Source organism: Henriciella sp. AS95 (assembly GCF_038900055.1).
Taxonomy (GTDB): domain Bacteria; phylum Pseudomonadota; class Alphaproteobacteria; order Caulobacterales; family Hyphomonadaceae; genus Henriciella.
In genome coordinates this window covers 1,749,973-1,803,233 of record NZ_JBBMQM010000001.1, presented here as the reverse complement: position 1 = coordinate 1,803,233, position 53,261 = coordinate 1,749,973, and the positions used below count along the sequence as shown (strand labels likewise).

The 53,261-nt window shown below is 57.9% G+C and carries 70 protein-coding genes, 1 tRNA gene and 1 pseudogene (2 of these 72 only partly in view); 26 read left to right on the top strand and 46 right to left on the bottom strand.

The window, feature by feature from the left end; translation table 11 throughout:
* A pseudogene (locus WNY37_RS08950) lies at positions 1-160 on the bottom strand (DUF2945 domain-containing protein); its annotated part reaches 14 nt to the left of the window's first position; the annotation flags it as partial.
* A 437-nt stretch (positions 161-597) separates the two neighbouring features.
* Here WNY37_RS08950 and WNY37_RS08945 point away from each other — a divergent pair.
* The 3 genes from WNY37_RS08945 to WNY37_RS08935 are packed head-to-tail and all read left to right on the top strand — an operon-like array spanning position 598 to position 2,542.
* On the top strand, positions 598-864 hold the full coding sequence (locus tag WNY37_RS08945; protein WP_342973115.1) for a Rho termination factor: 267 nt from the start codon (positions 598-600) through the stop codon (positions 862-864).
* Positions 861-1,718 (top strand): diacylglycerol kinase family protein, encoded by an 858-nt coding sequence (locus WNY37_RS08940; RefSeq protein ID WP_342973114.1) that lies wholly within the window; start codon positions 861-863, stop codon positions 1,716-1,718. Before WNY37_RS08945 ends, WNY37_RS08940 begins: the two co-directional genes overlap by 4 nt.
* Positions 1,715-2,542, top strand: coding sequence for a metallophosphoesterase (locus tag WNY37_RS08935; protein WP_342973113.1), 828 nt, complete (start codon positions 1,715-1,717; stop codon positions 2,540-2,542). The genes WNY37_RS08940 and WNY37_RS08935 overlap by 4 nt, the downstream gene beginning before the upstream one ends.
* On the opposite strand, the gene WNY37_RS08930 is transcribed toward WNY37_RS08935, so the two are convergent.
* The 3 genes from WNY37_RS08930 to WNY37_RS08920 are packed head-to-tail and all read right to left on the bottom strand — an operon-like array spanning position 2,539 to position 5,040.
* Positions 2,539-4,260, bottom strand: a complete 1,722-nt coding sequence (locus tag WNY37_RS08930) for a sensor histidine kinase (protein WP_342973112.1) — start codon at positions 4,258-4,260, stop codon at positions 2,539-2,541. The genes WNY37_RS08935 and WNY37_RS08930 overlap by 4 nt on opposite strands.
* Complete coding sequence (locus tag WNY37_RS08925; RefSeq protein ID WP_342974888.1) at positions 4,238-4,825, bottom strand: sigma-70 family RNA polymerase sigma factor; 588 nt, start codon at positions 4,823-4,825, stop codon at positions 4,238-4,240. The genes WNY37_RS08930 and WNY37_RS08925 overlap by 23 nt, the downstream gene beginning before the upstream one ends.
* Positions 4,826-4,848: 23 nt before the next feature.
* Positions 4,849-5,040 carry a NepR family anti-sigma factor gene (locus WNY37_RS08920; protein WP_342973111.1) on the bottom strand — a complete coding sequence of 64 codons (192 nt, stop codon included), beginning with the start codon at positions 5,038-5,040 and terminating at the stop codon, positions 4,849-4,851.
* Between the two features lie 141 nt (positions 5,041-5,181).
* On the opposite strand from WNY37_RS08920, the gene WNY37_RS08915 reads away from it, so the two are divergent.
* Positions 5,182-5,973: a response regulator gene (locus WNY37_RS08915; protein ID WP_342973110.1), complete on the top strand. Its 792-nt coding sequence runs from the start codon at positions 5,182-5,184 to the stop codon at positions 5,971-5,973.
* 51 nt (positions 5,974-6,024) lie between these two features.
* Positions 6,025-7,251 carry a Glu/Leu/Phe/Val dehydrogenase gene (locus WNY37_RS08910; RefSeq protein ID WP_342973109.1) on the top strand — a complete coding sequence of 409 codons (1,227 nt, stop codon included), beginning with the start codon at positions 6,025-6,027 and terminating at the stop codon, positions 7,249-7,251.
* Between the two features lie 18 nt (positions 7,252-7,269).
* Here WNY37_RS08910 and WNY37_RS08905 read toward each other — a convergent pair whose 3' ends face one another.
* From WNY37_RS08905 to WNY37_RS08895, 3 genes are all read right to left on the bottom strand, one after another.
* Entirely contained in the window at positions 7,270-7,476 is a 207-nt protein-coding gene (locus WNY37_RS08905) for a hypothetical protein (protein ID WP_342973108.1), read from the bottom strand.
* A 14-nt stretch (positions 7,477-7,490) separates the two neighbouring features.
* Positions 7,491-7,820, bottom strand: a complete 330-nt coding sequence (locus tag WNY37_RS08900; RefSeq protein WP_342973107.1) for a hypothetical protein — start codon at positions 7,818-7,820, stop codon at positions 7,491-7,493.
* A gap of 143 nt (positions 7,821-7,963) precedes the next feature.
* Positions 7,964-8,761: a Crp/Fnr family transcriptional regulator gene (locus WNY37_RS08895; RefSeq protein ID WP_342973106.1), complete on the bottom strand. Its 798-nt coding sequence runs from the start codon at positions 8,759-8,761 to the stop codon at positions 7,964-7,966.
* A 117-nt stretch (positions 8,762-8,878) separates the two neighbouring features.
* Between WNY37_RS08895 and WNY37_RS08890 the strand changes: the two genes are divergently transcribed.
* The 4 genes from WNY37_RS08890 (at position 8,879) to WNY37_RS08875 (ending at position 10,800) form a co-directional block, all read left to right on the top strand.
* On the top strand, positions 8,879-9,220 hold the full coding sequence (locus WNY37_RS08890) for a hypothetical protein (RefSeq protein WP_342973105.1): 342 nt from the start codon (positions 8,879-8,881) through the stop codon (positions 9,218-9,220).
* A 12-nt stretch (positions 9,221-9,232) separates the two neighbouring features.
* Complete coding sequence (locus WNY37_RS08885) at positions 9,233-9,631, top strand: hypothetical protein (RefSeq protein WP_342974887.1); 399 nt, start codon at positions 9,233-9,235, stop codon at positions 9,629-9,631.
* Positions 9,632-9,697: 66 nt separating this feature from the next.
* The gene (locus WNY37_RS08880; RefSeq protein ID WP_342973104.1) at positions 9,698-10,354 is read left to right on the top strand and encodes a hypothetical protein; all 657 of its coding nucleotides are present in this window, start codon (positions 9,698-9,700) and stop codon (positions 10,352-10,354) included.
* A gap of 122 nt (positions 10,355-10,476) precedes the next feature.
* The gene (locus tag WNY37_RS08875; RefSeq protein WP_342973103.1) at positions 10,477-10,800 is read left to right on the top strand and encodes a hypothetical protein; all 324 of its coding nucleotides are present in this window, start codon (positions 10,477-10,479) and stop codon (positions 10,798-10,800) included.
* A 16-nt stretch (positions 10,801-10,816) separates the two neighbouring features.
* On the opposite strand, the gene WNY37_RS08870 is transcribed toward WNY37_RS08875, so the two are convergent.
* Positions 10,817-10,903, bottom strand: a tRNA-Leu gene (locus WNY37_RS08870).
* 98 nt (positions 10,904-11,001) lie between these two features.
* Between WNY37_RS08870 and WNY37_RS08865 the strand changes: the two genes are divergently transcribed.
* Complete coding sequence (locus WNY37_RS08865) at positions 11,002-11,874, top strand: S1/P1 nuclease (protein ID WP_342973102.1); 873 nt, start codon at positions 11,002-11,004, stop codon at positions 11,872-11,874.
* A 46-nt stretch (positions 11,875-11,920) separates the two neighbouring features.
* On the opposite strand, the gene WNY37_RS08860 is transcribed toward WNY37_RS08865, so the two are convergent.
* The 7 genes from WNY37_RS08860 to WNY37_RS08830 all read right to left on the bottom strand — a co-directional run bounded on the left by WNY37_RS08860 (position 11,921) and on the right by WNY37_RS08830 (position 17,730).
* Positions 11,921-13,132, bottom strand: coding sequence for an acetyl-CoA C-acetyltransferase (locus tag WNY37_RS08860; protein ID WP_342973101.1), 1,212 nt, complete (start codon positions 13,130-13,132; stop codon positions 11,921-11,923).
* Between the two features lie 86 nt (positions 13,133-13,218).
* Positions 13,219-13,779 carry a hypothetical protein gene (locus tag WNY37_RS08855; protein ID WP_342973100.1) on the bottom strand — a complete coding sequence of 187 codons (561 nt, stop codon included), beginning with the start codon at positions 13,777-13,779 and terminating at the stop codon, positions 13,219-13,221.
* Between the two features lie 68 nt (positions 13,780-13,847).
* Positions 13,848-14,195 carry a hypothetical protein gene (locus WNY37_RS08850; RefSeq protein WP_342973099.1) on the bottom strand — a complete coding sequence of 116 codons (348 nt, stop codon included), beginning with the start codon at positions 14,193-14,195 and terminating at the stop codon, positions 13,848-13,850.
* An 83-nt stretch (positions 14,196-14,278) separates the two neighbouring features.
* A complete protein-coding gene (locus tag WNY37_RS08845) occupies positions 14,279-15,055 on the bottom strand; it encodes an enoyl-CoA hydratase (RefSeq protein ID WP_342973098.1) in 777 nt (258 codons plus the stop codon).
* A 30-nt stretch (positions 15,056-15,085) separates the two neighbouring features.
* Positions 15,086-15,589 carry a hypothetical protein gene (locus WNY37_RS08840; protein ID WP_342973097.1) on the bottom strand — a complete coding sequence of 168 codons (504 nt, stop codon included), beginning with the start codon at positions 15,587-15,589 and terminating at the stop codon, positions 15,086-15,088.
* Positions 15,586-16,359 carry a molybdopterin-binding protein gene (locus WNY37_RS08835; protein WP_342973096.1) on the bottom strand — a complete coding sequence of 258 codons (774 nt, stop codon included), beginning with the start codon at positions 16,357-16,359 and terminating at the stop codon, positions 15,586-15,588. The genes WNY37_RS08840 and WNY37_RS08835 overlap by 4 nt, the downstream gene beginning before the upstream one ends.
* A gap of 24 nt (positions 16,360-16,383) precedes the next feature.
* A complete protein-coding gene (locus WNY37_RS08830; protein ID WP_342973095.1) occupies positions 16,384-17,730 on the bottom strand; it encodes a serine hydrolase domain-containing protein in 1,347 nt (448 codons plus the stop codon).
* A gap of 124 nt (positions 17,731-17,854) precedes the next feature.
* On the opposite strand from WNY37_RS08830, the gene WNY37_RS08825 reads away from it, so the two are divergent.
* From WNY37_RS08825 to rnhA, 14 genes are all read left to right on the top strand, one after another.
* Positions 17,855-18,910, top strand: coding sequence for an alpha/beta hydrolase (locus WNY37_RS08825; protein ID WP_342973094.1), 1,056 nt, complete (start codon positions 17,855-17,857; stop codon positions 18,908-18,910).
* Between the two features lie 91 nt (positions 18,911-19,001).
* Complete coding sequence (locus WNY37_RS08820; RefSeq protein WP_342973093.1) at positions 19,002-19,436, top strand: OsmC family protein; 435 nt, start codon at positions 19,002-19,004, stop codon at positions 19,434-19,436.
* Positions 19,437-19,712: 276 nt separating this feature from the next.
* Positions 19,713-20,534: a type I methionyl aminopeptidase gene (map, locus tag WNY37_RS08815; RefSeq protein WP_342973092.1), complete on the top strand. Its 822-nt coding sequence runs from the start codon at positions 19,713-19,715 to the stop codon at positions 20,532-20,534.
* Between the two features lie 72 nt (positions 20,535-20,606).
* Entirely contained in the window at positions 20,607-21,341 is a 735-nt protein-coding gene (gene radC, locus WNY37_RS08810; protein ID WP_342973091.1) for a DNA repair protein RadC, read from the top strand.
* 154 nt (positions 21,342-21,495) lie between these two features.
* Positions 21,496-23,421: a DEAD/DEAH box helicase gene (locus WNY37_RS08805; RefSeq protein ID WP_342973090.1), complete on the top strand. Its 1,926-nt coding sequence runs from the start codon at positions 21,496-21,498 to the stop codon at positions 23,419-23,421.
* 371 nt (positions 23,422-23,792) lie between these two features.
* Positions 23,793-25,004 carry an RtcB family protein gene (locus WNY37_RS08800; protein WP_342973089.1) on the top strand — a complete coding sequence of 404 codons (1,212 nt, stop codon included), beginning with the start codon at positions 23,793-23,795 and terminating at the stop codon, positions 25,002-25,004.
* Between the two features lie 147 nt (positions 25,005-25,151).
* A complete protein-coding gene (locus WNY37_RS08795; protein ID WP_342973088.1) occupies positions 25,152-26,144 on the top strand; it encodes a glutathione S-transferase family protein in 993 nt (330 codons plus the stop codon).
* Between the two features lie 84 nt (positions 26,145-26,228).
* Complete coding sequence (locus tag WNY37_RS08790) at positions 26,229-27,167, top strand: cyclase family protein (RefSeq protein ID WP_342973087.1); 939 nt, start codon at positions 26,229-26,231, stop codon at positions 27,165-27,167.
* A gap of 137 nt (positions 27,168-27,304) precedes the next feature.
* Positions 27,305-28,792, top strand: coding sequence for an MFS transporter (locus tag WNY37_RS08785; RefSeq protein ID WP_342973086.1), 1,488 nt, complete (start codon positions 27,305-27,307; stop codon positions 28,790-28,792).
* 204 nt (positions 28,793-28,996) lie between these two features.
* A complete protein-coding gene (locus WNY37_RS08780) occupies positions 28,997-30,475 on the top strand; it encodes an MFS transporter (RefSeq protein WP_342973085.1) in 1,479 nt (492 codons plus the stop codon).
* A gap of 132 nt (positions 30,476-30,607) precedes the next feature.
* Complete coding sequence (locus WNY37_RS08775) at positions 30,608-32,110, top strand: MFS transporter (protein ID WP_342973084.1); 1,503 nt, start codon at positions 30,608-30,610, stop codon at positions 32,108-32,110.
* A 9-nt stretch (positions 32,111-32,119) separates the two neighbouring features.
* Positions 32,120-33,085, top strand: coding sequence for a homoserine kinase (gene thrB, locus WNY37_RS08770; protein WP_342973083.1), 966 nt, complete (start codon positions 32,120-32,122; stop codon positions 33,083-33,085).
* Between the two features lie 89 nt (positions 33,086-33,174).
* A complete protein-coding gene (locus tag WNY37_RS08765; RefSeq protein WP_342973082.1) occupies positions 33,175-33,762 on the top strand; it encodes a hypothetical protein in 588 nt (195 codons plus the stop codon).
* Positions 33,763-33,804: 42 nt separating this feature from the next.
* The gene (gene rnhA / locus WNY37_RS08760; protein ID WP_342973081.1) at positions 33,805-34,242 is read left to right on the top strand and encodes a ribonuclease HI; all 438 of its coding nucleotides are present in this window, start codon (positions 33,805-33,807) and stop codon (positions 34,240-34,242) included.
* Here rnhA and WNY37_RS08755 read toward each other — a convergent pair whose 3' ends face one another.
* A complete protein-coding gene (locus WNY37_RS08755; protein WP_342973080.1) occupies positions 34,243-34,680 on the bottom strand; it encodes a hypothetical protein in 438 nt (145 codons plus the stop codon).
* A gap of 19 nt (positions 34,681-34,699) precedes the next feature.
* A complete protein-coding gene (locus WNY37_RS08750) occupies positions 34,700-35,698 on the bottom strand; it encodes a nitronate monooxygenase family protein (protein ID WP_342973079.1) in 999 nt (332 codons plus the stop codon).
* Between the two features lie 151 nt (positions 35,699-35,849).
* On the opposite strand from WNY37_RS08750, the gene WNY37_RS08745 reads away from it, so the two are divergent.
* Entirely contained in the window at positions 35,850-36,569 is a 720-nt protein-coding gene (locus WNY37_RS08745) for an alpha/beta hydrolase (protein ID WP_342973078.1), read from the top strand.
* A 272-nt stretch (positions 36,570-36,841) separates the two neighbouring features.
* Here WNY37_RS08745 and WNY37_RS08740 read toward each other — a convergent pair whose 3' ends face one another.
* The 28 genes from WNY37_RS08740 to rpsJ form a co-directional block, all read right to left on the bottom strand.
* A complete protein-coding gene (locus WNY37_RS08740) occupies positions 36,842-38,269 on the bottom strand; it encodes a hypothetical protein (RefSeq protein ID WP_342973077.1) in 1,428 nt (475 codons plus the stop codon).
* Between the two features lie 126 nt (positions 38,270-38,395).
* Entirely contained in the window at positions 38,396-38,821 is a 426-nt protein-coding gene (gene rplQ, locus WNY37_RS08735; protein WP_342973076.1) for a 50S ribosomal protein L17, read from the bottom strand.
* A 33-nt stretch (positions 38,822-38,854) separates the two neighbouring features.
* Positions 38,855-39,874: a DNA-directed RNA polymerase subunit alpha gene (locus WNY37_RS08730; protein ID WP_342974886.1), complete on the bottom strand. Its 1,020-nt coding sequence runs from the start codon at positions 39,872-39,874 to the stop codon at positions 38,855-38,857.
* Between the two features lie 60 nt (positions 39,875-39,934).
* Positions 39,935-40,324: a 30S ribosomal protein S11 gene (gene rpsK, locus WNY37_RS08725; RefSeq protein ID WP_342973075.1), complete on the bottom strand. Its 390-nt coding sequence runs from the start codon at positions 40,322-40,324 to the stop codon at positions 39,935-39,937.
* Between the two features lie 12 nt (positions 40,325-40,336).
* On the bottom strand, positions 40,337-40,714 hold the full coding sequence (gene rpsM, locus WNY37_RS08720) for a 30S ribosomal protein S13 (protein ID WP_342973074.1): 378 nt from the start codon (positions 40,712-40,714) through the stop codon (positions 40,337-40,339).
* A gap of 129 nt (positions 40,715-40,843) precedes the next feature.
* Positions 40,844-41,413, bottom strand: a complete 570-nt coding sequence (locus WNY37_RS08715) for an adenylate kinase (protein WP_342973073.1) — start codon at positions 41,411-41,413, stop codon at positions 40,844-40,846.
* Positions 41,410-42,774, bottom strand: coding sequence for a preprotein translocase subunit SecY (gene secY, locus WNY37_RS08710; protein WP_342973072.1), 1,365 nt, complete (start codon positions 42,772-42,774; stop codon positions 41,410-41,412). The genes WNY37_RS08715 and secY overlap by 4 nt, the downstream gene beginning before the upstream one ends.
* A gap of 88 nt (positions 42,775-42,862) precedes the next feature.
* The gene (gene rplO / locus WNY37_RS08705; RefSeq protein ID WP_342973071.1) at positions 42,863-43,342 is read right to left on the bottom strand and encodes a 50S ribosomal protein L15; all 480 of its coding nucleotides are present in this window, start codon (positions 43,340-43,342) and stop codon (positions 42,863-42,865) included.
* A 44-nt stretch (positions 43,343-43,386) separates the two neighbouring features.
* Positions 43,387-43,581, bottom strand: a complete 195-nt coding sequence (gene rpmD / locus WNY37_RS08700) for a 50S ribosomal protein L30 (RefSeq protein ID WP_342973070.1) — start codon at positions 43,579-43,581, stop codon at positions 43,387-43,389.
* A 20-nt stretch (positions 43,582-43,601) separates the two neighbouring features.
* Complete coding sequence (gene rpsE, locus WNY37_RS08695) at positions 43,602-44,195, bottom strand: 30S ribosomal protein S5 (RefSeq protein WP_342973069.1); 594 nt, start codon at positions 44,193-44,195, stop codon at positions 43,602-43,604.
* A 9-nt stretch (positions 44,196-44,204) separates the two neighbouring features.
* Entirely contained in the window at positions 44,205-44,567 is a 363-nt protein-coding gene (gene rplR, locus WNY37_RS08690; protein WP_342973068.1) for a 50S ribosomal protein L18, read from the bottom strand.
* Between the two features lie 5 nt (positions 44,568-44,572).
* On the bottom strand, positions 44,573-45,184 hold the full coding sequence (rplF, locus tag WNY37_RS08685; RefSeq protein WP_342973067.1) for a 50S ribosomal protein L6: 612 nt from the start codon (positions 45,182-45,184) through the stop codon (positions 44,573-44,575).
* A gap of 17 nt (positions 45,185-45,201) precedes the next feature.
* Positions 45,202-45,597, bottom strand: a complete 396-nt coding sequence (rpsH, locus tag WNY37_RS08680) for a 30S ribosomal protein S8 (protein ID WP_342973066.1) — start codon at positions 45,595-45,597, stop codon at positions 45,202-45,204.
* Positions 45,598-45,612: 15 nt separating this feature from the next.
* On the bottom strand, positions 45,613-45,918 hold the full coding sequence (rpsN, locus tag WNY37_RS08675) for a 30S ribosomal protein S14 (RefSeq protein ID WP_342973065.1): 306 nt from the start codon (positions 45,916-45,918) through the stop codon (positions 45,613-45,615).
* A 19-nt stretch (positions 45,919-45,937) separates the two neighbouring features.
* Complete coding sequence (gene rplE / locus WNY37_RS08670; RefSeq protein ID WP_342974885.1) at positions 45,938-46,495, bottom strand: 50S ribosomal protein L5; 558 nt, start codon at positions 46,493-46,495, stop codon at positions 45,938-45,940.
* Entirely contained in the window at positions 46,492-46,803 is a 312-nt protein-coding gene (rplX, locus tag WNY37_RS08665; RefSeq protein ID WP_342973064.1) for a 50S ribosomal protein L24, read from the bottom strand. Before rplX ends, rplE begins: the two co-directional genes overlap by 4 nt.
* A gap of 2 nt (positions 46,804-46,805) precedes the next feature.
* Positions 46,806-47,174, bottom strand: coding sequence for a 50S ribosomal protein L14 (rplN, locus tag WNY37_RS08660; protein ID WP_084394328.1), 369 nt, complete (start codon positions 47,172-47,174; stop codon positions 46,806-46,808).
* A complete protein-coding gene (gene rpsQ / locus WNY37_RS08655) occupies positions 47,171-47,416 on the bottom strand; it encodes a 30S ribosomal protein S17 (RefSeq protein WP_084394329.1) in 246 nt (81 codons plus the stop codon). The genes rplN and rpsQ overlap by 4 nt, the downstream gene beginning before the upstream one ends.
* 9 nt (positions 47,417-47,425) lie before the next feature.
* Positions 47,426-47,629, bottom strand: a complete 204-nt coding sequence (gene rpmC, locus WNY37_RS08650) for a 50S ribosomal protein L29 (protein WP_084394330.1) — start codon at positions 47,627-47,629, stop codon at positions 47,426-47,428.
* A 2-nt stretch (positions 47,630-47,631) separates the two neighbouring features.
* Positions 47,632-48,048, bottom strand: coding sequence for a 50S ribosomal protein L16 (gene rplP / locus WNY37_RS08645; protein WP_342973063.1), 417 nt, complete (start codon positions 48,046-48,048; stop codon positions 47,632-47,634).
* A 3-nt stretch (positions 48,049-48,051) separates the two neighbouring features.
* Entirely contained in the window at positions 48,052-48,786 is a 735-nt protein-coding gene (gene rpsC, locus WNY37_RS08640; protein ID WP_342973062.1) for a 30S ribosomal protein S3, read from the bottom strand.
* A complete protein-coding gene (gene rplV / locus WNY37_RS08635) occupies positions 48,786-49,175 on the bottom strand; it encodes a 50S ribosomal protein L22 (RefSeq protein ID WP_342973061.1) in 390 nt (129 codons plus the stop codon). The genes rpsC and rplV overlap by 1 nt, the downstream gene beginning before the upstream one ends.
* A gap of 2 nt (positions 49,176-49,177) precedes the next feature.
* Positions 49,178-49,456, bottom strand: coding sequence for a 30S ribosomal protein S19 (rpsS, locus tag WNY37_RS08630; protein WP_084394334.1), 279 nt, complete (start codon positions 49,454-49,456; stop codon positions 49,178-49,180).
* Positions 49,457-49,468: 12 nt separating this feature from the next.
* The gene (gene rplB / locus WNY37_RS08625; RefSeq protein WP_342973060.1) at positions 49,469-50,299 is read right to left on the bottom strand and encodes a 50S ribosomal protein L2; all 831 of its coding nucleotides are present in this window, start codon (positions 50,297-50,299) and stop codon (positions 49,469-49,471) included.
* Positions 50,300-50,309: 10 nt separating this feature from the next.
* Positions 50,310-50,609, bottom strand: a complete 300-nt coding sequence (locus tag WNY37_RS08620; RefSeq protein WP_342973059.1) for a 50S ribosomal protein L23 — start codon at positions 50,607-50,609, stop codon at positions 50,310-50,312.
* Positions 50,610-50,612: 3 nt separating this feature from the next.
* A complete protein-coding gene (gene rplD / locus WNY37_RS08615) occupies positions 50,613-51,257 on the bottom strand; it encodes a 50S ribosomal protein L4 (protein WP_342973058.1) in 645 nt (214 codons plus the stop codon).
* A complete protein-coding gene (rplC, locus tag WNY37_RS08610) occupies positions 51,257-52,051 on the bottom strand; it encodes a 50S ribosomal protein L3 (protein ID WP_342973057.1) in 795 nt (264 codons plus the stop codon). The genes rplD and rplC overlap by 1 nt, the downstream gene beginning before the upstream one ends.
* Position 52,052: 1 nt before the next feature.
* The gene (gene rpsJ / locus WNY37_RS08605) at positions 52,053-52,373 is read right to left on the bottom strand and encodes a 30S ribosomal protein S10 (protein ID WP_084394339.1); all 321 of its coding nucleotides are present in this window, start codon (positions 52,371-52,373) and stop codon (positions 52,053-52,055) included.
* Positions 52,374-52,640: 267 nt separating this feature from the next.
* Between rpsJ and WNY37_RS08600 the strand changes: the two genes are divergently transcribed.
* Positions 52,641-53,048, top strand: coding sequence for a cytidine deaminase (locus tag WNY37_RS08600; protein WP_342974884.1), 408 nt, complete (start codon positions 52,641-52,643; stop codon positions 53,046-53,048).
* Positions 53,049-53,226: 178 nt separating this feature from the next.
* On the opposite strand, the gene tuf is transcribed toward WNY37_RS08600, so the two are convergent.
* Positions 53,227-53,261, bottom strand: partial view of an elongation factor Tu gene (gene tuf / locus WNY37_RS08595; RefSeq protein WP_342973056.1) — the 3' end only. It continues 1,156 nt past the right edge of the window; only the last 35 of its 1,191 coding nucleotides appear in the window; its start codon lies beyond the right edge, outside the window; the stop codon is at positions 53,227-53,229.

The following is a 53,261-nucleotide window of genomic DNA, read 5'->3' as shown; positions in this document are numbered from 1 at the left end:
TGTGCGATTTCAGCACGTCGGCACCATCAGATTGCTCAATCAGACAGGCCGGCTCGTCAGACGATGCATTCCGTTTAATGTCATTGCCTTTGAGTTCGACCGTTGTTTTCCGGGTGTAGACTTTGGTGATCTCGCCTGAAGCAGTGCCGTTACCCCAACCCCACTCAACCCTGGTGCTCTCGGAATATTAGACAGGAGGGGCTTGTTCGCGCTGAATCTCGACGCCGCATGGCGCTGACTATTCCGCGAATGCCGCGACCGGTTCGGCCGGGATGTAAGTAAGCAGGTAAACGGCAGGCATTATCGCCGCCGACGCTACCTTCCGTTTATCAGAAACAAGGCACGACCAGAACGCAACGCATGCCACGCCCAGCATCGAGAATACGACGTCCAGGCGCGACATGCCGCCCAGCCTGCGGAAGATCCTTCCGACGTCTCCGATCGGCCCCGTTGCGGGGTGGTATGTCGGTTTATAGGATCTTAATGCGAGCGTCATGAGAAGCATACGCGCCTGCAGGATGCGCGGTTCCCGCGGCGGAACAAAAAAAATCGCCTGACGTTTAGTTTTTACATTCAACAGATTGAAGGTCCGCAATCATGGCCAAATCGCATGGCCCCTCCATAAAAGATGATGACGCATACGAAGCCCTCCGCGAGGATGGCTATTCGAAAGGCACGGCCGCGCGCATCGCTAATGCGAAAGCTAATCCAGATATGGACCCGTCCGAAAAAGGCGGGAAGTCACCGCCCTATGAAGAGTGGACCAAGGACGACCTCTATGATCGTGCTGCGGAGCTCGACATCAGTGGCCGCTCAGACATGACGAAGGACGAACTCATCAAGGCGCTTCGAGGCAGCCGATGAGCGGGATTGCAGCGCTGATAAACCCAAATTCAGGAAGTGTGCCGGCTGATGCCGAAGCGCAACTGTCGGAGCTGATGGCAGAACTCGGCAAAGACTGTGACATCACGGTTCTTGGTGAAAGCGACTTCGTCGAAACGATTGATGCCTGTATCGAGTCAGAGCCAGACATGATCATCGTGTGGAGCGGCGATGGCACAATCGCCTGCACGTTCGAACGCGTTGGATCTGACGGCCCCCCTATTCTTCCCCTCCCCGGTGGGACGATGAACCTTTTTCACAAGCAGATTCACGGCGGTCCGTGCACCTGGGACGAATGCCTGAGACGCGCGCTTGATGGCGGCCGCATTATTGATGTGCCGGCCGGTTGCGCGGGCGACAGACGCTTTTACGTCGCCGCTATGGTCGGTGCCTTGACAGATCTTGCCGGGCCAAGGGAGGCTGTTCGAGAAGGCAAGTTCCTGCAAGCGATCGAAAAGCTGGCCGGTAGCGACATTCTCGACTTGCGCACGAATATGACTTTCAAACTAACCAATGAGCAGAACAAAGTGATTGATGGTTTTGCGACCGCAACCGCAATGTTCGTTGGCGAAGCAGGCGACGACACGCTGGAGTATGCCTATATCGACCCGGACAATCCGTTGGAGCTTGCGGCATCGGGCATTGGCGCGCTTTTTTCCGACTGGCGAGACGCTTCTGGTGTTCAGACGCTGCGCGCCCGCGAAGTGACGATTGAAGAGGAAAAGGGATACGAACTGCGCGTTACCCTCGACGGCGAACCGGTTCGGCTTAAGTCGGGTACCAAGTTCGGCCGGATCAGCAAGGCGGGCAAGGCGATATCCGCTCAGATTGAATGACCAGAATTATCCAGGTTGCCGACATTCACTTCGGTACAGAAAATACACGCGCGCTAGACGCGTTCGACGATTGCATATCAGCGGTTGGCGCCGATGCTATGGCTGTGTGCGGAGATCTGACCCAGCGTGGCAAGCGCGCTGAGTTCCAGGCCGCTCGCGATTGGCTGGACGGCTTCGACATGCCGAAAGTCGTGGTTGCCGGCAATCATGATACGCCCCTGCTGAACCTTTATGAGCGCGTCGTTGCGCCGTTCGAGCGACACGATCGCTACTTCGAAGACCTGTCAAAACCGGCTGTGCTGGAAAAGGCGAAACTTGTGGGCATCAACACGTCCCGCGGTTGGCAGACTCGTAGCAATTGGGCGGAAGGCTCTGTGAACCTGGAAGACCTTGAAACGGCGATCTCGGAGGTCTCCCCTCTTGATGAGAGGCATGGCTTCCTGATTTGCCACCACCCCTTCCTGTCGCCGCCTGAAGCACCGATGCGTACGGCGACGCGGCGCGGACGCCGGGCCAGCCGTCGACTGGCGCAGAGTGGTATAGGGTTTCTGCTGACAGGACATGTGCACTCGCCGTCCGTGACGGTCGTGGATCATCTCGACCAGTCTTACGTCGCCGTCTCAGCAGGTACGCTATCGACGCGCCTGCGTGATTATCCAGCGAGCTTCAACGTCATCGATGTCTCAGGCGAAACATGTGAGGTGACGGTATACGCGCTGCATGGTGACAGGTTCGTTCCCGAGAAGCCACACAGACTTGACCCCGATGCCAATTCTGCCGACCCGCATGTCACGGTTGGCAGTGAAGCCGTCCAAGAAGACTAGAAGTTCCCCTCCTGCTTCTCAGCAGTTTCCTTCGGCATTCTAAGTTCCACAATGAACCCTTCATTGGGTCTGGAGGTCTGGTTCATCGTTCCGCGGAGCTGTTTTGCGAAAGCTGTCATCAGACGCGCGCCGAGGCCTGTTGAACCGGACGCAGCATCTTCATCCAGCTCCGCGCCGTACCCGTCATCAATGATCTTGAGAACGATTTCTTCGCCATCTTCAAGCAGGCTGACGGTGATGGTCCCGCCATCCTCATCGAAGGCGTATTTCATCGCATTGGTCACGGCTTCAAGAATGAACAGAGCGACCGGAATGGCATCGTCGGCCGGCCGATCAATGTCGGCAATATCACTCTCAATGGTGACACCGCTCTCGCCCATACCTAACGCGCCACCAAGGTGTGACAGCAGCGCTTCGAGGAATGGCTGCATGTGAACGGTTTCCAGCCGCTCATGCTGGTAAAGAGTCTGGTGCACAATCGACAATGCATCGATGCGGTGACGGGCGGCCGAGATCACTTCGCGGGCATTCGGATCCTGGACCTGGCGGCGTTGGAGATTCAGGAAACTCGCGACGATCTGAAGGTTGTTCTTCACGCGGTGATGGATCTCTTTCACCGCTGCATCCCGTGTCGCGATGGCGCTTCGAAGTTTCGCGTCACGCTCAGCAATCCGATTGGCCATGCCATCGAAGGTTGTCGCGAAATTAGCGATTTCATCGGGCGCGTTTTCAAACTCTTCGCCGATGCGGAAATTGTAATGACCCTCGCCATAGATGAGGGCAAGTCGGCGCAGGCGCGCGAGCCATTTCAGGACCAGCCCGTCCACAGCAAGCCAGGCCGCGATCAGCGCCAGGCTGAAAGACAAGAGCGGAATACCCACCGTTTCAATCGGCTCTAATGTGAATTCACTGAAAAGGCCGGGCGATGGCCGCGAGATGATCGCGTACATGCGCTCGTCCACAATAGCACGGACGACGACATCGAGAGAGCCCAATTCACTGTCTTCTGCGACAAACAACTCGCCATCCTCGTCGCCTGTCGCCTGAGCGATCCATTTTACGGGCAGCTCCACGAAGCGATTACTGCCAAAGATCTGTCCTTCGCCATCAGAAATAGCGAGCTCGACGTCAGTCGGGAGGTTGGTGAGTTGCAGCGTGCGAATGATGCCTTCTGTTCGCAATGCAAATGACACCGCACCGGCAAACTGACCATCATCATCGTCCACGCGGCGAAGTGTGGAAAAAAGCCATGCCTGACTGCGCGGGCCATAGAAGGCATCGGTTCGAACCGAATTCTGGCCGCCGCGTAGCAATTCAAGCGCTCCGGGCTGAGCCGTATTGCCACCGGCTTCGCCAACCGCCACACACTTTACGACGCCCTCAGCATTGAAATAGGCGACGTTTGCCAATTGCGGCACCCGTGGAGAGATATCGTTGAAGACCCGCTCGCATTGGCCAGATACGATATTGCTCGCATAAATCTGCTGCAGCGTATCGACCGTGGACAACACCTGCTCGATTTCGTCGAGCGCGCGATCTGCGATTCCCACGAGCTGGCCGCGGCGTTCGGCCCGTGAGTCCTGTGCGTTCAGATAGGTGCGGAAGCCAGCAAAAATCAGAATAGGCGTCAACGCCATTGCGATTGTAAACAACAATCGCAGGCGAAGCGACCCTCTCTGAACGGGCTGGCGGGTCTCAGGCGTCTGCCGGGAGGTCACGCGATAGCTCGTCCGCCTGTCTCATAATATCCTCGAACGCATCCGCGGCACTAAGCGAATGGTCTCCAGCGAGGCCAGACATCTTGGCCTCGAGAATTTCAGTAACGGCCTTTCGAGCGCGGCTGACCCGGCTCTTGATCGTGCCGATTGCACATCCGCAGATTTCTGCGGTCTCCTCATAAGACAAGCCACCTGCACCGACGAGGATCAGAGCCTCGCGCTGGTCTTCAGGCAGTTCGTCCAACGCATTGCGGAGGGACAGGAGTTCAATCGCAGCGGACGGATCGTCGTTTGAAACCAGTGTTGCTTCTGCAACTTCCGGGTCGAGTTGCTGACGACGCCAGCTTCGACGCTTTTCGGAATAGAAAAGGTTGCGCAGAATCGTGAAGGTCCAGGCTTTCAGATTCGTGCCAGCCTGATAGCTGGCGCGGGCTTTCCATGCCTTGAGCATGGCTTCCTGGGCTAGATCGTCTGCAGCAGTCGCATTTCCACAGAGGCTGCGGGCGAAAGCACGAAGGTGTGGGATGAGTTCAGCAAGTTCTGACTTGAACGCATGATCATCCATGGTCGGCTGGGTCAAAACTATCTCTATTTCTGTTTCGAGGATTTGTCTGCCTGCTCAAGAAGATTCATGAACTCATCAGGCACGGGTTCGTTTGTAACATCATCGTACAAACGGCGTAGCTGATCGCCGATACGTTTCTGCCTGATCGTCTTCGAACGGCTCGCATCTGCATCAGGCTTTTTGGTCTGACTCATATAGCTCGCTTTGTAATTCATGGAATTCCGCATCATCGATAATATGCCTGTATAACGCGCCGAAACGAGAAAGTTCCAGGAAATGCAAAAAATTACTGCAGAAGCTTGCAACCTTTCTAATGAAGACAAGTTATTGGTGTAACAAAGATTACGAGGGTAATTATGAGTCTTGTCGAACAATTTGGTCCACACCTGCCATATCTGCGCCGTTATGCGAGGGCTTTGACAGGTAGTCAGGAGAGCGGTGACTCTTACATACGCGCATCGCTCACCGCGCTCGCAGAAGATCCGACTCAAGTCAGCAGCGACCTGCCACCCCGCCAGGCGCTGTATCGTTTTTTCCACGTCATCTGGGGCTCGACCGGCGCGCGCCTGGAGCGCGCTGATGATGCGGGCACTTCCCCGGAAAAACGTCTTCAGGCGCTCGCGCCGATTGAACGTCAGGCGTTTCTGCTGACCGCACTTGAAGGATTTCAGGTTTCGGAAGCTGCAACCATTCTCGGCAAGACAGTGCAGCAGGTTGAGGAACTCATTTCCAAGGCGCACGCAGACATCGAAGCGACGCTGTCGACCAAGGTTCTGATTATCGAAGATGAGCCGGTCATTGCAGCTGACCTCGAAAGCCTGGTCGAAGAGCTTGGCCACGATGTTACCGGTAATGCAACGACTCACACGGAAGCCGTTGCCATGGCGCGCGCCAACCCTCCGGGTCTGATCCTTTGCGATATCCAACTCGCTGACAACTCATCCGGCATTGATGCTGCGCACGAGATTCTCGAGGAAATGGACGTGCCGATCATCTTTATCACGGCATTCCCCGAGCGCCTGCTTACAGGCGAGCGTCCGGAACCGACCTATCTCATCCCGAAACCGTTCCAGGAAAACACGGTGAAGGCGGCGATTGGTCAGGCACTGTTCTTCCATCCCTCGGACAGCAAGGTTGCGGCCCAGTAAGACACGGAACCGGCCTTCTCTTGCGACGTTGCTCGGATAGGAAGGCCATTCATGCCAGAATTACTTGAACAAGCCGTCGGACGACTAGATCGCGCAGTGGACGCCGATCCTGACCTGAAAGACATCCGAAAGCTTCTATCGCTCCCTCATGAAGTCATCGAACGGGAACTCACAATCCGGCGCGACGATGGGCAACGCCAATATGCGCGCGCCTGGCGCTGCCGGTACAATAATCTGAAAGGCCCAACCAAGGGCGGCGTTCGTTTTGCAGCGAGTGCGAATTCAGATGAGGTGTCCCGACTCGGTTTTCTGATGACATTGAAGTGCGCCCTCCTCGATCTGCCCTTCGGCGGCGCGAAGGGAGCGGTCCGCATCGAGGCCGAAGGCCTGACCGACAAAGAACGCTACCAGCTTGCCGAAACCTATGGTGAGGCTTTTTCGGATGTGTTGCGACCGGATAACGACATAGCCGCGCCTGACACGGCCACGACGTCGGATGACATGGAGGCCATGGTTGCCGGTATCCGGCACAAGGCCAACGGTATGGCGCGAGGCGCCGTCACTGGAAAACCGGAAGACATGGGCGGTATTCCCCTGCGCAAGGGTGCGACGGGCAAAGGCGCCTTCTTCATTCTCGACAAGCTCGCCGCTGATCTGGATCTTGATCTGGCAAAGTCTCGCATCGCCGTTCAGGGCATGGGTAAAGCGGGGGCTGAATTTGCTCGCTCAGCCGCGCAGGCTGGATGCAAGATTATCGCGATGTCGGACAGTACCGGCATGGTTAGAAACGAGGATGGTCTAAATCCAGACGATGTACTGCAGGCCAAGGCAGACGGCACGCTTGATTATACTGACGATACCGAAGCGATTATTGGTGTGCCCGCCGACGTCATATGTCTGGCAGCGATTTCTGACGCCGTGACGGAAGGAAATGCGACCGAGCTGAATGCCAGATTTGTTCTGGAAATCGCCAATGCGGCCGTGTCGTCATCAGCTGACGAAATCTTGCGGAACCGCGATGTGACGGTCGGGCCAGACATCTTGTTCAATTCAGGAGGCGTCGTCGCATCCTATCTTGAATGGCTCGTCTTTCAGAAAGGCCGAAAAGTCTCCCCGGAAGAACATGAAGCTCAGTGGTCTGACCGGCTTCTGACATCAGCCCATGCGCTGGCGGCGACCGCCGAAGAATGCGAAGGGGACTGGCGCCTCGCCGCATACCTCTACTCATTGCGGGATCTGAATTCGATCGCTGCCGCCCAAGGCATATTCGACAGTTAGGCAGCAGTAGCCGCCGGGTCAGCCAGACTTCTGTTCGCCATCAGGTTTATCATCGGTCACTCTCGCCGCCTTTCGTCTGCGCGGCGCTTTGATTTTTGGCGGAAGCGCATCAATGCCGTCTGGCTCCGCCATCTCCCCACCCAGCGCCTCAAACGCTTGCATGAGTGAAGCTTCTGGCTTGTCGGCGGTGATATCTTTCAGCTTGGATTTGAGCCTTTTTCTCAAACTGCTGTCCTTACTCATAGTCCGTTAGTCTCGTTCGTTTCACTTAGAATTTCGATCGCACTCGAAAGGCTCTCTTCCAGCACGGAAGCGGGACGCCCCGACAGGATTGCTGCAACTTTCGGGCTCATATTTTCAATCAAAAGCAAGGCAATCGCGACACGCTCAACATAGCTGAGCTGATTGACGCGCTCACCGAGCGAGCCGTCGCGCGCCCCTGCCCGGTTCAGCAAAACGACCACGCCCTTGCGGTGAACAGCGTCATCGAACGCGTCAAAGCCAAGCTTGAAAATATCGGTTGCGGCGATGAACGCCTCCGGCGCCCGAATGGCGGATCTGGCGCGCACAAAAGCATCTTCCAAGACGCTATCGGCAACTTTCTGATCCCCAGTGAGGATCCGGCCCATCCGACGGAGGCGACGCAAGAGCGGTTCTCGCTCCGAAGAATGTGGAATAGAAAGCTGCAATACGAATCCTTAAATTCGCGATTCTACGGCGCTTCTTTCTCGCGCGCATTAATCTGAGTTAGTCCGGCTGCGTCACCTTTTCCATTCGCCGCCATCTCCTTTTTCAGCAGGTCCAGCTTCTTGAGATGGAGATAATCGGTGTCGAAATGCGACAGACGTGAAAGGCGCTCGCGATCAAGCAGTCTGATCGATCCGCGCTCCTCCTCAATAAGCCCCGACCGGCGCATGGCCGACATGGTGCGCGACACGTGTACGGGGGTTAAACCCAAGGCATCGGCGATATCGGCGCGAGTCACCGGCATGACCAATTCGTCTGTTTCTTCACCTGTGGCGCCCGCATAGCGTCGGTGAAGCTCAAGCAGCATATGACCAATCCGTTCGCGCGCCGAACGACGACCGATACGGACAATCTGTTCTCGCAGGATCGAATCCTCCTGAACCGCCGACCACCAGAAAGCGGCCGCGATGTGCGACGATTCCTGGAGCATCTTCACAAAGGGGCGGGACGGAATGACGGTAACATCGCAATCGGTGATCGCGGTCACTGTGTGATCAGCCTTAAGATCAGAGAGCGATTGCAGATCAAAGACGTCGCCAGGCAGCATGAAGTTCACAATCTGCCGACGACCATCCTCCAGAAGCCGATATCGCAACGCCCATCCCGCCTGCAGCACGAAGACTTCATTGGCGTCCTGCCCGGCCACGATGAGATCTTCGCCCGCTTCAAAGGTTTCTGAGCGCTGATCCAGATCATCGAATGGCGTCCACGCATCTTCGGACAGGCGCACATATTGGGAAAATTTGTTCCGGAACACTTTCATCCCCTTTTCAAAGCTCGACCCCGGCGGAGGTTCCTAAATTCCCCTTATCAGGATTTTTCGGAACTCTATGGCCTACCCCGCCGTTGTTTAAGCGAAGTTACACGAATGGAGAGCAGAATGGCTATCACGACCACTTCCCAGAAGAAAAACGGCAATACTGATATCAAGCACGCTGCTGAAGCCGCCAAAAGCGACTATGATGCACTGAAAGCTGACATTTCCCAGCTGCGCGACGACGTCAAGTCACTGGCTGGCAATTCCAGCAAGTACATCAAGGGCCAATCCGCCAAGAGCCTCGACAAAGGCGTCGAGCAATCCAAGGAATACCTTGATAAGGCGAAATCCGAAGCCACCAAAGGCAAGGACTATCTCGAAGATAAAGTCCGCGCCAATCCGCTGACCTCCGTCGGCATTGCGTTTGGCACGGGTGTCCTTCTTGCAGCCCTGCGCCGCAAATAGGACTAATTGGCGATGGATGTAGCCAAAATCAGAATAGTAGCGAGTGTCGGTGCGGCTTTTTTTGGCCTCATCGGCGCTTCCGCTCTGTGCGTCGCTGGCGCGCTCGCTCTGGCACCAACCATTGGGTTGATCTGGGGCAGTTTCACTATGGCGTGCATCATGCTGACATTGTCATGCATCTGCGCGATCATCTTCATAAAACCTGGTAAATCAACCGAGGAAGAGCTCGATCAATTTGAAAATGCGACAGCCGATATGCTGGCTGAGCTGCCTTTCGACACGATTGCGGCTTTGGTTGAGAAAAGACCAATTGCAGCCGCATCAGCCGCTCTGGCTGCTGGCTATTTCATTGTGGCCAATCCCGAGCAGGCAGCTAAAGGCTTGCAAAAACTCGCCGACGAACTGATGTAAACTGGTGATGCACCAGCTGCCGGCTCATCCGACCGACGAGCCCTTCGCCCATGCGGAGGGCTTTTCGTGTTGAGAGCAGCCTTCCTACTCGTTTCCGCACTGACGACAGGCGTCACGCTTGGCCGCAAGGCCATCGACAGCGCGGTAAATCGCAAGAAACAGTCACTCATTGAGCAGGCCGCGCAGGATGCCCGACAGCGCATTCGCGGTCATGCAGAGGATTATCTGCGCGAAAGCCTCACGCAATTTGTGCAGGCCGTGTTTATCAAGGCGCTCTTGCTGATCGCAGCATGGTTTTTCTATCGGGTTGGCCTTTACCCGCACCCTGTCTTTTCAGGCATCGTCGTCGTCATGCTGGCCGTCTTCCTGATTCGCGATGCAATCGTATTTTTTCCGACCGGTCGGCTGATTGTTTCCAAGCTCCACGGTCATGGCTGGCGCCCCAAGAGGGCGATTGGTGAAACCATCGCCGCGCGCGTGTTCGAACAGGTCCTCGACGAGGCTGGGGAAATCAAGACCGGCCGCGCAACGCATATCATGCTCGCCCTCGCCGGCCACAAGATGGACGAGCTCACCCAGGACGTCGCTCGAAAGGTGTCGGAAATCGCACGCGAGACCAGCTGGAACGATTTGCGCCCCTTCATGCTGGCTGCCGCTGGAAAATTTGTGACGCTTTCCGCGCTTTATTCAGCGTTCGTTTTCATCCTGTTGCGAACAGCCTGATTCGAGCCCCCGGGCCGAATTTCATTACGCATTCGTAAACATATTTTCAGCGGCGCCGGAACCGTCCTGCTCATGCAGCGTTTTTTGTTTGTAATTCAGCAGAAAGCGAAGGGAGAGATCCCATGCATACACGTTTGAAATTCTTCGTAGCCGCCGTAGCGCTCTTCACAGGAGCCGCCGCTGCTAACGCCGAGTCCGTCGCCCTCACCGAGGTCGAACTCACTCAGGTCACCCAAGCATGTGAAGTGGGCCTACCGCTCATTCCAGTTTCTTCTGATTACGGCTATGACACCGGCGAATACGCCCTTCCTCTGTCTGAGGGAGATGGCGAAGTGCATTCTGCGTTGATTGTCAGCGCTACAGTGCTGGAAAACATTCCCGAGTGCCGGGCTGAAATTGATGCCTTTGCCGACCGCGAAGAGCGCGGCGAAGACCGCATTTCCTAAAATACAAAGTCGAGCGTGGTGCGGGCGGCCGGGATTGAACCGGCAAGGCCATACGGCCGAGGGATTTTAAGTCCCTTGCGTTTACCAATTTCGCCACGCCCGCAGCGAAAGCGAGCCGATCGCATACAAGGGAATGGGCGTGCCATACAAGCCCTGAAGGATCACAGCTATTGCAATTGCCTCTGTTGAGCATTTCTGGACGTGAAGAGCCGAACGTCTAGAAATGAAGCCTCCATCTGCGTTTTTGGAGGTTGTCCCTTGATTATACGAATCCGTTGCATTGCTACTGCCGCGCTACTTATCGCTTCGGCGACGTTTCCCGCCAGCGCCTGGGACAAGACTGGCCACAGAGTAATCGGTGAGATAGCCGAACGTCACCTATCACCTGAAAGCAAAGCCGCTGTTGAACAAATCCTCGGCAGCGAAGGATTGGCCGAAGCATCAACCTGGCCAGACTTCATGCGTTCCGCCCCTGGCGACTTCTGGCGCAGCGAAGCCAACCCATGGCACTATGTTACCATTCCCGAAAATGAAAGTTACGCCACTGTTCTTAAACCAGAAGAGGGCGATGCTGTTACGGCCCTTGCCAAGTACCGCGCCTTGCTGATCGATCCCAATTCGAGCCATGAAGACAAGCAGCTGGCATTGCGTTTCATTGTTCATCTGGTTGGCGACCTGCAGCAGCCCATGCATGCTGGCAATGGGTCGGACCGAGGCGGAAACGATATCACCGTGTCCTTCTTCGATGAGCTGACCAATTTACATTCTGTGTGGGATGCCGAAATTATTGATCGCCAGAAGCTCTCCTACACCGAATGGTCAGATTGGCTGAACGCGAAGATTTCGCCTGAAGACATAACGGCCTGGGCCGCATCCGGTCCGGCCGATTGGGCTGACGAAAGCGCGGAATTACGCAAACAGGTGTATCCGCCGGAGACCGCGCGCGATCTCTCCTACCAGTATGTCTATGACAATCTCGGAATTATCCGGACGCGCCTTTCTCAAGGTGGCATTCGCCTTGCGGCCTATCTTGATGACGCCTTCGCAGAAGCAGCGGAACTTGAAAGGAAATGACCTGAACGGGCACGGGGATTAGCGCCTCGTGCCCGCAAGCCGGCCTCTACGATACTCGTTCGAACACAGCGGCCAAGCCCTGACCGCCGCCTATGCACATGGTTTCGAGACCATAACGCGCTTCCTGACGCTGCATCTCATAGAGCATGGTCGTCAGGATCCGCACGCCGGTACATCCGACCGGGTGACCGAGTGAAATACCGGACCCGTTAGGGTTCAGCCGATCATAGTCCCCATCTTCGAAACCGAGCGCCTTGGTGCAAGCCAGCACCTGAGAGGCGAAGGCTTCGTTCAGCTCGATTACATCAATATCGGCAAGTTTGAGCCCGGCCCGGTCGAGCGCTTTCGTCGATGACGGCACGGGGCCAATGCCCATCACGCCAGGGCCGACGCCGGCGACCGACCAGCTCACAAGGCGGGCAAGCGGCGTCAGACCGTACTTCTCGGCAGCTTCCATAGTGCAGACGATGCAAGCGGCGGCGCCATCATTCTGACCAGACGCGTTTCCTGCCGTAACCGTCGCGTCTGGGTCGACCTTGCCGCGAATAGGCCGAAGCGTTGAGAGCTTCTCGTAATTGGAGTCCGGACGAATATGCTCGTCCTTATCAACGATGGTTTCGGATTTGCGCGTCTTCACAGTGACCGGCACGATCTCCTGATCGAACTTGCCTGCAGCCTGTGCCGCAGCGGCTTTCTTGTGAGAGTTCACAGCGAATCTGTCCTGGTCTTCGCGCGAAATCTCATAGTCCCGCCGCAGGTTTTCTGCCGTTTCGATCATTCCACCCGGCACAGGGAAGTTCTTGCCGCCAGCCGTATAGCGACCACGAGAAAGCCCATCGTAAAGCATGAGCCCGTCGCCTTTCAGGCCCCAACGCATATTGTTTGAAAAGAATGGCGCGTTCGACATCGATTCCGCGCCGCCGGCGATCATTACATCGCTGGCGCCGGTCGCGATCTGCATGATCGCATAAATCACGGCTTGCAGCCCGGACCCGCAACGCCGATCAATCTGAATGCCGGCCGTTTCTATCGTGAGACCGGAATCAAGAGCGACCACGCGCCCAAAGGCTGGCGCTTCCATGGAAGGATAGCATTGCGCGAAGACACAGTCCTCAACGGCTTCTGCTGGCAGATTCGTCCGCGCCATCAGCTCCTTAATGACGGTTGTCGCCAACTCATGCGCATGTAGGTCCCGGAAGCTACCGCCGAACCCGCCCACGGCGGTCCTAAGCGGCGAACAGATGACGACGTCTCTCATAGTGTAATTCCCTCCAATAATTGAAGCGGACTACACTCAATTGCAGTCAGGCTTGCAAGTGCCAGGTCGTCGCGGAGGTAAACAAATCAGCCTGCAACAGCGATGAATTCGCCGCCGCTATAAGTGACCGACCGAATGTTCACCTGTAGCATCTGAGCGCTATTGGAATTGGGCGGTTGTACCCAGACCGACCTTACCCCGTCAGACTGAGCGCGGCCTACCAGCGCTATTCGGCCGAGAGGTGTTCCGGAAATCGTCTGAACCTGCGTGCCTGGCCGCACATAATCATCCTGTTCAGAGATACCCGACGCTGTCGCCGGTTTGATAGCTGCGGGCCGGATATCTGCGTCCCGCGAAATGTCTGTCTCGCTACGATCTGCCGGCACGCGCGCATAAACGCCAGCTGAGGCCGGTTTATGGTCATAGTAGTAATCCGGACCGGTATCGTTCGCGAGCCTGATTTCCCCCGGTTGCCTGACCGGGCCGCCCAAAAGCTCGCTCGTTCCAGACCGGATGACCTGTGTCTCGGTCGACCAGCCCCGCGAATCAAATGCTGAGGCTGCACTCGCATTACCGGCGCTCTGCGCGATAGCTGGCACTGCAATAGAAATTGCAGAAAGCGATACAGCGACCAGACGGGCGGACATGGCGAACTCCTTGGTTCAGATTGTTTGTGAACCAACGAGATTTACGCAGACCAGTTCCCGGAGACCCGCTATTCGGGCGCAGGAACAGAATCTGGAACCGGCGAATCGCCGTCCTCCGCCGCAGGGGGTGGGGGCGGGCCTTCAACTGGAGCCTCGGGCCTTAATTCGCGCAATTGCTGAAGCCGGATCCGTTCGACGGTTTCCCGGTCGCGATCAACATTGGCGCGAAGGTCATCGATGGCTGTTCGCGGGCCGAAACGGCCTTCTGCGACGAAAGAAGAATCAACTTCCGAAGAATAGGCGCCCGTTGCGCCATCCTCATTGCTGGTCGCGATCTGCGACCAGCCTGGAAAAGCAAAAACGAGCGGTGCGGTGAAAACCGATATGCGGCGAAGGGATTTGTGGCGTGGGGACATTGAGGAGGCTCCTGACATTCTGTTCCGGACAGGAGCTGAAAACCCTGAACGCACTCAGCTCCCGTCTGGAAGCTTACCGTAGTTCAACCTTTCTGTCCCCTGCCCCGTTCGGTCACGGATTTGCGAGCAGCCTCGACGCTATCTGCCGTGACTCCTGCAGCATGTTCAGCAGATCGGGTGACTTCGAGCTTCATTGCATCACCAAAATTTAATGCGAAGCCTTCGTCGATGACTTTCTTGTATTTGCGCAGCATGGCCGCGTCACAAGATGCCATATCATGGGCGAGTTTGATCGCTGCCGGCAACAACTCGTCGGCTTTGTACACCCGATTGACGAGTCCCCAGCGCTCAGCGGTGTCGGCGTCGAGGAAGTTTCCTGTAAAGGATAGCTCCTTGGCGCGGCTGGTGCCGATCATGCGTGACAGCTTCTGGCTCAGTCCCCAGCCTGGCATGATGCCGACGCGGGCATGAGTATCAGCAAATTTAGCGTTCTCGGATGCAAGCAGGACGTCGCACATGAGGGCGAGTTCGAAGCCGCCCGTGATCGCAAAACCGTTGATCGCACCGATGATTGGCCACGGGAACTCAGCCAGCCCTCTGGCAAGATCAATGTCGCCGCCATCGACGCCAAGGGCGAAGCCGGTCTCACCGGCCTCTTTCAGGTCGACGCCCGCGGTAAACGCTCGACCGGCACCCGTCAGGACAGCAACGCGGACATCGTCATCCTGGGCGAGCTTCTGAAAGGTCTGCACGATCTCGCGGCGCAATGCGCGGCTCAGCGCATTCAATGCGTCCGGTCGATTCAGCGTGACGATTGCGACAGGGCCGTCTTTTTCAACGAGCACGATTGGGTCAGACATGGATTTCCTCCGAAACTTCTAGAGTGGATTTTATGAATTGAGTCTGCGGACCAGCCAGCGCGCTAACGCCAGTGCCGCAAAACCCAGCGCAAGGATCAGCGAGAGATAGAACAAGCCGTATTTGAGGGGCGTGAGAACATCCTTGAAGCCCAAATAGTCGGCCGTCCCACTTAGCGCGAGCGCCTGCACGGTGTTTTCCGCCAGATCGACGATCACCGTTGCAAGCGCCGGCAGAACGACCCAGGTGCGTAATTTCTCAGGCGCGAAACGTGCCGCCAGCCCGGCAAAAAAGCTGCCATAGGCGATGGGGAAAAGGGTGTCATTTGCAATCGTGCCGATGAAATGCACATAGCGTTGATCGCCGGTCATTTCTGCGAGACGGGCGCTGGCCTCATCACCGGTCAAGATTGTATCCAGAAGCGCACCGTCTACGGCCGCGATAATCAGCGTAAAGCTCCACCCTACCACTATGGTGGCGACGAACGCCGCGATGATAACCGGCGTACGCGTCAGGAATGACACAATCAGGTTCACGTCGCCCCGTCCTGAAGGACCTCTGGTTCCTGGCCGACACTGCGAATGAGGTCTGCGAGTTTCATCTCTGCCGCAGTGAGCTTTTCCTGATCGCCGGACCGGGCCACAAGGGCGACGCCGTGATCTGTGGGTGACCGGAACCACGGATACGACCCAAGGCTCACGCCATCAGCCTCTTCTGCCAGCGCCGCGAGCTTTTCAGCGATATCGCCTTCGCGCAGGCCAGCGGAGCGAACAGTCACGCTTTTCACCACCGTGCCCTGCTGGAGGCGGTGGCCGATGTCGCCCAACATGCCTTGTACAATGGATGGCACGCCTGCCAGCGTGAACACATTTCCCATCTGGAAACCGGGCGCACCTGACACCGGATTGGTAATCGGCGTTGCGCCATGCGGGAGTCGAGCCATTCGCTGTCGCGCTTCGGTGAATTCCGTCTCCATGTCATCATAGCGCGCCTGCAGCATCGCGAAGACGTCCGGATCATGGTCGATCCCGACACCGAATGCGCCAGCAATCGCATCAGCCGTGATATCGTCATGCGTCGGACCAATACCACCGGTCGTAAAAACGTAAGTGTAGCGTTCGCGAAGCTGGTTGACCGCTTCACCAATCCGCTCATGAACGTCTGGAACGATCCGGACTTCCTCTACCGGAATTCCATATGGAGCGAGGAAGCTCGCAATCTGTTGAACATTGACGTCGCGAGTGCGTCCTGAGAGGAGTTCATCGCCGATGAGGCAGATTGCGGCGGTCGGATTTGTATCTGTCATCGCCGCAAACTGCTACCGCCCGCCCTATTCTTCAAGCGCCTCATAGATCAGACGCATCGATTCGCCGCGAAAATCAGCTTGTTCACCGGGCAGAGCGCCGAAGCGCTGGATCATACCGATGAAGAAGAGGTCGTTTTCCGGGTCGATCCAGAACCATGTACCGGCTGCACCGCCCCAGTAAAACGTGCCCTGACCAGCAGGACTTTTCATGGCGACCGGGTCGGTGATGAGACCAAAGTCGAGGCCGAATTTGTGCGGCTCACCAGCGTTCGGGTCACGCTGCGTACCATCGAACCCTGTGCCGGCCCCTTCCGGCAGCTGGTCAGTCGTCATCAGCGCAATGGTTTCGGCATCGATGACCCTGTTTCCGCTCAACGTACCGCCATTGAGCAGCATCTGGCAAAAGCGCGCATAATCATCAATCGTGGATACGAGGCCGCCGCCGCCCGACTCAAACGGGATCGTGCTTTGCCGAAACTGCGTGCCTTCGCTTCGCGACGGGACGAAGCCACCAGCGGGCTCATAGTAGGCCATCAGGTCGGCGAGCCGGTCATACTCTTCTTCGGGCACGTAGAAGCCGGTGTCATCCATGTTGAGCGGCGTGAAAACGTTGGCGTCGAGATACTCGCCGAACGGCATGCCGGACAGCTTTTCAACCAGGTAACCCTGAATATCGACGGCCACCGAATAATACCACGTCTTACCCGGCTGATAGAGCAGCGGAATACCGGAAACCTTGTCGATCAGCGTTTCGAGATCTGGCGAACGGAGCACTTCCTGCTCACGGAATTGCTCATTGGCGTAATCATTGCCGCCAAGGCCGTATGCAAAGCCGGCCGTATGGCTCATCAGCTCCCGCATGGTGGCAGGCCGTTCGAGGGGCTCCAGTTTGGGTGTGCCATCATCGTTCGTACCGGCGAGAACCTGCAGGTCTTCAAACCCCGGAATGTACTTTGTGATCGGATCATCGAGCTCGAAGGCGCCGTCTTCATAAAGCTGCATCAAAGCGACGCCCGTGATGGGTTTCGTCATCGAATAGATGCGATACATCGTCCCTGGCTGGACAGGCTCGTCATTGGCGACGTGCCGGACGCCATACTGCCCGTACTGGACGGTCTCGCCATCCTTCACGAGCAAGGTCTGCATGCCGATCACATGGCCGTCATCAACGAAGCCCTGCATGGCCGCGGCGAGGGCATCGAGACCGGCAGGATCAAAGTCGCTGGCGTCTTCAACCTGTCCCAGAGGCGGCCAGGCCGCCGACTGTACGGCGCCTTCACCGCCTGCAGGCGCCGCCGCACAAGCCGTCGCCAGAAACGCCAGCGATGTTGCGCACGACAGAAGGAATGATTTGCGATTAGATATGGCCATTAGCCGAGCCTCCCCTTGTTTTGTATATACAGCTACATCTACTTAGTGCGGGACGCTGAGCAAGATCGAAAGCAAAAGAAGTTGGGCGGGTCGCAGATTGCCAGCTCCATTTGGGAGGGATGAAATGACAACACCAGAAATCCATAGGCGCCATGTGCTTTACGGCATTTCGGCCGCCGCGATGATCTCCGCCAGCTGCCAACATGTGGCTGCAAGCGAAGCAGAGCCGACCTTGCGGACGATCACGGTCAACGGGATCAATATGCGGGTCGCGGAGATGGGCGACGGACCGCTCGTCATTCTGGCCCATGGCTGGCCTGAGAGCTGGTATTCCTGGCGCCATCAGATCAAAGCGCTTGCTGAGGCGGGTTACCATGTCGTGGCGCCAGACATGCGCGGCTATGGCGGCACCGATGCGCCTGAAGCGATTGCGGATTACGACATACATCACCTCGCTGGCGATATTGTCGGCATCATCGACGCGATGGGAGAGGAAAAAGCCCATCTTGTCGGACATGACTGGGGCGCAGTGGTCTCATGGAACGCCGTTCACATGCATTCAGACCGCTTCAAGTCTCTCACTGCCCTCTCTGTCCCTTATGGCGGACGAGGCGCAGCAGCGCCCACGACCATTCTGAACAAGGTTTACGGCGACAATTTCTATTACATGCTCTACTTCCAGGAGCCGGGCGTCGCCGAAGCGGAATTCGACGCAGATCCCCGGGCGATTCTGAGCCGCCTCTACCGCTCACCCGACAGCCCCCGCTTTCCTCCGAAGGTGACCGACCCGAAAATGTCTGCCGGCGGGTGGATACCAAGATTGGGCGAGCTGAAAGAGCGCCCGGAATGGCTGACGGCCGCCGATCTCGATTATTATGTCCAGCAATTTGAGAAAGCCGGCTTCCGGGGTGGCATCAACTATTATCGCAATCTGGACCGCAACTGGAAAACAACGGCCGACCTGGAAGGCGTGACGATCGACATCCCGGTGAAATTCATCGCTGGGGCGCAGGACGTGGTCCTCGGTGGAAGAAATGCCGAGCAGCTGGATGAAATGATGCGCAAGGTCTGTACCGACTTCAGAGGCGTAACGCTGCTTCCGGAGACCGGGCATTGGGTGCAGCAGGAAGAGGCTGATGCGGTCAATACGGCGCTCGTTTCATTCATCAACTCGATCTGATCACGATCATTTGCAGACGAGCCGGGCCGCGCCCTGAAACTTAGGAGCGAGCGCCACGTTGTTTTCATGACAACCCACAACAGGAGATATCATGAAACGTCACGCAACAGCCCATTGGTCCGGTTCACTTGGTGAGGGCAAAGGCACGATCGATACACAAAGCGGCGCCCTGAAAGACCACGGGTACAGCTTCAAAGCCCGTTTTGAAGACGAAAGCGGCAAGTCCGGCACGAACCCGGAAGAATTGCTCGCAGCCGCGCACGCCGGGTGTTTTGCCATGCAGCTCTCGCACTTCCTCGCCGATAATCGCACGCCCGCCGAAGACCTTGATGCGAAATCTGTCGTCACTGTCGAGCAGGTCGATGGCGGCTTCGAAGTGAAGTCCTCCGCGCTGACACTAACAGGCAAGGTTCCGGGCATCGACGAAGCCAAGTTCAAGGAACTGGCGACGAAAGCCAAGGAGGGCTGCCCGATGTCGAAGGCGCTGGGTGCGATCGAAATTACACTGGACGCAAATCTCGCCTAGGGCGGGGACGTCAACTCATCTGAAGAAGCGGGGCGCCACAGCTCCGCTTTTTCTATGCCTGGAACAAAGGCCTATCTGCGGCTTCAGTGGCCGGGCTTCAAACCGCGCAAACACCTGTTATGCGACATGCCCATTCATGACTTTTCCTCCGATCATATCTTTTGCCAGCAAGCCTAGGCCTTACGCATGTTTTGGGAAAGTGCAGTCGCCGGTACAGCGCCGGTGGAATTTTTAACCCGGCGATGGCATATTGGCGCCTGATGAAAGGCCGAATTGATGACTGAAGCAGACCTCCTCATGCCAATGCGGACCGGAGAAATCCGGATTCATGACGACGCGGGTTTCGAAGGCATGCGTAAGGCCGGACGCCTTGTCGCAGAGTGTCTCGACATGCTCGTGCCGGAGGTCCAGCCAGGCGTCACGACAACCCATCTCGACAATCTTATCCGCGAATTTGTTTACGATCACGGCGCGCAATCAGCGACGATTGGCTATCGCGGCTACCGCCACGCTTCGTGCATCTCACTCAACCATGTCATCTGTCACGGCATTCCCGGAGATCGTCCCCTGAAGGATGGCGATATCGCCAATATCGACGTCACCGTCATCGTGGACGGCTGGCACGGCGACCATTCTCGCATGTACGCGGCCGGGTCCCCAAAACGCAAAGCCGAACGTCTGATGGATGTGACCTATGACGCGATGATGGCCGGTATTGCGGCCGTGAAGCCCGGCAATCGCTTTGGTGATATCGGCGCGGCTATCTCATCGATCGCTGCCAAAAACCGTTTGTCCGTCGTTGAAGACTTTTGCGGCCACGGCCTCGGCCAGCTCTTCCACGATGAACCCAATGTCGTGCATTCAGCCCGCGCTGGAACCGGCCCGGAACTGAAGCCTGGCATGTTCTTCACGATCGAGCCCATGCTGAATATCGGGCGCAAGGATGCGGCGATCCTGCCGGATGGCTGGACGGCCGTCACGCGCGACCGCCAGCTTTCAGCTCAGTATGAGCATTCAGTCGGCGTGACCGAGGACGGCGTGGAAATCTTCACGACCTCACCGAAGGGCTGGCACAAGCCGCATACGGTCGAGAAATAAGCGCCCCTCATTGGGGTTGACGCATTCAAGAGCTTGGAACATAAAAAGAACATTCCTTGATTGGGAGTGATCATGCGTTCCGTTGAAGAAGCCCCCCTGCTTGGCCTTGATGGTGCCCGGCCCTTCTCAGCACCCAAGCCGCACTGGCAAGGCCACAGAGAGCGTCTGCGAACCAAGCTTGTGGAGCGCGGCGCGGGTGCGCTTGAGGATTACGAACTGCTGGAGACGCTGCTCTTCGCCTTCATTCCTCGCCGGGATGTGAAGCCGATTTCCAAGGCATTGATAACGCGATTTGGGTCTCTCAGCGGTGTTCTGGCAGCCCGGCCGGCCGATCTGACGAAAGTCGCGGGTGTTGGCGAGACGGTCGCCGCTTACCTGAAAGCGACGTCTGAAATTGGCGCTCGCGCGAGCCGTGAAACCCTTCAGGCCAGGACCGTCATTTCAAGTTGGTCCGCGCTTCAGACCTATGTAAAGCAGGAGATGCAGCATGAAGGCCGCGAGCAATTCCGTGTCCTGTTCCTCGATCGCAAGAACCAACTCATCGCCGACGAGGTCATGGGGCACGGCACGGTCGATCATGCGCCGGTCTATCCGCGCGAAATCGCGCGACGTGCGCTGGAACTGCAGGCCTCCAGTCTGATCCTTGTGCATAATCACCCATCGGGGGACCCAACGCCGTCTCGCGCCGATATCGACATGACGCGGGAAATCATCGATGCGCTTGATGCGCTGGACATTAGCGTCCACGACCACCTTATCGCCGCCCGTTCCGGCGTTCTGAGTTTTCGGTCCCAAGGCCTGATCTGAACCTCGCGCAGCAAATGTGACTGAGGACGTGGTGTTTCTGTCAGAATGGGCTTATGGGAGCGACATCGACAGACCGGAGCGGCAGTGAATGCCATCCGTCGTCAGGCCGCCTGAGCTGAGCGGCCAGCAAACGGTTTCCTGAAAGACGACCTTCATGACTCATCAAACAGCCGTTGCGCCCGCACTTGGCGAGGCGCTTGCCGAACGCGGCTATGACAGCCTGACCCCCGTACAGTCAGCCATGCTCGATCCTGACCTCGCCAGCCATGACCTTCTCGTCTCGGCGCAGACGGGCTCTGGCAAGACGGTTGCTTTCGGCATCGCAATGGCGCCGGCCCTGCTCGGCGACGCAGCGCGCCTGCCAGCAGCGTCTTCGCCGCGCGCTCTTGTCGTTGCGCCAACACGGGAATTGGCGATCCAGGTGGAACGGGAAATCAGCTGGCTCTATGCGAAAGCCGGCGCATCCGTCGTCTCATGTGTCGGCGGCATGGATGCGCGCGACGAGCGCCGGGCCCTGTCGCGCGGCGCGCATATCGTCGTCGGCACGCCAGGGCGTCTCGTCGACCATATCAATCGCGGCGCGCTCGCGCTGGACCAGATCGAAGTCGTTGTTCTTGATGAAGCCGACGAAATGCTCGACATGGGCTTTCGCGACGAGCTCGAGATTATCCTGAAGGCCGCGCCGGAAGATCGCCGCACCCTGCTCTTCTCTGCCACGGTGTCGAAGCCGATTGCGCGGCTCGCCCAGAGCTTCCAACGCGATGCGGTTCGCGTGAACACGATTTCAGAGACCGACCAGCACATCGACATCGAATATGTCGGGCATGTCGTAGCACCTGCCGACGCGGAAAACGCGATCATCAATGTGCTGCGCTATCATGAGGCGAGCAATGCGCTGGTCTTCTGCAAGACCCGCGCGAATGTGAACCACCTTCTGGCGCGCTTCCACAATCGCGGTCTGAGTGTCGTGGCGCTGTCGGGCGAGCTCAGCCAGAAAGAGCGTATGCATGCCCTGCAAGCTCTGCGCGACGGGCGGGCGAATGTCTGTGTGGCAACGGATGTTGCCGCGCGCGGCCTTGATCTGCCGGAACTCGACCTGGTCATTCATGCCGACCTTCCAAGCAACAAGGAAAGCCTGCTTCACCGCAGCGGTCGGACGGGCCGGGCCGGGCGCAAGGGCGTCAGCGTCCTGATTGTGCCGTTCAAGGCTCGTCGCCGGATTGACCGGTTACTGGCCGATGCGAATGTCGAAGCGAACTGGACCAATGCACCGAGCGCGGCCGACATTGAACGGCGTGACGATCAGCGTTTGTTGGAACATCCCTTGATGCTGGAAACAGCGAACGACATTGATCTCGCCATGGGCGCTGCGCTCATCGAGCGGCACGGTGCCGAGCAGGTCGCTGCGGCCTTCGTGGCGTCGCAGCGCGCCAAACGCTCTGCGCCCGAAGACCTGATGCCTGTGCCCGAAGATACGGGCCGTGGCCGCGACAATGATTTCAAAAAAGGTCCGCGCGAGCCTCGCGCTGCGCGTGAGCGACGCGAACCCCGCCAGTCGCGCGATGATTTCGACAATGGCGTCTGGATCAACATATCGGTTGGACGCAAGTCGGGCGCCGAAGCGCGGTGGTTGTTGCCGATGCTATGCAAATCCGGTGGTCTGGACCGCAGCCAGATTGGCGCAATCCGGATTGAGGACAGTCACTCTCGGGTCGAGCTGCGACCCGACAGCGTCGAGAGTTTCTTTGCCGTTATCGGCCCTGAAGGGCGGATCGAGAAATCGATTACGGCCTGGCGTGAGGGCGACCAGCCACCCGGACGCTCAGCGCCTTCCACCGCACGGATTGTTCCCAAAGCCGATAGGAAGCCGCATCGCAAGGGCCCCAAACCGAAGCCACACCGGGCCGAATGGTCTCCGGATGAAGGTCCAGGCAAGCCGCGCGAAGCGACGTCATTCGACAGCAAGAATGCACCGGGTGATCGCCCAAAGCGCTCCAAGCCGAAGAAACATGATCACCGATTCGACGCTACGGCTAGCAAGCCTCCCAAGCGCAAGAAGCCGAAAAAGCCGAAGACCTGACGCGGCCCGCGCGGGTCGCGTGACTCATGTGCCACAGTCGGATGGTTTCAGATAAAATCTTTTCCAGCACCGCTTGACCAGCCTGCGACATCCTGTCATTAGCCCGCCCTCATTTAACGACGAGGAGCGGGCAATGACGCAGCGCGACTTTAATCTGAAGGCATATGTCGCCGCCCTGCCACAGGGGTGCGAACCCATGCCTATGGAGGATGTTGGATGACGGGCTGACGAACAGCCCAGCCGGGAAACCGGTTCATACGCACCCTCCACGCGCTTCAGCCTGGAGGGTTTTTTCTTTCTCTCGCCCGATCAGACTGCCGCGTGGAGGGTTCTCTGGAAAAAGGAGAGCTCAACATTGAGCTGAAAGACCAATGAGTGATTTTGAAGTGATCGAGACCGCACGCGGCGGGACGATCAAGGCCTGGGTAAAAGGCGTGCCGGTCGAATCGAAGGCGCGCGATCAGCTGGAGAATGTGGCGGGGCTTCCGTTCGTCCATTCCCACCTCGCTGTGATGCCGGACGTGCATTTCGGGCGCGGCGCAACCGTTGGCTCGGTGATCCCGACCAAGGGCGCCATTATCCCGGCCGCCGTCGGCGTGGACATCGGCTGCGGCATGATGGCGGTGCGGACCAGCCTCAAGGCGGAGCATCTGCCCGACAGCCTGAAAGGCATCCGGCGCGGTATCGAGCGGGCCGTCCCGGTCGGCAACGGCAAGGGCGGAAGCCATAAGTACGTGCCGGCGACCGTGGAAAGCCGCCTCAAGGCATCGAAGCTGATGGAGCGGTTCGACAAGATCCGTGAGCGTCACGGGAAAATCGCGTCGAAGACCTACACCATGCAGCTCGGCACGCTGGGCGGCGGCAACCACTTCATCGAGCTCTGTCTTGATGAGGCGGGCGATGTGTGGGTGATGCTGCATTCCGGCTCACGCGGGACGGGCAACCGGATCGGGACCTACTTCATTGAGGAGGCCCGCCGCGCGCTCGAAAAGCGTGTCCTCGGCTATCATGTGCCGGACCGTGACCTTGCCTTCTTCGTCGAAGGCGAGCCGCTGTTCGACGATTATGTCGATGCGGTTGGCTGGGCACAGGACTATGCCCGGATGAACCGCGAGGTGATGATGGCGCGCGTCCTGATGGCGCTGCGGGAGACGTTCCCGAGCTTCACGACGGACAAGCACGCGGTGAACTGCCACCACAATTATGTGGAGAAGGAACACCATTTCGGCGCGGATGTCTGGGTCACCCGCAAGGGCGCCGTGCGCGCTGGCGACGGGGAGCTTGGCATCATTCCAGGCTCGATGGGGGCGAAATCCTTCATCGTGCGCGGAAAGGGCCATGCGGACTCGTTCTGCTCGTGCTCGCACGGGGCCGGACGGGCCATGTCGCGGACCGAAGCGCGCAAGCGTTTCACCGTGGATGATCACATCGCGGCCACAGAAGGCGTCGAATGCCGCAAGGATGGCGGCGTCGTCGACGAAACGCCGATGGCCTACAAGAACATCGACGCGGTGATGGCGGCGCAGTCCTCGCTGGTCGACGTGGTGCACACGCTGCGCCAGGTCGTATGCGTGAAAGGGTGAGACGTGAGCCCCTTCCCACGACCGAATCGATAAAGGCGGCGCGAGTGATCGGGCCGCCTTTTTCATGCGTGCCACGAATAAGTCTGACCGCTTGAAACATTGCGCCGCCCCGCCAGTTGGTTTGGTAGCAAAGTCACGGAGAAAGAAATGGGATTACTGAACAACGGAATCTGGCAGGACAAATGGTACGATACGGACTCGACCGGCGGAAAATTCGAACGCCATGAGAGCCAGTTCCGCAACTGGATCACGGCTGACGGTTCACCCGGCCCGACCGGCGACGGCGGCTTCAAGGCCGAACCGGGGCGCTACCATCTCTATGTCTCTTATGCCTGCCCCTGGGCCCACAGGGCGCTGATCTTCCGCAAGCTCAAAGGTCTCGAGGAGATGGTCGACGTCTCCTATACGCACTGGTTCATGGGCGAGAATGGCTGGACCTTCAAATCCGATGCGGACGGGATCGTCAGCGACAAGCTTTTTGAGTCCAAGTTCCTTTATGAGGTCTATCTGAAGGCCGACCCGCACTATACGGGGCGGGTCACCGTTCCGACGCTCTGGGACAAGAAGACGGGCACAATCGTCAACAATGAGTCGGCCGATATTATCCGGATGTTCAATTCAGCTTTCGACGGCGTCGGTGCAACAGCTGGAGACTATTATCCGGAGGACCAGCGCGAGCAGATCGACGAGATCAATGAGCGCGTCTACCACACGGTCAATAATGGCGTTTACAAATCCGGGTTCGCGACCACACAGCAGGCCTATGAAGACGCGGTTCACCCCCTCTTCGATTCGCTCGACTGGCTGGACGAGAAGCTGTCGCGCTCGCGTTTCCTGACTGGCGACACGCCGACTGAAGCTGACTGGCGGCTATGGACGACGCTGTATCGCTTCGACCTCGTCTATCACGGCCACTTCAAGTGCAATATCCGACGCATCGTCGATTATGAGAACCTCTGGCCCTATGCGCGCGACCTCTATCAGTGGCCCGGCATCGCCGAAACGGTGAACCAGATGCATGCCAAACGGCACTATTATGAGAGCCATGACATGGTGAACCCCACGCGGATCTATCCGGCAGGCCCTGCGCTCGACTGGGATGAACCGCACGGTCGAGGCCGTCTCTCCAAGGCCGCCTGACGCCCTCCTCCCGCTCTGGTTTTGCTGGACAGCGCATGGCGTCATCGCCAAAGTCGTAACCAACAAAATAAAGGGAGGTAGGTCATGACAAGACTGGGCTTGGCGTCAATCTGCGCAGCGGCACTTGCGGCATGTGCGACAGGACAGGAAGCGGCGGACTGGTACCCGTCGAAGTATGGACCGGATGATCGGCTAGGCGCAGTGAATAATCTGACGCCTGAAAAAACGGCCGAGGCTGCAAAGCTGATCACAACGGGAAAGACTTACGCGCTCGGCATGACCACGGGACGCGATACGCCCGCCTATGGTCCGCGGGAGTATGACGTCACCATTCTGCAGCTCTCGGACGGCTCCGGCACACCGCTCGGCACCAATCTCGCCACCGGCAATGACGACATCGTCGATGTCTGGGTCGGGATTGGCAGCCAGATCGACGGGCTGGGCCATATGGGCATCGACCACCAATACTATAATGGCGTCAGTGTCGCTGATTTCGTGACGCCCGCAGGGCTCACCCAATTCGGGACGCATGCCCTGCCCCCGATTGCGACGCGTGGCATCCTGCTCGATATGACGAAGGTGACCGGAGCAGATCCGGTCCCCGATGGCACCGCCTTTAATCGCGCCGAAATCGACGCCGCTGTAGAAACTGCGGGTATAACCATCGAATCTGACGACGTCGTGATCTTTCACACTGGCTATATGGCCGCCAACGCCGATAACGATACGCTGAAACAAACCGAGCCAGGCATAGGAGTCGAGGGTGCCCAGTATCTGGCCGATCTCGGGGTTGTCGCGGTCGGGTCTGACACTTGGGCTGTTGAGGCTATTCCCTTCGAGAACGAGACCCGGCCATTCGACGTCCACCTGACGCTCCTGGCGAAGAATGGCGTGTACATCCTGGAAAACATGGTGACTGAAGAGCTTGCGGCCGATGGGGTCACCGAGTTCTTCTTCTCATTGGGTGTGCCGAAGCTGGAAGGAACCGTCCAGGCAATCATCAACCCTGTCGCGATCAGATGACCCCACGAAATCCGCCGAAACCAACGTAAACTGCAGTTTCCGCAACACTTTCAAGTAAAGGGTTGCCAGCGAGGTTATGTTAGTCAACAACACTGAATTGGGCGCCCAGAGAGGCGTTGAGGAGGAGAACTGCCATCATGAGCGACACAACCGCTGCGCAGCATCAGGGGCATATTACAGGCTTCGGATCGAGGGGTTATCGATTCTACGTCCTTATCGCCCTCATGCTGATTTACACGCTGAACTTTATCGACCGCACACTGATCACGGTCGTAGCCCAGCCCATCATCAACGAGTTCGGCCTGACGGACAGCCAGTTTGGCTTCCTCTCGGGACCTCCTTTCGCTCTGTTTTATGCCGTCATGGGCATTCCGATCGCGATGTGGGCGGACCGCTCCAACCGCGTGATGGTGATTACGCTCTGCATCATCATCTGGTCGGTGATGACGGCGCTTTGCGGTGTCGCCGCCGGCTTCTTGTGGCTGCTCATCTTCCGCGTAGGCGTTGCCGTTGGGGAGGCTGGCTGTACGCCGCCCGCCAACTCGATCCTCACCGACTATTTCCCCGTGAAAAGTCGGGCCAACGCGATTGGCATCTATTCGATGGGCGTGACGCTGGGCGGTGTTCTTGCTCAGGTTTTTGGTGGCATGATTGCAGGCATCCAGGGCGAGGATTTTGGAGCCTGGATCGGCTCGATCGGCCTTGGTGGACTGTTCTCCGGCATCGACTGGTCGCAAGTGGGCGGCTGGCGAATCGCCTTCATCGTTGTGGGTGCGCCGGGCGTGATTATCGCGGCCATTCTCTGGTTTACCATCAAGGAACCGCCGCGTGGCTACACAGAGCCGCCAAGCTCGAGAAAGATAGAGAAGGCCGGCATATTTGAAGCTTTCAAGGAATTCGGAGCGAAGAAGACATTCTGGTGGGGCTCCATCGGCGCTGCTCTGGTCGCATTCGTCGGCTATGGATTGCAGACCTTCCAGGCTCCGTTTCTGCAGCGGGTCTATGATATCGGCGTTCGGGATGCCGCCGTACTGTACGGCGCCCCGCTGGCCGGTATTGCTGCAGCGGGCACGTTTGCTGGTGGGTTTATATCCGAAAAGCTGACGGACCGGTTCCCTGCCGTCGTGGCATGGCTGCCAGCAGTTGGTCTGCTCATTGCGGTGCCGACCTACATCTCGGCCTTCTTTGCCCCAACAATCGAGCTGACCTTCGGCCTCTGGCTGATCGCGGCCTTCTGCCACTACTCGTATCTTGGTGCCCAGTACTCAATCGGCACATCGATTGTGAGCCCACGCTCGCGAGCGACCACGATTGCCGTTCTTCTGCTGCTCGTCAGCCTGATCGGCAACGGTATCGGGCCGCTCTTCGTCGGCATGATGTCAGACATGTTCATGAACAATGAGATCGCGTCTGCCGGACTGACCGAAGCGTTCCAGACCTTCAACCCGCAACTCTGTGCGGGCATGGACCCCGCTGACGGCACGGGAGCAGCTCTCTGCGATGCATATGGCAATGGCCTTCGCAAATCGATGGCGGCGACAGCCTGCTTCTTCCTGGTCGCGGCCTTCTGCTTCTTCATGGCGGGACGCCACTTCCTGAAGGATCGCTGGTCCTCAGAAGTGTAAACATCGCTACAGAACAGACACTTGGACATTCCGGATCGCCTGAACGCGGTCCGGGATGTTTCCACCCGCATACTTCACATGTGAAATTAATTTCGCGATTGGGTTATTTGCTCTGGTACAGCCGCTCGCGATTTGCTTTCCTGACACAAAATAAGCAGCGCCATCCAAACAAAGGGTGAGACGCGCGACCAAGGGAGGAATGAGATGGCGTCTGTCGATCAGGAGACATCAGCCCCGGCTGCGATCAATACCGGATACGGGACCAAAGGTTACCGGGCCTATGTGCTCAGCGCTTTGCTGACGGTCTACATCTTCAATTTCATTGATCGCACAATCATCAACATTCTAACCGAGCCGATCAAACTCGAATTCGGCGTGGAAGACTGGCAGATGGGCTTGCTCGGCGGCCCCGCCTTCGCCTTCCTGTACACATTTCTGGGCATTCCGCTGGCGCGCGCGGCGGAACGCTACAACCGCGTTCTGATCATCGTCATCTCGGTGGCACTCTGGTCATTTTTCACCGCTATTTGCGGGTTTGCGATGTCCTTCTTCATGCTCTTCCTGTTCCGCGTGGGCGTGAGCATTGGCGAAGCAGGATGTACACCGCCAGCGCAGTCCATCATTGCAGACTACTACACGCCGAAATCACGCGCGACGGCGGTATCAATCTATGCCCTTGGCGTGCCGCTGGGAGGCATGCTTGCATCGTTCTTCGGCGGACAGATTGCGGGGCTTAGCGGCGCGGATTTCGGGGCGTGGATCGGATCCATCGGTCTCGGGGGCCTTTTCTCCGGCGTTGACTGGTCGAACGTCAGCGGCTGGAGAATTGCGTTCGTGGTCGTCGGCGCGCCGGGCCTGCTCATCGCCTTGTTGGTGAAGCTCACCGTCAAGGAACCCCCGCGCGGCTACACCGACCCGCAGAAGCTGCAAAACCTCGGAAAGGCGAGCTTTGGCGAGGCCCTGAAAGTCCTGATGTCGAAGCCGACCTATTGGCACATCGTTGCCGGTGCAACATTGGCTTCATTCGTCGGTTATGGCGTGACCCAGTTCACGACATCCTTCCTGATCCGGACGCATGAACTGACGATCCAGACAGCATCCGTGCTGTTTGGGATCGTTATTGGCCTCATGGCCGCCATCGGCGTGTTCCTGTCAGGCTTTCTCGCGGACAAGCTGTCAATGAGACACCCGACTGCGCTGTCCTGGCTGCCCGCGATCGGCATGGGGCTCTCGGTCCCCCTCTATGCGATGGGTTATCTTGCGGACAATCTGTGGATCGCAATGCCGCCGCTCATGGCGGCTGCAACGCTTCACTATTTCTACCTTGGACCAATGTACGCCATTGCGGGCGGCGTCGTTGACAGCCGCATGCGGGCAACATCGGTCGCCATCACGCTCTTCGTGGTCAATCTGCTGGGATATGGTCTCGGGCCACCCCTTATCGGGATCTTGTCCACTTTCTTCAAAACCATGTTCATTAATGGCGCCGGCATCGGCCTGACGCTCGAGGCGTGTAAAGACCTCACCACCCTGGTGGAAAATGAGGCCGCTGCCTGTAAGAGCGCCGACGCGCGCGGCCTGCAATGGTCGATCATTGTCTTCATCTGCGGCTATGGCTGGGCAGCCCTGCACTACCTTCTCGCCGGGCGCACGCTTCAGCGTGACATGGTCGCAAACGATTAGGAAACAAAAACCGTCAACGGGTCCGGTTTTGCGAGACAGGGGGCGGGACTGCGTGCATGATGCGCACGGAAGGGATCGACGAATAACGCTGCCTGACCATTCAGGATGCAGCGGAAATTTGGGAGAGTGACAATGGCAATTTCAGGCCCAACGGTCGGCGAAGGCGTAAGCGGCGCGTCCGCTGGCGGCGCAAATGAGGGGTATTCGACCGCCGGATACCGAGCCTACATTCTGGGCTCGCTACTGCTGGTCTACGTCTTCAATTTTATTGACCGGTCGATCCTTGCCATCCTCAACGACCCGATCAAGGAAAGCCTCCAACTCGAAGACTGGCACATGGGCCTTCTGGGCGGGCTGGCTTTTGCGATGCTCTACACGACACTCGGTATCCCGATTGCCCGTGTTGCAGAACGCGTCAATCGCAAATGGATCATCATCGTCTCCCTGCTCTTGTGGAGCCTGATGACCGTCCTGTGCGGCCTGGCAACCAGCTTCATCATGCTGTTTGTCTTGCGGATCTGCGTCGGGATTGGCGAGGCTGGCTGTACGCCGCCGGCTCAATCAATGATCGCCGACTATTTCAAGCCCACAAGCCGGGCGACGGCTGTGTCGATCTATGCGCTGGGCGTTCCTCTCGGTGCCATGATTGCCGGCGTCGCTGGCGGCTGGATCAATGACTATGTGACCGGCGAGAACATCCACGCCATGTTTGGCAGCTCGGGAATGGGCTGGGCGCAAGGCCTGCTCGACTGGCAATCACTTGAAGGCTGGCGGCTCGCCTTCATCCTGGTGGGCCTACCGGGCGTCATCCTGGCGACAATTCTCATGCTGACCATGAAGGAGCCACCGCGCGGCTACACCGACCCACCAGAAGCCGTAAAGCTCGAACCGGCCAGCTTTGCGCAGGTTCTTGGCATCCTGGCCCGTAAACCCACCTACATTCATGTCGTGATCGGTGCAGCGCTTGCATCGTTCGCTGGCTATGGCATTGGGCACTTCGTTCCTGCTTATTTCGTGCGCACGCATGAGCTTTCTCTTAGCGAGGCGGCGATCTATTACAGCCTCATTCTCGGCCTGTGTGGCGCCATCGGCGTCTTCTCCTCCGGCTATATTTCGGACCGCATTTCATCGCGGCACCCGAATGCGCTGTCCTGGCTGCCCGCCATTGGTATGGCGTGCGCCGTGCCGCTCTACGTGTTCGGCTTCCTGCAAAACGTCCTGTGGCTGACCATGCCGCCATTGATGATCGCGGCGCTGCTGAAATACTTCTATCTCGGCCCGATGTATGCCGTCTCGGGCGGAGTCGTGGACAGCCGTATGCGCGCCACATCGGTTGCGATCACACTCTTTTTCACCAACCTCATCGGCCTCGCGCTCGGACCCACCACTTCAGGCATGCTGTCCAGCCTGATCAAGAGCAATATTCTGTCCGGGTCGGATCTCGGTCTGTCGATTGAAGCCTGCAAGGTGCCCGCCGACCTCAGCGCAGAAGCTGTCGCCTTGTGCACACACGCTGACAGCAAGGGGCTTCAATACGCCATCGTCATTTTCGCCTGTGTCTATGCGTGGGCAGCGCTTCACTATTTGCTCGCCGGTCGTACGCTTCAGCGTGACATGGTGGCCAAGAGCGCATAGACGGCCCCTATGGCTGTCTACACTACTGTAAGCGATGAAGCGCTTGCCTCGTTTCTGGAAGAATATGACCTCGGCGAAGCTCGGAGTTTCAAGGGCATTGCCGAGGGTGTGGAGAATTCGAACTACTATCTGGAGACTGACCGAGGCCGCTACATCCTCACGCTATTCGAAAGGCGGGCAGACCCGAAAGACTTGCCCTACTTCATCGATCTCAAGCGCCACCTTGCCCAGAAATCGTTTCCGTGCCCTGCCCCCGTTGCCGGGAAGGACGGAGAAGCGCTGAGGCAGCTCGAAGGCCGGCCAGCCGTCATCGTGACCTTTCTGGATGGTCTGTCTCCAAAATCACCTAACGCGCCACAATGCCGCTCGCTCGGAGCCGGTCTCGCACGCATGCATGCATCCCTGGCGGACTTTGATCAACGCCGGCAAAATTCTCTCGGCCCCGCGAGCTGGCCTGGTCTCTGGCGTGGACGCGCCGAAACAGCAGACAGCCTGCAAGACGGCCTCGCCGCGCGCATCAAGTCTGATCTGAAAGCGATTGCAGACGCCAAGCCACAGAGCCTGCAGATTCCCCGCGGCACGATCCACGCGGATCTGTTCCCCGACAACGCCTTCTTTCTTGGCGACGAGTTTACAGGCGCCATCGACTTCTATTTCGCTTGTAGCGATGTGCTGGCCTACGACATTGCCGTCTGCCTCAATTCATGGGCCTTCGAGAATGGCAGCGAGTACAATTACTCCAAGGGCGCCGCGCTGATCGCGGGATATGAAAGCGTTCGTCCATTAGAGGCCGCCGAACGCGACGCGCTGCCTGTGCTGTGTCTCGGTGCGGCGCTGCGCTTCTTCCTGACAAGACTTGTCGACTGGACTGATACCCCGGCCGATGCGTTGGTGCGCCCCAAAAACCCGCTGGAGTACGCCGACAAACTCGCCTTTCACCGCAAAGCGGTTTCGGCTGGCGACTATGGTGCCTGAAAATTGCCGCCCTCTCAACCAGCCCCTGCCTGATTGACCGGTTTTCATGTCACCCTTGCCGTGCAACGCTGGACAGGTGGAGGGACATCATGACGGAATTCGGCACCAACGGGGCGATCGTCGGCACGAGGGACGAGCGAAACGACGATTATCGCGCTGATCGGGATGGGCGAATTCGCATCCGGCGCGTGGCGCTTGCGTGTTTCCTCTGTGGGATTGCCGCGTCAATCACCGTTGCACTGGTCGCCGCCGTCATCGCGTTCACCTTCGGATCAGTCATGTCGATCGCGGGTATGCAGACATCGCAGTTTGGCTCTGGCAACGGATTTATGGCCGGTGCGTTCATCGCGATCATGATAGCGGGCTTCAACTGGTATTTATTTTACATCGTCGTGCCGATTACCTGGATTGTCCTCTTCTTCTCTATCGGCCTGTTTCCGCGCCGGGGTATTCGCAAGCACGGACCCTACTATCGTTGGGGGGCCATATGGGGCGGACTACTTGTCGGTGGCACGACGGGGCTAGTCGGCGGTGGCATGCCGGGACCGGCGACCCTGGGGGCGTTTCTGTCCGGCGGGCTGATTGGCGCGATTGCAGGGCTGATCTGTGCGGCGCTCTTCCTTGCCATTGTGCGGCCAAAACAACAGCTTCCCGACATTGCCACAGACGTATTCTGACGGCCGCTTGACGTGACGATCAAACCAAGCGAGCGAGAACGCATGTCGAATCAAATTGAAATCTGGACCGATGGCGCGTGCAGCGGAAACCCAGGCCCGGGCGGCTGGGGCGCATTGCTTCGCGCGGGTGACCACGAGCGAGAACTTCATGGCGGAGAGCCAGACACCACGAACAATCGCATGGAGCTGATGGCGGCGATCGAAGCGCTGAACGCGCTGAAGAAGCCATCAAAGGTGAAGCTGCACACAGACTCCACCTATGTGAAAGACGGCCTGACCAAATGGATTCATGGATGGAAGCGGAATGGCTGGAAGACGGCCTCAAAGAAACCGGTAAAAAACAAGGATTTGTGGCAGATGCTTGAGACCGCATGCGAGCGTCACGACATCCAGTGGATCTGGGTTAAAGGCCATGCTGGCGACGAGGGAAATGAACGCGCCGATGAGCTCGCAAGACTCGGCGCGTCCGAGGCTCGCTGATCAGCGCATGTCCACCTGCGCACACTGGCCGTCATTGTCCCGCATGACCAACCTCACGCCGTCGACGAACTGGCCAGTGATCTCAAATTCGGGTTTCGTAATATCGTAGGTCGAGGCGTTGGCGTCCTCTGCGTCGTCCTCAATGATGCCGGCGGCGCCTTCGACACCAACGTTTCGCTCGCTCCGGATATCAGCAATGACCTGGCTGACCTTCAGGACGGTGGTTTGCGCCTCCTCGCCGAGCGTATCGATATTGGTGGCGTAGCACTCGCAATAGGTCTCTACCGACGCACCAAGATCTGCGAGGTCACTCTCTACCTCCGGATCGCCAGCGAGCAGACCCGTGCAAATGGATGCGGGGTCGCTGCTGTTGCCTGTGCTGCAGGCCGCGACCAGTGAAACAGCCGCTATGGCCCAACTTCTCTTGATATGAGCCATAGCGGCACCTCCTCTTCGATTATTCGGCTGGTACGGCAGCAGCCGTTCCAAGGAAACCGCGCAGGCGCGTCTCGATGATCTCATTGGCCTCAGCCATGATCCGGTCGATCAGTTCCTTACAGGTCGGGATGTCGTGGATCAGGCCAGCAACCATGCCACACGACCATGCGCCGGCATCCATTTCGCCGTTCAACATGATCTTTGGATAGACGCCTGCAACTTCTTCAATGATGTCTTCGAACTTGATGTCCGAACCGAGCCGCTCTTCCTTCTCAAGAAGACGCTCGACCCCAGCATTGTTCAGCACGCGCTCGGTATTGCGCAGAGGCCGCATGATCAGACGCGTGTCCAATTCGGATGCCGCGACAATCGCCTGCTTCACATTCTCGTGGACCGGCGCTTCCTTCGTGGCGATGAAGCGGGTTCCCATATTCATGCCGGACGCTCCCATGGCGAGGGATGCGACGAGGCTGCGCCCATCGGCCTGCCCGCCAGATGACACAAAAGGAATCTCAAGCTCATCGGCAGCCCGTGGCAGGAGGATCATGTTCGGAACATCGTCTTCGCCCGGGTGGCCGCCGCATTCAAAGCCGTCAACGGAAACTGCGTCACATCCAATGGACTGCGCCTTCAGGGCGTGGCGAACAGCCGTGCACTTGTGAATGACATTGATGCCCGCATCCTTGAGGACCGGCAGAACCTGAGCTGGATTGTTGCCGGCCGTTTCAACCGCTTTGACACCGCCTTCGATGATCGCCTTGATGTACCCTGGATAGTCCGGCGGGTTCACTGACGGCAGGAAGGTGAGGTTCACGCCGAAAGGCTTGTCCGTCATATCGCGGCAGCGCGCGATCTCATTGGCGAGGTCGGCGGGGGTCTTCTGTGTCAGCGCAGTGATGATGCCAAGGCCGCCAGCGTTCGACACGGCGGCGGCCATCTCCGCAAAGCCCACATAATGCATGCCCCCCTGGATAATGGGGTGCTCGATGCCGAACATTTCGGTGATAGGCGTCTTCATGGGAAATCTCCTCCAAATCAATGCGGACACAATGCCAATGGATACCCATCAAGGGCAAGCATTCCGGCGGGTAAAGGAGGCGCAATCGCGCGCCTTGTTATTCTGACCCGGCAGGCTCAAAGTGATGCAAGCAGCCTGGAGGCAATCAGCAATGCGCATCTTTGTTCACGGCGTTCCGGACACACCCGCCATGTGGGCTCCGTTGATCGAGGCGCTCGGTCCGTCAGCTGGGCCAGTCTCGGCCCCGGCTTTACCGGGTTTCGTCACCCCTCCCCCAGCGGGCTTCAGCTGCACGAAAGAAGCCTATTCGAACTGGCTCATTCAGGAAGTTGAGGCCGTCGGCGCGCCTGTCGACCTGGTGGGGCATGACTGGGGCGCACTTTTGGTCATCCGGGTGGCATGCCAGCGGCCTGAGCTTGTGCGCAGCTGGGCCGTCGCGAATGCCCTGCCTCAAAAGGACTATAAATGGCATCGCACGGCCAAAATCTTTCAGACCCCACTGCTCGGCGAAGCGTTCATGGCGCTGACGAGTGAAGCGCGTCTCGCCAGCGGGCTGGCCAAAGCGGGACTGCCTGCCACCCTGGCTCGCAAGGAAGCCTCACACTGGACGCCGCACATGCGCAAAGCCATCCTCAAACTCTACCGCTCGGCCAAGACCGTCGCATCAGAATGGTCGCAGGGCCTGGACAAGCTTCCTGAGCGCGGCATGGTTTTCTGGGGCGACGACGATCCCTTCGTACCGGTCGAAACCGCTGAGCGCTTCTGCGCCGAAACAGGTGTACCGCTTCACCGCAATGCCAACACCGGACATTGGTCGGTTGTCGAGCGCGCGGAAGAGTTCGCGACACTTTTAAAAACGCACTGGCGCTGAACCAGCTCAGGCGCCGGACGCGACTTCATGGCTTGAATGCGCAGCTCCGATCGAAAATGGTAGTGTGCCACCATGGGAGGCGCCGACCATGAACCTTCAATTTTCAAAAACTGAAGAAGCGTTTCGCGACGAGGTGCGCGACTTCCATTCCGCCAGCCCGACGCCTGATCAGCCAAATATCTCAATGACCGCGCCGGCTCGATCTATGCTGGCTCAAACGATATCCAGCGCAACATTCTGAGCAAGGGTCAGCTGGGGCTCCAGGGGGCGTCTTAGTTGTCAATCACGCGCGCGGAGTCCGCCTCTTCATCTCGGTCTTCCGCATCGGTGTTTGTCACGCCGGTCGCACAAGCCTCAGCCTGTTCAGAAGTTTGGCGCTCACTTGTCACCTGTCTCAGCAAAGCAATGCGCTGCTCTGTTCGCTCGGTCCCGGCCGGGAGGCTGAAGCTCAGATAGTTTTCGTTGCCCGGCCCTGAAGCTCTGTACCGGGTGGTGATATCATTCGATTCCTCTGCCAGGATTTCAATCTCACAGATTCCGCCATGCGCAAACCAGACTGAATCTGTGACGCCGCTCTCTTGCCACCAGCCGCCGAAATAGGAATCGGACATGAGGACACCGCCCTCTTCAAGGTCAAAACTTGCGGTCGAGGACAGCCAGAGTGGTTCTTCCCCGGTGAGCAAGTACTCTTCCCCGCGCAGCCAGTTGAGGATTGACCGGGAGATTTCATGAGCTTCGATCGCGCCCCCCGGCAACCCGTTTAGCTTTGCCACCCGCGACCAGTCCGGCGATCGCCCCTCCTCGCAGGCGGTGCTTAGCTCTGCGTTTGTATGACGCGCATTGAGGTAGCCGATGCGCTCAATGAACGCCTGATGCAGCGGATCACCTTTCGGAAGCCAGAACACGACTGGCTCTCTATCGTCGACAGAATAGGCCGCGTAAGCACTGAGGCGGAAATCCGAATTGGCTTCGGACGGCTCAACTTTGCAAATCGCGCCGAGCCTGATCCACGCTGAGACGAGCTCACCATCTGACTCTTGCCACCAGGATCCCAAATATTTGTCGGTCAGCAGGTTCCCATCTTCCTTGATGGAGAAAAAACCGTCCGAATAAAAAAGCAGAGGTCTCTCTTCGGCATCAAGCAGATTTTCCTGACGCATCCATGCCAACTGTTCAGCATCGATATCGCTCCCGCTCACGATGTTAAAGCTGACATTACCCGGTAAAACGGACGCCAAAACCCCGACCAGCAAGAATGCCGATATCGGCAGAACCACAATCCACCCCGCCAGGCGGACCCAAGGCCGGCCGACAAGCTCCGCCGTTTCGTCATTATGCACCGCTCTCCAGTAAAGGAACGCATTGACGCACATACGCAAAGCCAAACCGCCAAAGATAAGAAGCTGGATGACATTACGGGTCGCATTGGTGTCGAGACCTTCAACCACGATCTCAACCAGTCCGAAAGTCAGGACCCAGAATAGGATAGCGAGGCATGCAGCGCGCGAGCCGTGCCAAGCCATGAGTCCGCAGAAAAAATAGATCAAGCCCGCCATGGCATGGCCGAGCGCCTCACTGGGCGCTACCTCAGACTCACCAGTGAAGATTATCAGCGCGGCCAGACCCTGCAGAATGCCCGCCCCCATGAAGATAGCGGCGTAGACGCGCAGACGTTTGCGGTGAGTATCTGCTCTATTCATGAGGTGCCCCGGGCCCAGACCACTTACCCCTTAAGGTTGCATGATATGCGCCGACGGCTCCTGGGAGCAAACAAAAAAGCCCCGCCAGATCACTGACGAGGCTTTGATGTTGTTTATGTCTGCAGACTATTCTTCGTCCATCGCCTCAAGTTCGGCTTCGTGACGGGCGCGGTCTTTTGCGCCTTTGGCGTCTTCATCGCGGTCAACCAGTTCGATCACGGCAACCGGCGCATTGTCGCCATGGCGGAAACCCGCTTTCAGAACTCGGGTGTAGCCACCATTGCGATCCTTGTAGCGATCGCCAAAGACGTCGAACAGCTTCTGCACGGCTTCCTTGTTGCGGATCTGCGCAATGGCGCGGCGGCGAGAGGCGAGATCACCTTTCTTTGCCAGCGTCACAAGCTTGTCCATGATCGGCTTGAGCTCCTTCGCCTTAGGAAGGGTCGTAACGATCTGCTCATGCTCAATGAGCGACGCTGCCATGTTCGCGAACATCGCCTTGCGGTGCGATGTGGTGCGGTTCAGCTTGCGATGTGCAATTGCGTGGGCCATTTCGGTCTCCTGCGCGCCCTCCCGGGCGGACGGTTAGAGGTGGTCGTCGTATTTCTTGGCAAGCGCTTCGATGTCTTCTGGTGGCCAATCCGGCACTTCCATGCCGAGGTGCAGCCCCATTCCAGCGAGCACTTCCTTGATCTCATTCAGCGACTTGCGGCCGAAGTTCGGGGTGCGGAGCATTTCCGCCTCGGACTTCTGGATGAGGTCGCCAATATAAACAATGTTGTCGTTCTTCAGGCAGTTTGCCGAACGGACAGACAGTTCCAGCTCGTCGACCTTCTTGAGAAGAACCGGATTGAAGCCGAGATCGGTTTCTTCGCTGGACGAAGAGGATTCGGTTTCTGGCTCATCGAAGGTGATGAAGAGTTGCAGCTGATCCTGAAGGATGCGGGCGGCATAAGCCACCGCGTCTTCAGGCGTGATCGATCCGTCGGTTTCGACTGACAGCGTGAGCTTGTCATAATCGAGGACCGTTCCCTCACGGGTGTCTTCGACAGCATAACCGACGCGGCGGACCGGAGAGTAGATTGCGTCAACCGGCACGAAGCCAATCGGCGCGTCTTCCGGACGGCTCTGATCGGCAGGCACATAGCCCTTGCCGGTGGCAACGGTGAATTCCATGCGGACCGAGGCGCCATCATCGAGCGTACAGATGACCAGATCCGGATTGAGGATCTTCACGTCGCCTGAGGTTTCGATCTGGCCAGCTTTGACTTCGCCCTTGCCGTCTGCCTTCAGGATCATGCGCTTCGGCGTGTCCGAAACCATGTCGATGGCGATCTGCTTCAGGTTCAGAACGATGGTCGTGACATCTTCGCGAACGCCCGGAATGGACGAGAACTCGTGAACCACACCGTCAATCTGCACGCCAGTGATCGCTGCGCCCTGAAGGGACGACAGAAGCACGCGGCGAAGCGCATTGCCGAGCGTCGTACCGAAGCCACGCTCAAGCGGCTCGATGACGAGTTTGGCATGACGACGCGGATCGCGGCCCGCTTCAACCTTTGGACGGTTTGGGCGGATCAGTTCTTTCCAGTTACGGTCATTCACGCTGGTCGCGGTATCGGCCATTCACGGCCTCCTTAGTCTGTTAATGGATGAAGCTCAGGCCTAGACGCGGCGGCGTTTTGGCGGGCGGCATCCATTGTGCGGAATTGGTGTGGTGTCGCGGATCGATGTGATGGTCAGGCCAGCAGCCTGCAGCGCACGAAGGGCGCTCTCACGGCCCGAACCTGGTCCACGAACGTTGACTTCGATGGTTTGAAGGCCGTGGTCCTGAGCTTTTTTCGCGGCATCCTCTGCGGCCACCTGGGCAGCGTAAGGAGTCGATTTGCGCGAACCCTTGAACCCCATGGCACCGGCCGAAGACCAGGAAATCGTATTTCCCTGCGCGTCGGAGATCGTCACCATGGTGTTGTTGAAGCTCGAGTTCACATGAGCAACGCCGGAAGAGATATTCTTGCGGGCGCGGCGGCGAACGCGGGTCGTATCACGAGCCATATCTGTCTAGTCCTACTTCTTCTTGCCGGCGATCGGCTTCGCCGGACCCTTGCGGGTGCGAGCATTGGTGTGGGTGCGCTGGCCACGAACCGGCAGGCGCTTGCGGTGGCGAAGCCCCCGGTAGCAGCCAAGGTCCATGAGACGCTTGATGTTCATCGAAACTTCACGGCGAAGGTCACCTTCAACCATATAGTCGGAATCGATCGATTCGCGGATCTGGATCACTTCGGCATCGGTGAGATCAGCGACACGGCGATGACCCTCAATACCAATCTTTTCAGTGATCTCGCGGGCTTTGGCCGGACCAATCCCGTGAATGTAACGAAGCGCAATTTCAACGCGCTTGTTCGTTGGAATGTTTACACCTGCAATACGGGCCACGGGCCTCATCTCCTAAATTGCCAAAAACGGGCTCGGCGCGAAACGAAAACCAACGCTTCGCGCGCGCGAACCCGACCTCTTAACGAAGTGCGTCGTTATAGACCCGCAAATCGCCGCGTCAACTGGTCAAATGCGGCTTTATACGGTCTCTTTCAGCGCCTTCTCGACGCCTTGCGTAACCTCTTCAATTGACGCCATTCCATCGACTTCGCGAAGGATGCCCCGTTCCGCATAAAGCGGGATCAGAGGTGCGGTGTCCTGATTATACTTATCAAGACGCGCAGCGAAAGTCTCGGGATTATCATCCTTGCGGCCCTGCTCCTCAAAACGCTTGGTCACGCGCTTTAGAAGCTGTGCTTCATCGACCACGAGACGAATGACCCGATCAACCTGCGAGCCGCGCGACTTGAGTAGATTGTCGAGCGCGTGCGCCTGACCGACAGTCCGCGGAAACCCATCATAGATAAAGCCAGGCGCGTCGGTGTGAACAGACAGCTGCTCGTCGATGAGGTCGATGACGATCTCGTCCGACACCAGCCCGCCTTCATCCATGATTTTCGCGACCCGGTTGCCGAGGTCAGACCCCGAAGCGCGAGCGGCACGAAGCATGTCCCCTGTCGAAAGCTGAATGTAGCCATGTTCTTCGACAAGACGTTTCGCCTGCGTGCCTTTTCCGGCCGCCGGTGGTCCGAACAGTATCAAATTCATCGTCTGCGTTTTCCTCCCAGCCGCGATTTCTTGATCAGCCCTTCATATTGATGCGCGATCAAGTGGGACTGGATCTGTGTCACTGTATCCATCGTAACGGATACAACGATGAGAAGCGAGGTGCCACCTATATAGAAAGGAATCTCTGGCACGTATCGCCGCAGAATTTCCGGCAGAAGACAGACAAAGACCAGGTAGACAGCGCCGATCGTGGTGAGACGTGTCAGAACGTAGTCAAAATAAGCCGCCGTGTTCTTGCCCGGCCGGATGCCTGGAACAAAGCCACCATATTTACGCAGATTGTCGGCGGTTTCCTGCGGATTGAACATGATCGACGTATAGAAAAAGCAGAAAAACGCGACCAGCACACCGTAGGTGATGATGTAGGTCCAGCTGCCCGGAGAGAAGTGGAGCGCGAACCACTGCAGAATACCTGGCCCCTGCTCAACGGCTCCGCCAGCCGCCATCGTGTTCCCACCCGACAGGCCAACAGCCGTCATCGGAAGCATCAGGATTGCAATAGCAAAGATCGGTGGAATGACGCCAGACGTGTTGATCTTCAGCGGCATGAAAGAGCTTTGGCCCTGCTGCATCTGATTACCGACCTGGCGTTTCGGATACTGGATAAGCACGCGGCGCTGTGAGCGTTCGATAAACACAATGAAAAGAACGAGTGCGACAACGAGCAGAATGACGGCAGCAACGAAGACGACATTGACGCCCTGCTCTCGGCCACCAGCAAACATGTTGAAGACAGCTTTCGGCATCTCAGCAATGATGCCTGCAAAGATGATCAGCGAAATGCCATTACCGATGCCGCGTGCGGTGATCTGTTCACCCATCCACATCAGGAACATTGTGCCGCCAACAAAAGTGGTGACCGCTGTCAGCACGAAGAACCAGGTCGCAATGCCTTCATAGGCAACGCCAGACAGGCCCATCGCGATGCCAAACCCCTGGAACAGGGCGAAGCCGACGGTCAAGTAACGCGTGTACTGGTTGATCTGTTTTCGACCGGCCTCGCCTTCCTTCTTGAGTTTCTCAAGCGAAGGGACCGCACTGGTCATCATCTGAATGATAATCGATGCCGTAATATATGGCATCACATTGAGTGCAAACACACTCATCCGTTCGACGGCGCCGCCAGCAAACATGTTCAGCGAACCGAGCATACCGCCCTGTTGCTGGGTGAAGAATTGCTCGAACTGGCTTGGGTCAACACCCGGCACCGGGATGTACGTCCCCAGGCGGAAAAGAACGAGAATGAAGAGCGTGAACAGGATTCGGGCCTGAAGATCCTTCGCTTTCGCGAAGGTGCCGAAATTCATGTTTCGCGCCATTTGCTCTGCGGCTGTGGCCAACTGCCCCTCCTACCGGAAATGAAATCGCCGCCAATACATCGGCGGCGAAATGCTGTTTGTGAAGGTGTTCGGATGAAAAAGCCGCAGATTATTCTGCTTTTTCAGCCGCCACCGGACCCGTCACAGTGACCTTGCCGCCGGCTTTTTCGATCGCTTCGATCGCTGCCTTGCTGGCACCCGTGACCGTGATGTTTGCCTTTTTCGGCGCTTCACCCTTTGCGAGCAGACGGACACCGTCTTTCACGCGGCGAATGACGCCCGATTCCATCAGCGTCTCTTCGGTGATGTCGCCGGCTTTCAGCTTGCCCGCTTCAATCGCCTTGGTGAGACGGCCCAGGTTGACCCAGGCATGATCTTTCGAGTTGCGGGCGGTGAAGCCTCGCTTCGGCAGACGCATATAGATCGGCATCTGGCCGCCTTCAAAGCCATTCAGGGCGACGCCCGAACGTGCTTTCTGGCCTTTGACACCACGACCGCCAGTCTTGCCCTTGCCGGAGCCGACGCCGCGGCCCACGCGATGGCGGTTCTGGGTCGATCCCGCATTCGGGGAGAGTTCGTTGAGTTTCATCGGTCTATTCCTGACTGGCGTAACAAAGGGTCGCCCCTATACGCCTACTCTTCTACGACTTCAATAAGGTGAGACACCTTGGCGATCATGCCACGCACGGCCGGGGTGTCTTCGAGCTCACGCTCACGGCCGATCTTGTTGAGACCGAGACCGACAAGCGTCTGACGCTGCTCTGGCTTGCGACGGATCGGGCTGCCCGTCTGGCGAACCGTAACCGTATCTGACTTCTTCTTTGCCATGATCAGAACCCTTTTCTAAATCAGGCCGTCTCGGAAATGCCGGCTTCGGACGCACCATCGGTGCGGCGGCCAACAATATCCTGGACCTTGAGGCCACGCTTGGAAGCAACAGAGCGCGGGCTTGCCTGCTCTTTTAGTGCTTCGAAGGTTGCACGAACCATGTTGTACGGGTTGGACGAGCCGTTCGACTTGCCAACAACGTCCTGAATGCCAAGGACTTCCATGACGGCACGCATCGGACCACCCGCAATCACGCCGGTACCCGGAGGCGCTGCGCGAAGGATGACCTTGCCTGCGCCCCAACGGCCTTTGCCGTCATGATGCAGCGTGCGGCCTTCACGAAGCGCTACGCGAACCATGTTGCGCTTGGCTTCTTCAGTTGCCTTGCGGATCGCCTCTGGAACTTCGCGGGCCTTGCCCTTGCCGAAGCCAGCGCGGCCCTTCTGGTCACCCACGACGACGAGCGCTGCGAAACCGAAGTTCTTACCACCCTTCACCGTCTTGGCGACGCGGTTGATGCCGACGAGCTTGTCAACAAATTCGCTCTGTTCTTCGTTTCGGTCATCGCGACGTCCGCGTCCGCGGCCGCGACCTCTGCCCTGTTCTTCTGCCATATCGGCCTCCTAGAACTTCAGACCGCCCTCACGGGCGGCGTCTGCCAGGGCTTTAACCCGGCCGTGGAACATGTAGCTGCCGCGATCGAAGACGACGTCTTCAACGCCGGCTTTCTTGGCGCGCTCTGCGATGAGCTCACCAATTTGCTGAGCAGCTGCGGTGTCGCTCGTGGACTTCAGCTTACCGCGAAGATCCTTTTCGAGCGTAGATGCCGCGGCAACCGTCAGACCCTTCTCATCATCGATGATCTGGGCTGAGATATTCTTGTGCGAGCGAGCAACCGAAAGGCGCGGCTTGCCAGAGGCAAGCTTGCGGAGCTTCGTGCGGTTGCGCTGTGCGCGGCGGGTAGCTTTTTCGCGTGTCGTCTTCATGGCGGTTACTTCTTCTTGCCTTCCTTGCGGCGGACATATTCGCCCTGGTAGCGCACACCCTTGCCTTTGAAAGGCTCAGGCTTACGGAACTGGCGAATTTCAGCTGCAGCCTGTCCGACAGCCTGCTTGTCAGCCCCCGAAACAATCACTTCAGTTGGCTTCGGCGCTTCAATCGTGATGCCTTCCGGGGCTTTGAAGATCACGTCATGCGAGTAACCGAGCGACAGTTTCAGGTCAGATCCCTGCATCTGCGCACGATAACCAACGCCGACGAGTTCAAGCGTCTTCGAGAAGCCATTGGCTGCACCGTTGATGACATTTGCAGCATTCGCACGTGCGGTGCCCCACTGAGTGCGGACTTTAGGGTCCAGCGCCTCAGCGAAAGTCATCTTCTTGCGGCCCTTTTCATCATTTGCCTTGATGCGCGCATTGGCTTCTTTCACGAAGCTCTCGCGTGGCATGATCTGGACCTCACCGTCCTTAAGCTCGGCCGCCACAAGGTCAGACACCACAAACGCAAGGTTGCCTTTCGGGCCTTTCGCTTCAATCGTGTTGCCGTTCACCGTGACGGTCGTGCCGTTCGGGACAGGGATTGGGAGTTTTCCAATACGGGACATGTCAGTTCATCCTCGTCCTAGAATACCCGGCAGAGAACTTCGCCGCCCACATTCTCATTGCGCGCAACGGCATCGGAAATGACACCCTTGGACGTAGAGAGAATGGAGATACCCAGTCCGTTACGGACCAGCGGCAGATCATTCACCGACGAATAAACCCGGCGACCTGGCTTCGAGACCCGACGGATCTCGGAGATGACAGGTGCGCCATCATAATACTTCAGTTCGATCTCGACGTTGTTGTGACCGTCTTTTTCGACTTCCGTGTAACCACGGATGTAGCCTTCAGACTGCAGCACGTCCAGGACGCGAATCCGCAGTTTGGAAGACGGCGAGACAACCTTCGTCATGCCACGCATCTGCGCATTGCGGATACGGGTCAGGAGATCGCCAAGGGGATCGGAAATGTTCATCTTGGTCCTCCTTTCCTACCAGCTTGACTTCACGAGGCCCGGCACCATGCCGAGCGAGCCGAGTTCGCGAAGTGCGATACGCGACATTTTCATCTTGCGATAATAACCACGCGGACGGCCTGTGACCTGGCAGCGGTTACGAACGCGGTTCGGTGCGGAGTTGCGCGGAAGCTCAGCCAGTTTAAGGCGAGCCTGGAAGCGCTCTTCCAGTGGCACATCTTCGTCAACAGCAATCGCTTTGAGCTTCGCACGACGGGCCGCATACTTTGCGACCATCCGACGACGCTTTTCGTTCTTTTCAATTGCGCTCTTCTTAGCCATATCGTTTCGTCCTCAAGCGCTAGTTCCGGAACGGGAAGCCGCAATGCGCTAGCAGCGCCTTGGCTTCTTCGTTCGTTTTAGCGGTGGTGCAGACAATGATGTCCATACCGCGAATGTCTTCCACGTCATCATAATTGATTTCCGGGAAAACGATTTGCTCTTTCAGGCCCATGGCAAAGTTGCCACGGCCGTCAAAGCTCTTGCCGTTCAGACCACGAAAGTCTTTCACACGTGGCAGGGCCATATTGGTCAGACGGTCGAGAAACTCGAACATCCGGTCACGGCGGAGCGTGACTTTTGCGCCAATGACCATGCCGTCGCGCAGCTTGAAGCCGGCGATCGACTTGCGAGCCTTGGTCGGCACCGGCTTTTGACCGGAGATCTTTTCGAGCTCGGCAAGCGCCGTCTTGATCTTCTTGGAGTCAGCGACAGCTTCGCCAACACCCATGTTGATCACAACCTTGTCGAGTTTCGGGACCTGCATCTCGTTGGAGTAGTTGAACTGCTCCTGAAGCTTGGTCCGGATCTCTTTAGCGTACTTCGTCTTAAGACGGGGTTCGTAATTCTTGGACATCAGATCGACTCGCCAGAACGTTTGGCATAGCGCGTCTTGCGGCCATGCTCGTCTACCTTGAAACCGACGCGGGTCGGCTTGCCATCACGCGGGTCCATGAGTGCCACGTTGGACACATGGATCGGCGCTTCGAACGTCTTGATGCCACCCGGGTCCATTTGACCTGGTTTCTGGTGGCGCTTCACAACGTTCACACCTTGAACAACAACGCGGCTCTCGGCAGGAAGGACTTTCGTCACTTCGCCCTGAGCGCCCTTGTTGCGGCCCGCCGTGACGATCACGCGGTCACCTTTTTTCACTTTGGCAGCCATGGTTACAGCACCTCCGGAGCCAGAGAGACGATCTTCATGTGGTTCTTGGCGCGAAGCTCGCGCGGAACCGGTCCGAAGATACGGGTACCGATCGGCTCACCATTGTTGTTCACCAGCACAGCGGCATTGGTGTCGAAACGAATGGTCGAACCGTCGGGGCGGTTAATGTCTTTCGAGACGCGTACGACAACAGCACGGCGCACGTCGCCTTTTTTCACGCGGCCAGTCGGAATCGCTTCCTTGATCGAGACGACAATGATGTCGCCCACAGACGCGTAACGGCGGCCTGCACCACCCAGCACCTTGATGCACTGGACGCGGCGCGCGCCGGAATTGTCGGCCACGCGGAGATTGGATTGCATCTGGATCATGAGTCAGCCCCTTCTCCAGCAACCAGCTCCCACGTCTTCAGCTTGGAGCGCGGTGGGCACTCCTGGATGGTGACGCGCTGTCCTTCGACGGCAACATTGCCCTCGTCGTGAGCGTGATATTTCTTAGAGCGGCGCACGATCTTTTTCATCACAGGATGGAGGAAGGTGCGGTCAACGCGGACCACAGCCGTCTTGTCCTGCTTAGTGGAGACCACAACGCCTTCCATTACGCGTTTCGGCATGACTCTCTCCTACGCCTCGGCTTCCGCTTTGGCCTGTTCGCTAAGGAGTGTCTTGACGCGAGCGATATCGCGGCGGACTTCCTTCATGCGGGCCGTTTTTTCCAGTTGGCCGGTGGCCTGCTGGAAGCGGAGGTTAAACTGTTCTTTCTTGAGCTGGACGAGCTGATCTTTCAGCTGGTCGGTGCTCTTCGAACGCAAATCAGCGATTTTCATCTCTAGATCCCCTCAATGCGCTTAATGATTTTGGTCTTCACCGGCAGCTTTGCAGCACCGAGTTTCAGAGCCTGGATAGCAACGGCATCCGGGACACCGTCGATTTCGAACAGGATGCGACCAGGAGCAACGCGGGCGACCCAACGGTCAACCGAGCCCTTACCTTTACCCATACGAACTTCGATCGGCTTCGCAGTGACCGGCGTATCCGGGAACACGCGGATCCAGACCTTGCCCTGCCGCTTCATCTCGCGGGTCACGGCACGGCGGGTCGCTTCGATCTGACGAGCGGTAACCCGCTCAGGCTCAAGCGCCTTGAGACCAAAGCTTCCAAAGTTCAGCGTGTAGCCGCCTTTGGCAGTACCCGAAATCCGGCCCTTGAAGGCCTTACGGTATTTAGTGCGTTTTGGCTGCAGCATCGGTTAAGCTCCTGCGCCTTGTGGGCCGGAAGCCGGTCCACGCTGGTTGGTCGAACGGGCGCGAGCCTGGCCGGAATCTTCGGCCTTCTTGTCCTGCGCCATCGGGTCGTGCTCCATGATCTCGCCTTTGTAGATCCAGACCTTCACACCAATGATGCCATAGGTCGTCTCTGCTTCGGCGGTGCCATAGTCGATATCAGCGCGCAGCGTGTGCAGCGGGACGGAGCCTTCTGCATACTGCTCGGTCCGCGCAATCTCTGCGCCGCCGAGACGGCCGGACACCATGACACGAATACCAAGCGCGCCGAGGCGCATGGAATTCTGGATCGCCCGCTTCATCGCGCGGCGGAAAGAGCCACGGCGCTCGAGCTGGCGAGCAATATCTTCAGCAACCAGGGTCGCATCGATTTCAGGCTTGCGGATCTCGACGAGGTTCACGCGAACTTCGTCTTCCGTCATCTTGGAAAGCTTCTTGCGAAGCACTTCGATGTCGGCACCCTTTTTACCGATCACAAGGCCCGGACGGGCGGTGTGGATCGTGACAATGCACTTTTTGTGCGGACGCTCGATAACGATGCGGGAGATACCAGCCTGCTTCAGCTGATCCTTGATCGTGTTGCGAATTTTCAGGTCTTCGTGAACGAGACGGCCATAGTCTGCAGAGTCTGCATACCAACGGCTATCCCAGGTCCGGTTAACGCCCAGACGAAACCCGATGGGATTGATCTTCTGGCCCATTATGCGGCCTCCGCTTCAGCTGATGTGTCACGCAGCACGACGGTCAGCTGCGAGAATGGTTTCATGATGCGAGCCGCGCGGCCACGAGCACGAGCGCGAATACGCTTCATGACGAGGTTCTTGCCGACATGGGCTTCAGCGACGACCAGGCTGTCGATATCCAGGTTGTGATTGTTCTCTGCGTTCGACATGGCCGACCAGAGCACCTTGTAAACATCCTGAGCGGCACGCTTGCGAGAAAACTTCATCTCGTTCAGCGCGCGCTGGATCGGCATACCGCGAATCTGCTGAGCCAGAAGGTTCAGCTTCTGCGGGCTGGAGCGATACATGCGCAGCACGGCGCGAGACTCGTTCGAAGCCTGTTTTGGAGGATTCTTTGCCTTAGCCATGGCTACTTCCTCTTCGCTTTCTTGTCTGCGCCATGACCGTAATACGTACGGGTCGGCGCGAACTCACCGAATTTGTGACCAACCATTTCCTCAGTGACGAGGACTGGAACGAACTTGTTGCCATTGTGGACCTGAAAGTTCAGGCCCACGAATTGTGGCATGATGGTGGACCGGCGCGACCAGGTCTTGATGACCTCACGGCGCTCGGAAGCCTGAGCTTTTTCTGCCTTCTTGAGCAGATAGCCGTCGACGAACGGACCTTTCCAAACGGAACGTGGCATATCTCTCGCTCCCTAGCGTTTCGCGTTACGGCGACGGATGATCAGACGATCCGAAGCCTGGGTCTTGCGGGTCTTAGGACCGCGGGTTTTCTTGCCCCATGGTGTCACTGGGTGACGACCACCGGACGACTTGCCTTCACCACCACCGTGCGGGTGATCGACCGGGTTCATCGCGACACCGCGAACCTTCGGACGCTTGCCGAGGTAGCGGGAACGACCGGCCTTTGAGAGGACCTTGTTCATGTTATCCGGGTTGGACACTGCGCCGACCGTTGCCAGGCAGCTATCCGGAACCATGCGAAGCTCACCGGAGGACAGCTTTACCTGAGCATAGCCAGCATCGCGGCCAACAAGTTGAACATAGGTGCCAGCAGAGCGGGCAATCTGACCACCCTTTTGCGGCTTGATTTCAACATTGTGGACGATGGTACCGACAGGAATATTCTTCAGTGGAAGAACGTTGCCCGGCTTGATGTCCGCCGTCTTCGAAGTGACCACCGTGTCACCGACAGCCAGACGCTGCGGCGCGATGATGTAGGACTGATCACCGTCCTGATACTTGATCAGAGCGATGAACGCCGTGCGGTTCGGGTCATATTCGAGGCGCTCAACCGTTGCGGGAACGTCCCAGCGGGTACGCTTGAAGTCGACCTTGCGATAAAGACGCTTGGCGCCGCCACCGATACCACGAACGGTAACGCGGCCACGGTTGTTACGACCACCAGACTTGGTGAGACCTTCGGTCAACGATTTGACCGGGCGTCCCTTGTGCAGCTCCGAGCGGTCAACAATGACGAGCTGGCGCTGGCCTGGGGAGGTCGGATTGAAAGTCTTGAGTGCCATACTTGCTCTCCTACAGCCCGGTCGTGATGTCGACGGACTGTCCGTCTTTCAGGGTGACGATCGCTTTTTTCGTGTCAGAGCGGAAACCGAGCTTCCCACGGAAACGCTTGGTCTTGCCCTTGACCTTGATCGTGTTGACCTTGGTCACGTCCACTTTGAACAGCGTTTCAACCGCTTCCTTGATGTCCTTCTTATTGGCGGACAGCGGAACGGAGAAAACGATTTTGTTTTCTTCTGCAAGCAGGGTCGACTTCTCAGTGATGACCGGAGCAAGCAGCGTGTCGTAATTGTGTGCTTTCACGTCAGCCATGGCTTATTTCCCTTCCTTGGCTTTCGCTTCGAAGCGCGCGCCGATGCCCTCAAGAGCACTCTTGGTCACGACAAGCTGCTTACGGCGCAGGATGTCATAAACGTTGAGGCCAGCAACTGGCAGCACATCGATGTTCGGAATGTTACGAGCCGCTTTTGCGAAGTTCTCATCAACCTCAGAGCCCGCGATAATCAGCGCGTTCTCGACACCGAGACCCTTGAACTTCGACGAAAGCTCTTTCGTCTTCGCCGCATCAAGCTTGGCGTCGTCAATAATGATCAGCGCGTCGTCTTTGACTTTAGCAGACAGCGCATGCGCCAGGGCCAGCTTGCGGATCTTTTTCGGCAGGTCGTGCGCATGGCTGCGGACGCGCGGTCCGTGAGCAACGGCACCACCCACAAAGATCGGCGCATTGCGCGAACCGTGACGAGCGCCGCCAGAGCCTTTCTGACGGATGAATTTCTTGGTCGTGACGGACACTTCATCGCGTGACTGGGTCTTGTGAGTCCCAGCCTGGCGCTTGGCAAGCTGCCAGCGAACCGTGCGGTGAAGCAGGTCAGAGCGGATGTCGGTCAGGCCGAAAACAGCCTCATCAACCGTCGCTTTGCCAGCCGCCTTACCGTCGAGAGTTTTGACTGCGAGTTCCATTATTCACCAGCCTCCGATTGCTCGGGCTCTACTTTTTTCTCAGAGCCGCCCTTGGCGCGGAAAGAACCGGCAGCAGGCGCATCTGCGTGAAGCGCTTTCTTCACAGCGTCGCGAACTTCCACGTAAGCGCCATCGTGACCCGGGATCGCACCCTTCACGAGGATGATCCCGCGCTCTGCGTCGGTGCGAACCACTTCGAGGTTCTGAACCGTGACGCGATCGACACCATAGTGACCGGCCATCTTCTTACCTTTGAAGACCTTGCCGGGATCCTGGCACTGACCCGTCGAACCGTGCGAACGGTGAGAGATCGAAACACCGTGCGTGGCGCGAAGACCGCCGAAATTCCAGCGCTTCATCGCACCGGAGAAACCGCGGCCGAGCGAAACGCCGGCAACGTCTACACGCTGGCCGACGGCGAAATGGTCAGCCACGACTTCTGCGCCAACCTCCGGCAGGTCGCCATTCACGCGGAACTCAACGAGCTTGCGCTTTGGAGCAACACCAGCCTTGGCGAACGCTTCGCGCTGGGCCTTTGCCGTGCGTTTTGCTTTCGCCTCGCCAGCCCCCATCACAACAGCTGAATAGCCATCATTGCGGGTGACTTTGACTTTTTCTTTTTTCTTGCCGCGATTGACGCTGACTTCGCGGTCTTCGTCAGTGCGAAGGCCGACGACCTGACAGCCATCAAGCGAAAGAACGGTCACCGGAATGTGGCGGCCATTCTCGTTGAAGATACGCGTCATGCCCAGCTTGCGGGCAATAACGCCGGAACGTTGTGCCGGTAGGGCCATCTTAGCGCGCTCCCTCAAGTTTGATTTCGATGCCGACACCAGCTGACAGGTCGAGCTTCATGAGCGCGTCAACCGTCTGCGGGGTCGGGTCCACGATATCGAGGATACGTTTGTGAGTACGGATCTCGAACTGATCGCGGGATTTCTTGTCGATGTGCGGCGAGCGGTTCACAGTGAAACGCTCGATGCGGGTCGGCAGCGGGATCGGGCCGCGCACGTCAGCGCCAGTGCGCTTCGCGGTCGACACGATTTCCTTCGCCGACAGATCGAGGGCGCGGTGATCGAAGGCCTTCAGCCTGATCCGGATATTTTGTTTTTCCATCGTACGGTATCCCGTCCACATGAATGACGCGCCTAGGCGCACGCTATAACGGAGCGCCCTGACGCATTCGGCTGAAATGTCTGTTTCGGTGGGAAGCGTTTGCCACACGAGGCACAGCCGACCCTTCGAAGGGCGCGGTGTATGGGATTTGAACGGGGCCGTCAACACCGCCAGTGAGAATCTTTACAGCGGTCTGCAGTTCAGGGCCGACCACGTGCCCCTTCCCTTTATGGCATCGCTCGTGTCAGATGTCCGTATCGTCCTCAAATCACCCTTAGAACAAGCAGGATCAGCATGAGCGAAGACCTCCTAAACGCAGCGCGGAAGGTGCGCGAAAACGCCCATGCCCCCTATTCCGACTTTCATGTCGGCGCGGCTATTCGGGCCGCTGGCGGGATTTATGTCGGCTGCAATGTCGAGAACGCTTCCTTCCCGGAAGGCACCTGCGCTGAGGCCGGGGCGATTTCGGCGATGGTCGCGGCCGGTGATTCTGCGATTCTCGAAGTGTTGATTTATGCCGAAGCTGATACGCCGGTGGCACCATGCGGTGGGTGTCGGCAACGGCTCTCGGAGTTTGCCAGTTCCGAAACAACAGTAAAACTCGCAAGCGATAGCGGGATAGAAGTCGAAACAACGCTCGGCGATTTGCTGCCTTCGACATTCAAATTGACCTGATCACGACAAAAAAGAGCCGATGATTCTGGATTGATCCCCGCTTTGCGATGGATCGGGCTTCAGATGACCGCAACAAAAAAGGGCCGCTCCGGTATGGAGCGGCCCTGGATGCTTTGATCCCCGCTATCGCGATGGATCGGGCTCAGGGCTGCGGGGTTCGCAGTCCTGACGCCTTATCTTATTTCGTCACCGAGGAGACGACGCCGGCACCGA

Excerpts from the sequence above, each read along its gene's own strand:
- WNY37_RS08945 (WP_342973115.1), top strand. The coding sequence starts at position 598 with ATGGCCAAATCGCATGGCCCCTCCATAAAAGATGATGACGCATACGAA.
- WNY37_RS08940 (WP_342973114.1), top strand. The coding sequence starts at position 861 with ATGAGCGGGATTGCAGCGCTGATAAACCCAAATTCAGGAAGTGTGCCG.
- WNY37_RS08935 (WP_342973113.1), top strand. The coding sequence starts at position 1,715 with ATGACCAGAATTATCCAGGTTGCCGACATTCACTTCGGTACAGAAAAT.
- WNY37_RS08925 (WP_342974888.1), bottom strand. The coding sequence starts at position 4,825 with ATGGATGATCATGCGTTCAAGTCAGAACTTGCTGAACTCATCCCACAC.
- WNY37_RS08920 (WP_342973111.1), bottom strand. The coding sequence starts at position 5,040 with ATGAATTACAAAGCGAGCTATATGAGTCAGACCAAAAAGCCTGATGCA.
- WNY37_RS08915 (WP_342973110.1), top strand. The coding sequence starts at position 5,182 with ATGAGTCTTGTCGAACAATTTGGTCCACACCTGCCATATCTGCGCCGT.
- WNY37_RS08910 (WP_342973109.1), top strand. The coding sequence starts at position 6,025 with ATGCCAGAATTACTTGAACAAGCCGTCGGACGACTAGATCGCGCAGTG.
- WNY37_RS08895 (WP_342973106.1), bottom strand. The coding sequence starts at position 8,761 with ATGAAAGTGTTCCGGAACAAATTTTCCCAATATGTGCGCCTGTCCGAA.
- WNY37_RS08890 (WP_342973105.1), top strand. The coding sequence starts at position 8,879 with ATGGCTATCACGACCACTTCCCAGAAGAAAAACGGCAATACTGATATC.
- WNY37_RS08885 (WP_342974887.1), top strand. The coding sequence starts at position 9,233 with ATGGATGTAGCCAAAATCAGAATAGTAGCGAGTGTCGGTGCGGCTTTT.
- WNY37_RS08875 (WP_342973103.1), top strand. The coding sequence starts at position 10,477 with ATGCATACACGTTTGAAATTCTTCGTAGCCGCCGTAGCGCTCTTCACA.
- WNY37_RS08860 (WP_342973101.1), bottom strand. The coding sequence starts at position 13,132 with ATGAGAGACGTCGTCATCTGTTCGCCGCTTAGGACCGCCGTGGGCGGG.
- WNY37_RS08855 (WP_342973100.1), bottom strand. The coding sequence starts at position 13,779 with ATGTCCGCCCGTCTGGTCGCTGTATCGCTTTCTGCAATTTCTATTGCA.
- WNY37_RS08850 (WP_342973099.1), bottom strand. The coding sequence starts at position 14,195 with ATGTCCCCACGCCACAAATCCCTTCGCCGCATATCGGTTTTCACCGCA.
- WNY37_RS08845 (WP_342973098.1), bottom strand. The coding sequence starts at position 15,055 with ATGTCTGACCCAATCGTGCTCGTTGAAAAAGACGGCCCTGTCGCAATC.
- WNY37_RS08835 (WP_342973096.1), bottom strand. The coding sequence starts at position 16,359 with ATGACAGATACAAATCCGACCGCCGCAATCTGCCTCATCGGCGATGAA.
- WNY37_RS08830 (WP_342973095.1), bottom strand. The coding sequence starts at position 17,730 with ATGGCCATATCTAATCGCAAATCATTCCTTCTGTCGTGCGCAACATCG.
- WNY37_RS08825 (WP_342973094.1), top strand. The coding sequence starts at position 17,855 with ATGACAACACCAGAAATCCATAGGCGCCATGTGCTTTACGGCATTTCG.
- WNY37_RS08820 (WP_342973093.1), top strand. The coding sequence starts at position 19,002 with ATGAAACGTCACGCAACAGCCCATTGGTCCGGTTCACTTGGTGAGGGC.
- map (WP_342973092.1), top strand. The coding sequence starts at position 19,713 with ATGACTGAAGCAGACCTCCTCATGCCAATGCGGACCGGAGAAATCCGG.
- radC (WP_342973091.1), top strand. The coding sequence starts at position 20,607 with ATGCGTTCCGTTGAAGAAGCCCCCCTGCTTGGCCTTGATGGTGCCCGG.
- WNY37_RS08805 (WP_342973090.1), top strand. The coding sequence starts at position 21,496 with ATGACTCATCAAACAGCCGTTGCGCCCGCACTTGGCGAGGCGCTTGCC.
- WNY37_RS08800 (WP_342973089.1), top strand. The coding sequence starts at position 23,793 with ATGAGTGATTTTGAAGTGATCGAGACCGCACGCGGCGGGACGATCAAG.
- WNY37_RS08795 (WP_342973088.1), top strand. The coding sequence starts at position 25,152 with ATGGGATTACTGAACAACGGAATCTGGCAGGACAAATGGTACGATACG.
- WNY37_RS08790 (WP_342973087.1), top strand. The coding sequence starts at position 26,229 with ATGACAAGACTGGGCTTGGCGTCAATCTGCGCAGCGGCACTTGCGGCA.
- WNY37_RS08785 (WP_342973086.1), top strand. The coding sequence starts at position 27,305 with ATGAGCGACACAACCGCTGCGCAGCATCAGGGGCATATTACAGGCTTC.
- WNY37_RS08780 (WP_342973085.1), top strand. The coding sequence starts at position 28,997 with ATGGCGTCTGTCGATCAGGAGACATCAGCCCCGGCTGCGATCAATACC.
- WNY37_RS08775 (WP_342973084.1), top strand. The coding sequence starts at position 30,608 with ATGGCAATTTCAGGCCCAACGGTCGGCGAAGGCGTAAGCGGCGCGTCC.
- thrB (WP_342973083.1), top strand. The coding sequence starts at position 32,120 with ATGGCTGTCTACACTACTGTAAGCGATGAAGCGCTTGCCTCGTTTCTG.
- WNY37_RS08765 (WP_342973082.1), top strand. The coding sequence starts at position 33,175 with ATGACGGAATTCGGCACCAACGGGGCGATCGTCGGCACGAGGGACGAG.
- rnhA (WP_342973081.1), top strand. The coding sequence starts at position 33,805 with ATGTCGAATCAAATTGAAATCTGGACCGATGGCGCGTGCAGCGGAAAC.
- WNY37_RS08755 (WP_342973080.1), bottom strand. The coding sequence starts at position 34,680 with ATGGCTCATATCAAGAGAAGTTGGGCCATAGCGGCTGTTTCACTGGTC.
- WNY37_RS08750 (WP_342973079.1), bottom strand. The coding sequence starts at position 35,698 with ATGAAGACGCCTATCACCGAAATGTTCGGCATCGAGCACCCCATTATC.
- WNY37_RS08745 (WP_342973078.1), top strand. The coding sequence starts at position 35,850 with ATGCGCATCTTTGTTCACGGCGTTCCGGACACACCCGCCATGTGGGCT.
- WNY37_RS08740 (WP_342973077.1), bottom strand. The coding sequence starts at position 38,269 with ATGAATAGAGCAGATACTCACCGCAAACGTCTGCGCGTCTACGCCGCT.
- rplQ (WP_342973076.1), bottom strand. The coding sequence starts at position 38,821 with ATGGCCCACGCAATTGCACATCGCAAGCTGAACCGCACCACATCGCAC.
- rpsK (WP_342973075.1), bottom strand. The coding sequence starts at position 40,324 with ATGGCTCGTGATACGACCCGCGTTCGCCGCCGCGCCCGCAAGAATATC.
- rpsM (WP_342973074.1), bottom strand. The coding sequence starts at position 40,714 with ATGAGGCCCGTGGCCCGTATTGCAGGTGTAAACATTCCAACGAACAAG.
- WNY37_RS08715 (WP_342973073.1), bottom strand. The coding sequence starts at position 41,413 with ATGAATTTGATACTGTTCGGACCACCGGCGGCCGGAAAAGGCACGCAG.
- rplO (WP_342973071.1), bottom strand. The coding sequence starts at position 43,342 with ATGAAACTCAACGAACTCTCCCCGAATGCGGGATCGACCCAGAACCGC.
- rpmD (WP_342973070.1), bottom strand. The coding sequence starts at position 43,581 with ATGGCAAAGAAGAAGTCAGATACGGTTACGGTTCGCCAGACGGGCAGC.
- rpsE (WP_342973069.1), bottom strand. The coding sequence starts at position 44,195 with ATGGCAGAAGAACAGGGCAGAGGTCGCGGCCGCGGACGCGGACGTCGC.
- rplR (WP_342973068.1), bottom strand. The coding sequence starts at position 44,567 with ATGAAGACGACACGCGAAAAAGCTACCCGCCGCGCACAGCGCAACCGC.
- rplF (WP_342973067.1), bottom strand. The coding sequence starts at position 45,184 with ATGTCCCGTATTGGAAAACTCCCAATCCCTGTCCCGAACGGCACGACC.
- rpsH (WP_342973066.1), bottom strand. The coding sequence starts at position 45,597 with ATGAACATTTCCGATCCCCTTGGCGATCTCCTGACCCGTATCCGCAAT.
- rpsN (WP_342973065.1), bottom strand. The coding sequence starts at position 45,918 with ATGGCTAAGAAGAGCGCAATTGAAAAGAACGAAAAGCGTCGTCGGATG.
- rplX (WP_342973064.1), bottom strand. The coding sequence starts at position 46,803 with ATGGCTGCCAAAGTGAAAAAAGGTGACCGCGTGATCGTCACGGCGGGC.
- rplN (WP_084394328.1), bottom strand. The coding sequence starts at position 47,174 with ATGATCCAGATGCAATCCAATCTCCGCGTGGCCGACAATTCCGGCGCG.
- rpsQ (WP_084394329.1), bottom strand. The coding sequence starts at position 47,416 with ATGCCGAAACGCGTAATGGAAGGCGTTGTGGTCTCCACTAAGCAGGAC.
- rpmC (WP_084394330.1), bottom strand. The coding sequence starts at position 47,629 with ATGAAAATCGCTGATTTGCGTTCGAAGAGCACCGACCAGCTGAAAGAT.
- rplP (WP_342973063.1), bottom strand. The coding sequence starts at position 48,048 with ATGCTGCAGCCAAAACGCACTAAATACCGTAAGGCCTTCAAGGGCCGG.
- rpsC (WP_342973062.1), bottom strand. The coding sequence starts at position 48,786 with ATGGGCCAGAAGATCAATCCCATCGGGTTTCGTCTGGGCGTTAACCGG.
- rplV (WP_342973061.1), bottom strand. The coding sequence starts at position 49,175 with ATGGCTAAGGCAAAGAATCCTCCAAAACAGGCTTCGAACGAGTCTCGC.
- rpsS (WP_084394334.1), bottom strand. The coding sequence starts at position 49,456 with ATGCCACGTTCCGTTTGGAAAGGTCCGTTCGTCGACGGCTATCTGCTC.
- rplB (WP_342973060.1), bottom strand. The coding sequence starts at position 50,299 with ATGGCACTCAAGACTTTCAATCCGACCTCCCCAGGCCAGCGCCAGCTC.
- WNY37_RS08620 (WP_342973059.1), bottom strand. The coding sequence starts at position 50,609 with ATGGCTGACGTGAAAGCACACAATTACGACACGCTGCTTGCTCCGGTC.
- rplD (WP_342973058.1), bottom strand. The coding sequence starts at position 51,257 with ATGGAACTCGCAGTCAAAACTCTCGACGGTAAGGCGGCTGGCAAAGCG.
- rplC (WP_342973057.1), bottom strand. The coding sequence starts at position 52,051 with ATGGCCCTACCGGCACAACGTTCCGGCGTTATTGCCCGCAAGCTGGGC.
- rpsJ (WP_084394339.1), bottom strand. The coding sequence starts at position 52,373 with ATGGAAAAACAAAATATCCGGATCAGGCTGAAGGCCTTCGATCACCGC.